This is a genomic window from Streptomyces sp. NPDC055189, assembly GCF_053606765.1.
Genome location: NZ_JBSGSG010000041.1, coordinates 1 through 56,375 on the forward strand (window position 1 = coordinate 1; position 56,375 = coordinate 56,375).

Here is a 56,375-nt window from a genome sequence, read left to right on the forward strand (position 1 = left end):
GGCCGGAGGGCCATGGCCCTCCGGCCCGGCGACGCGCGCAGACGCAAAGTGAGGGATGGAAGACCCGGCGCCTGCGCCCGCCGGCGCCTATCCGGCCAGCAGCACCTTCAGCGTCGACTCCAGGTGACTGTCGATCGCGGCGCACGCGGCCTGCGCGTCGCCGGCTTCGAGCGCGTCCACGATGGCCCGGTGCTCGTCGAGCACCGCGTCCTGACGGCCCTGCTGGTTGTAGAGGGCCACGACACCGGCCCGCACCTGACGGCTGCGCAGCCCCTCGTAGTGCCGGTCGAGCAGCGCGTTGCCCACGGCCGACACGAGCGTCGAGTGGAACAGGTGGTCCACGTCGATGAACTCCTTGGCCTGGGCCGGACCGCTCAGCGCGAGCTGGCGCTCCAGGAGCTCGCCCAACTCCCGCACCGGAGCCTGGCCCGCGCCGATGACGTGCTGCGCCGCGTACCGCTCGACGATCCCGCGCAGCTGCATCAACTCGGTGATCTCACGTCCCGACAACGGCGCCACCCGGGCACCGCGCTTGGGCACCAGATCGACCAGATCCTCGGCGGCGAGCAGAAGCAACGCCTCGCGGATCGGGGTACGCGAGACGCCGATCCGATCGGCGATGTCCTGCTCCGAGAGGAACTCGCCCTGCATCGCGGGGTCCGTCAGCACCGTGTCCTTGAGATACGCGTACGCCTTCTCCCGACCCGACGCCACCGCTACCCCCAAAGATCGCATACACCTTGTATACGGAAGTTACCACGGAGCACGCAGTCCTGGCCCGGCCTCGACTGCGGGCCTTGCGCCGCATCTAGGGGTGGCTATGGTGCGGACATGGGTGACGACGTCATGCCCGACGATCTGATCGACCGCATACGCCTGATCGCATCTGACTGGGCCCGGCTCTGGGGCGAGGACGCACCGCGGAACCTCAGGCTGGTGGCGACAACTCAGGACGCCGCGATCAAGCACCTGCACGAAGACGGTGGAGTGAGTGCTCCGCTGACACCGATCTACTTCGTCACGATGGAAGGCTCCTTCACCAGAAGGCCCGGTGTGCCCGGAGCCTGGGGAATCTGGGCCGCCATATTCGTGTTCCGCTCACCGCTGCGCCTCGGGTCGTACACGGTGAGGCCCGCCGGGTACGTTCCACGTCGTCCGCTGGAGTGGTTGGGGCGGGTGTACGAAGTCGGGGACTGCGGCGGCACTGAGCCGCGAGACGGATAGGCCGTTTTGTTCGCCCGCCCCGTCAGCCCTCCGAGCGCTCGGTGTCAGCCTCGCCGCCCAGCACGTACAGCTCCGGCAGGTTCACCACGATCGCCTCCTGTGTGCTGCGGGCGATGACCACGACGGCCTCGTCGTCGGGGCTGGGGTTCTCCTCGCGGTGCGGGACGTAGGGCGGGACGAAGATGTAGTCGCCGGGCGCCGTGCGGATGCGGATCTCCTCGGGGGTGCCGCCTGAGTCGTCCAGGAAGACGAACTCCGGGTGTCCCTTGATGACATGGATGGCTGTCTCGGACGCTCCGTGGTGGTGGTTGGAGGAGGCGGTGTCCGGGGCGACATGGGTCTGGCCCATCCAGATGCGCTCCGAGCCGACGCTCGCGCCGCTGATCGCGGCGAAGCGCCGCATGCCGCCGGTCTGGGCGGTGTCGCCGTCCAGGGCGTCGGCGCGGATGTGGTGCAGGCGGGAGCTCAGGGGCAGCGCGGCGTTGTCGTGGCCGGGAAGGTCCGGGTGGAAGGCGTCGTGAGAGGCGGCGGACGGCTTGTCGTCGGGCGACGCGGGCGCGGGGTGCGGGGCCATGGGAATCCTGCTCGTCGGGGCGGGCCGTGACGGCCGGGCCGGAATGGGGCGGGCGCACGCCGGTGTTGGTCACCGATACCGGCCGCGGAAAGCCGTGGCGGGTGCTGGTCCGGCGGACGGCGTGCCCAAGATCCTTGGGCGACCGTAGAGAGCCGGGCGAATGGATGTCAAGATGTGTCCATTGTCGTCGGGGTGGCCGTTCAGCGCCTTGCCCGGGGCGGTTGGCACGTACGGATGCTTCGGGAAGACGGTGCACATGCAGATCTCTGCCAAGGCGGACTACGCGGTGCGGGCGCTGGTCGAACTGGCCGCCGACAGCGCGCGGCCACTGACCTGCGAGGCCATCGCCTCCGTGCAGGACATTCCCTTCCGCTTCCTCAAGTCGGTTTTCAGAGACCTGCGTTCGGCCGGCCTGGTGCGCAGCCAGCGCGGATGTGAGGGCGGCTACTGGATCGCCAGGGACGCGCACTCGATCACGGTCGGCGAGGTGATGACCGCCGTGGACGGCGAGTTCTTCACCGTGCGGGGCGAGCGTCCCGAAGGGCTCGGCTACCCGGCGGCGGCCGGCGGCCTTCCGGACCTGTGGCGCGCGACGGAGGCGGCCGCCCGGGCGGTCCTGGACGGCACGAGCATCGCCGCCCTCGCCGAGCGCGGCACGGAGCGTGCGGGCGGCCGGGGCGGCGAGAGCACGCACGAGATCTCGACGGCCGTACCGGCATGAGTACCGCACCGCCATCAAATGCCGGTGCCCCGGCATCGGGCTCCGCGGCTCTCGTCGAGGTCACCGAGGTCACCGACGCGGCCTGCCCGTGGGCCTGGGGCTCCGACCCCGTCTTCCGGCTCCTGCGCCACCGCCTGCGGCCGCAGCTGCGCTGGCGCCGGGTGTTCGGGATCCTCTTCGACGAGGACGAGGATCCGGCGCCCGACCCTGATGCCGAGGCCCGTTGGTACGAAGGCTTCATCAAGGACGTGAGCGCGCACACCCGCGCCCCCTATGCCGCCCGGCTGAACTGGCTGACCCGCACGAGCTGGCCCGCGTCCCTGGCCGCCAAGGCCGCCGGGGCGCAGGGCGAACAGGTCGCCGAGCGGGTGCTGCGCAGACTGCGCGAGACGACGTTCGTCCTGGGCGCTCCGGCCGACACCCCCGAGGCGGTGGCAGACGCCGTGCGCGGCGTCCCCGGACTCGACCGGGACCGGCTGCTCGCCGACCTGTCACACCCCGACACCCGTGCCGCGGTCCGTGCGGACTGGGCGGAGACGAGAAAGCCGCTGCCCGAGGTACGGAACTTGCAGGAGCCGGGGCCCCATCCGGGGCGGGCCAAGGAAGTGGGGGAGGGGCAGTACCGCTTCGCCCTGCCGACCCTGCTGTTCGACGGCCCCGGCGGACGCGTCTGCGTGCCGGGATGGCGGCCCCTGGAAAGCTACCTGGCGGCGGCGACGGCGGCTGCCGGGGAGCCGGTGCCGTCCGCCGCACCGGAACCCCTCTCGGCCGACGCGGCGTTGGCGCAGTGGCGCACTCTCACCCGGCGCGAGCTGGAACTGCTCGCCGGCACGTCGGACGCGCCGCGCGAGGCGGTGCGCGTCGAGACGGGGAACGGCCCGCTGTGGCTGCACCCCGAGGAAGCTGCCACGCACCCCGCGACGCGGGCGCACGGCTGACCGCGAACACCCCAGCACGGCGCGCGGATTGAGGGAAGGTGCAGGTCGTCGGGGTCTCGGAGGGGTCTCGGACAATGAGACACCTAAAGGTGTCCATTGACACGGCGGGGCTGCGGCCGTGAGGATGCAGGGCATGCCTTCGATGCACCCCGGCGTGGTCTGCCGCTACGTGGACTATCTGCGCACCTCCAGCGCGCTCTGTCGCTGACCCGGTCGACCGGCCGCCCTTCGCGAAGCTCCGGTCCCGGCGTCCCGGCCCTCTCCGTCAGGCGGTACGTCCCGGCCCTCCGTCAGGCGGCCGCGTCGCATCACGGCTCTCCTGAGGCGCGGGAACTCCCGGCCTCCCGCTGAGTCGGCTCCTACTCCACACCCGCTCCACGCCCCGCGGCACGAGCCGCGTCGACCGTTCTCACTCCTTCGCTGCGCTCACCGCATCCGCCCGCGGCCCGTCCCTGATCCGGTGCGACGTCCCCGCTGACGGACGCGGGTGACGCCGCGACCCGCTGCGCAAGACCCCGCCCTCCCCACCTCCTTCGCCCGTGCCCCGCACACCGGGCGTCCCATGGCCTTGCCCGATCGCCCGAGCGATCCGGCGCAGCCGAGAAAGGTGCGCACCCATGCCGAAGTCCGGCACACCCTTCCCCTTCGGAGCGTCGGCCGACACCGCCGATCCGTCCCCCGCCCGGCTGCCCGCCCCCGGCCGCCGAGCCTTCCTCGGCATGTCGCTCGGCGCCGGTGCGGCCCTGGCCCTGTCCGCCTGCGGGGGTGAGTCCACGGCAGGCGGTGCGGGCGGGGGAGGGGTCCTCAAGTGGGGCTGGGACCTGCCGACTTCATGGGACCCGGTCACCTCATCGGCCGGGTGGGACGTGCACTCGCTCTCCCTGGTCTACGCGGGCCTTACCAAGCTCGACGAGAAGGGCGAAGCCGTCCCGGCCCTGGCCCGCTCCTGGACGTACAACGACGCGGGCACGGTCGTCTCCTTCGCCCTGCGCGAGAACCTGAAGTTCAGCGACGGAAGCCCCGTCGACGCCACCGCGGTGAAGAAGAGCATCGAGCGGGGCCGTGACTACAAGAAGTCGCTGATCGCCGCCCAGCTGATCGGGGTCAAGAAGGTCACCGCCGTCGACGAGCACACCGTCGAACTGACCCTGACCGAACCGGACTTCCAGATCCCCGCCCTGCTCGTCGGCAAGACCGGCATGGTCGTCAACCCCAAGGCCTTCGAGAAGAACGCGGCGAGCCTCGCCACGAAGCCCGCAGGCGCCGGCCCCTACACGCTCGCCTCCTACGTCGAGAACTCCAAGGCCGTGCTGCGCGCCAACCCCGCCTACTGGGACGCCGGGCACATCAAGACGCAGAACTTCGAGCTCTATCCGCTCCCCGAGCCCTCGACGGTCGTCGCATCGCTCAAATCTGGGCAGTACAACGTCGCGCAGATACCCGGCAGCCAGGTCAAGGCAGCCAAGGCCGCGGGCCTGAAGGTCCAGGTCATCCCGTCCATGGTGGTGGCCGTGCTCGACGTGCACATCGGCAAGGAGCCCTTCACCGACCCCGATGTGGCGCTCGCGCTGAAGTACGCCATCGACCGCGAAGAGCTCCTGAAGACCGCCTCGTTCGGCTACGGCCAGGCCACCCGCCAGCCCTTCCCGCACGGCTACGCCGGTCACGACGAAGCACTCGACAAGCTCTTCCCCTACGACCCCAAGAAGGCCAGGGAGCTGCTTGCCAAGGCGGGCCACGCCGACGGCCTCAAGATCACGCTGTCGGCCCAGAACGGCGAGGGCGTGCCGGAGCTGATCCAGGCCCAGCTGAAGAAGGTCGGCATCACCGCGAAGATCGAGACGATCCCCGCCGACCAGTCGACCCAGATCGTGTACATCCAGCGGGCCAAGGCCCTGTACGTCGACCAGTTCGCCGGGCGGGACTCAGCCGTCCAGGGATTCCAGGTCCTCTTCGGCAAGGAAGGCCTGATGAACCCGGGCCGCACCGTCTCGCCGGAGCTGGAAAAGGCCCTGGACGCCGTGCGCCGAACTCCGCTCGACGACCCGAAGTACCCCGAGGTGCTGCAGAAGGCCACCGGGATCGCCGTACGGACCATGCCCAACGTGTTCCTGTACACCGTGCCGCGCATCCTGGCCCGCAGCCCCAAGGTCTCCGAGATTCCCGCCTACACGGTCGTCCAGCGATTCGAGGGGGTCACCGTTTCATGAGCGCCCCCGCACTCCCGGACGCGAAACCGCCCTCCTCAGCCACCGGCGATCTCACGACCCGCCGCACATGGGCGCCGCTCTCCCGGCGCCTGGCCGCCGCACCCCGCCCGCTGGGACGGGTGCTCGCCACCACGGCCACGGTGTTCTTCCTCGCCTCGCTCCTGACCTTCGCTCTCGGCGCCCTGTCCGACGCCAACCCGGCCGCCGCCGTCCTGGGCGATACGGCAACGCCGGCGGACATCGCCCGTATGGAGGCCGAGTTCGGCCTCGACCGTCCGCTGTACGTGCAGTACTTCACCTGGCTGGGCAGCGCGTTCACCGGTGACCTGGGCGTCTCGTGGTTCACCAGCGTCCCCGTGGCCGACAGCATCGGCCAGGCCCTGCCGGTGGACCTGTCCATCGCCGGACTCGCGATGCTGCTCGCCGTGGTCATCGGCGGTGGCGCGGGCATCGCCGCCGCGATCGACAACGGCGGCCGCCTCGACCGCACCGTGACGCTCGTCTGCTCCGCCCTGGCCACCCTGCCGCCGTTCCTGATCGGCATCGTGCTCATCGTCGTCTTCGCCGTCCAGTTCGGCGCCCTGCCCACCGGCGGCTACGAACCGCTGGGCTCGGGACTCGGACCCTGGCTGCGCTACGCGATTCTGCCCGCCTTCGCGCTGAGCCTGGACGCCGCCGCCTCGATCGCCCGGCAACTGCGCACCTCCCTGGTCGGCGCGCTGCGGGAGAACTACGTGACCGGCGCCGAGATGCGCGGCTTCTCCGCCCGGCGCGTCCTGTTCGGGCACGTGCTGCGCAACGCGGCGGGGCCCGCGCTGACCGTCCTGGGTGTGAGCGTGCCCGTCATCCTGGGCGGTGCGGTCGTCACCGAGAAGATCTTCAACCTGCCCGGCATCGCCCAGCTGTCGCTGCAGGCCGCCGAGCGCCACGACATCCCCGTCATCCAGGGCACCCTCCTGGTCACCGTCGCCGTCGTGCTCGCCGCCAACGTCGCGGTCAACGCGGCGCTCGCCGCCCTCAATCCGGCCGCCCGCAGGAGCGCCACCGGCCGCCGGGGCGCCACTGCCCGCCGGGGCGCCGGCACGGCAGGGGGCGCGGCATGAGGGTTCTTCGCCGTACGTGGCGCCGGGGTTCGGCCCGCCTCGCGCTGGCCGTCCTGGCTCTGGTCGCCCTGCTCGCCGTGGCGGGCGGCACACTGGCCCCGCACGACCCGCTGGGCCAGAATCCGTCGGACATGCTGCAAGGGCCCAGCAGCAGCCATCTCCTGGGCACCGACTACCTGGGCCGTGACGTGCTCAGCCGCCTCCTGGACGGCACCGGCCTCTCCCTGGTCGGCGCGCTGGAGGCCGTCGCCACCGCGATGCTGCTCGGCATCGTGCCCGGGGTCGCGTCCGTATGGCTGGGCCGGACCTTCGAATGGACCGCGCAGCGCGCCGCCGACACCTTGATGATCATGCCGTTCACGGTCTTCGCGATCGCCGTGGTCGGCGCCCTCGGCAACGGCATGCACCAGGCGATGGTGGCCCTCGGCGTGCTGTTCGCACCCCTGTACTTCCGGGTCACCCGGGCTGCGGCGCTCGGCCTCAAACAGGCGCAGTACGTCGAGGCGGCCGAGCTGATGGGCGCCTCGCGGTGGTGGATCCTGCGCACCCACGTCTGGGGCAAGATCCTGCCGACGGTCGCGGTGACCACCGCCCAGATGGTCGGCCAGGCACTCCTCGTCGTGTCCTCGCTGACCTTCCTCGGGCTCGGCGTCCAGCCGCCCGCACCCACCTGGGGCGGCATGCTCGCCTCCGACCTGGGCTACCTCGCCCAGCAGCCGTGGGCGCCGCTCATCCCCGGCGCCGCAATCATGATCACTGTCGGGTCGCTCAACCTGCTGGCCGACGCGATCCGCGACAGCGGCGTACCGGACGCCGGCGACCTCGCCGTGCCCGCGGCCGCCGGAGCGGTCACTGCCCCGGCGGCGCCCGCGACTGCGACAGTCGAGCCGCCCAACACGGACCGTGTGTACGGGAGTTCGCACACCACCCCGGATGTGAAGGAGGCCGAACACCATGTCACGGCCGGTTGAAGCCACGGACCACGCACCACACCCGCCCGTCCTCACGGTCGAAGGACTCGACGTGACCATCGGCGGCACCGCACGCGCCGTACGCGACGTGTCGCTGAGCCTCGCCCGCGGCGAATCCGTCGGCCTGGTGGGGGAGTCCGGCAGCGGCAAGAGCCTGACCTGCCGCGCCGTCCTGGGCGTGCTGCCGCCCGGATGCGAGGTGGGCCAGGGACGCATCACCCTCACCGTCCGGGACGGGGACGAGGACAGGGACGGGGGCGGAGGCTGGGGTGCCGGCTTCCCGACGGAACTGACCGCCCTGTCCCGCAAAGGCTGGAACGGCGTACGGGGCCGGCGCGTCGGAGCCGTCTTCCAGGACCCCGCCTCCTACCTCAACCCCTCCCTCACCGTCGGACGCCAGCTCGCCGAGCAACTGCGCGTGGGCCGCGGCCTGTCGCGCCCAGCCGCGCACACCCGAGCCGTGGAGCTCTTCGCCGCCGTGGGACTGCACCGCCCACAGGAGCTTTACCACCACTACCCGCACGAACTCTCGGGCGGCATGCTGCAGCGCGTCCTCATCGCGATCGCCGTCTCCTGCGAGCCCGAACTCCTCATCGCCGACGAGGCGACGACGGCACTCGACGTCGTCATCCAGGCGGAGATCCTCGAACTGCTCAAGACCCTGCGCCAGGAGCAGGGCCTCGCCCTCCTCCTTGTCACGCACGACCTCGCGGTGGTCGCCGAGAGCTGCGACCGCGTCGTGGTGATGTACGCGGGCGAGATCGTCGAGGACGGCCCGACCGCCCGGGTTCTTGCCGCGCCCGCGCACCCGTACACCGAGGCGCTGCTGCGTGTGGCCTCCATCGGCGACTGGGGGCGGCGCGAGCTCGACATCATTCCCGGCCGGCCTCCCGAAACCGGTGCGGACCTGCCCGGATGCCGATTCGCCGACCGTTGCGCGTACGTCACTTCGCAGTGCACGGCCGGCCCGGTCGCGCTGCGCACGCTCGACAGCGGGCGGCGGGCGCGCTGCCTGCGACCGGCCGGGTCAACCGGGTTGCCGCGTACGGCAGATGGCGATGACGCGGCGTCCGACCGGGCCGTAGCAGCGCCAGGAGCCGCCCTGTGAGCACCGCACTGGCCCCCCGCCCCGGCGAGCAGTCCGACGCCGCCGCCACTCCCGGCGCACCGCTCCTGCAGATCCAAGGACTCGCAGTCTCCTACGGCCGACGCGCCGTACGCGGTGCCGCGAAGAGCGCCCGCGTCCTGAGCGACGTCCAACTGGACGTCCGCGCCGGGGAGATCGTCGGCATCATCGGCGAGACCGGCTCGGGCAAGACCACTCTGGCCCGCGCCACCGTCGGCCTGGTCCGCCCCGACACGGGCCGCATCGCCTTCGACGGACGCGACCTCACCACGCTGCGCAGGGGCGAACTGCGGGACTTCCGCCGCTCGGGCTCCGTCCAGTACATGTTCCAGGACCCGCTGCGCTCCCAGGACCCGGAGCTGACCGTCCGCCGCATCGTCGCCGAACCCCTCGCCGCGGTCGGCGCCCTGGACCGGCGGGAGCGAGCGGCACGCACCGACGAGGCCCTGACACTGGTCGGCCTCGACCCGGACACCTTCGGCTCACGCACCCCGGGGCAGATCTCCGGCGGCCAGCGCCAGCGGGTCTCCCTGGCCCGCGCCATCGTCACCCGACCCCGGCTGCTCCTGACCGACGAGCCGGTCAGCGCCCTGGACGCCTCCAACCGCAACCTCGTCCTGAGCCTGCTCGACCGGCTGCGCCGCGAACTGGGCCTGGCCATCGTGGTCATCTCCCACGACCTCAGCTCTCTGGCCGGAATCGCCGACCGGGTGGCCGTCCTCTACCGCGGCCGACTCGTCGAACAGGGACCCATCAGCGAAGTCCTCGAGCGCCCCCGGCACCCGTACACGGCCCTGCTCACCGCATCGGCGCCCAGCGTGCGACGCGAACACCGCCTGCTGCCGGCCCAGTTGCGCGCACCCGCCGACCGCGATCCATGGCCGGAGGACGAGGGCTGCGTCTTCGCGCCACGGTGCCGCTTCGCCGGGCCGGAGTGCCGCGAGGAGCCCCTCCCGGCGACGGTCGGGGGCGCGGCGGGCACCGCCGGAGCGGCCGTGGCCGGTGCGGCAGTCGGTAAGACGGCGGACAGCAGCGCCTCAGCCAGGTCGGCTGTCGGCGGTGGGTCGGCCACCGGGACGGCATCGGCCGGGTTCGCTGCCGGGTCCGGCTCGGACAGGGCGGTTGCCGGGTCCGGGTCGGACGGGCCGGTTGCCGGATTCGTATCGGACCGGCCGGCTGACCGAACCGCATCGCCCGACACCTCCCTCACCGTCGCCTGCCACCACGCCGCCACCTGGCGTGACCACCTCAACTGAGTGCTCCCTCGCCCCGGCACCCACCTCCTCCATCCCTCACCCCGGAGAAACCCCTCATGCCCATCGAGTTCATCGGCATAGCCGCCACCCAGGAGACCAGCGAGAGCGGCTCGGGCACCCCCGTCGCCGGCCGTGACGGCATCTCCGCACGGACCGAGTCGGGCCATGCCCGCGGCCCCGTGGTCGAGCCCGGCTACCTGCGCGACCTCGCCCGCGCCCACGAGGCCTCGGGCTTCGACCGCGTCCTGGTCGCCCACTCCTCCGCCAGCCCGGACGGCTTCACCGTCGCCGACCAGATCCTCACCCACACCGACCGGCTCGGCGTCCTGCTCGCCCACCGGCCCGGCTTCGTGGCGCCCACCCTGGCCGCCCGCAAGTTCGCCACCCTCGACGCCTTCCACCCCGGACGGATCGCCCTGCACGTCATCACCGGCGGCGACGACACGGACCAGGCCCGCGACGGCGACTTCACCGACAAGCCCACCCGCTACCGCCGCACCGACGACTTCCTGGATGTCGTCCGCAAGGAGTGGACCGCCACCGAGCCCTTCGACCACGACGGCGACTTCTACCAGGTCAGGGGAGGCCTGTCGGCGGTGCGGCCCCAAGAGCCCATCCCCGTGTACTTCGGCGGCGCCTCCACGGACGCCATCCGCGTGGGCGGCCGGCACGCCGACGTCTACGCCTTCTGGGGCGAGCCACTGGACGGCATCGCCGAGCGCATCCGCGAGGTACGCGACGCCGCCCGCCCGCACGGCCGCGACCCCCGCTTCAGCGTCAGCCTGCGCCCCATCCCCGCCGCCACCGAGGCCGAAGCCTGGGAGCGGGCCCGCGAGATCCTGCGACTGACCAAGGAGCGGGCGGGCGAGGCGCGCAAGGCATTCAACCTCGACCACAGTCAACAGCGCGGCTCCCAGCGGCTGTTGGAGTACGCGGCTCAAGGGGAGGTCCATGACAAGCGGCTGTGGACGGCCATCGCGAAGACCACCGGCGCCGCGGGCAACTCCACCGCGCTCGTCGGCAGTTACGAGCAGGTCGCCGAATCGCTGCTCGACTACGTCGCCCTGGGCGTCTCCACCCTGCTCATCCGCGGATTCTCGCCGCTGGCCGACGCGCGCGACTACGGCACGCTCATCCGACTGGTCCGCGAACAGGCCGAACAGGTGGAGCAGGTCGAGCAAATTTCCCCGGCCGCCCTGGGAGACCCCGCGGTGCCCGCATGACCTCTGCCCCTGACCGGCACATCACCTCCGCCCCCGCCCGGCACCTGCCGACCACCTCGCACTGGGGCGCCTACGGTGTGCGGACCGCCGCCGACGGCTCGCTCGACCTGCGGCCCCACCCGCAGGACCCCTCACCCTCACCGCTCCTGGGCAACGTCGCAGGAGCGCTGCGCCACCCCACCCGCGTAAAGCGGCCCGCCGTCCGGCGCGGCTGGCTCGAACACGGACCCGGCACCGGCCGGGGCCGCGGACGCGAGCCGTTCGTCGAGGTCGCATGGGACGAGGCGCTCGACCTCGTGGCGGCAGAGCTCGCCCGCGTCCGCGACACGCACGGCCCGCAAGCGGTGTTCGGCGGTTCCTACGGCTGGGCATCGGCCGGTCGCTTCCACCACGCCCAGAGCCAACTCCACCGCTTCCTGGCCCAGTTCGGCGGCTACACCGCCTCCCGCAACTCCTACAGCCTGGGCGCCTCACTCGTCCTGCTGCCGCACATCGTCGGCCGGGCCGGCGCCCGGGCCGTCCTGCGGGCCGCCTCCAGCTGGCCCACGCTGGCCGCACACACCGAGCTGATCGTGGCGTTCGGCGGCATCCCCGCCAAGAACGTGCACGTCACCCCCGGCGGAGTAACCCGCCACCGCACTCCCGGTCACCTCGCCGACCTCGCGGGATCCGGAACCCGTATCGCGCTTGTCAGTCCGTTGCGGGCCGACCTGCCCGACGGCCTGGACGCCACCTGGTACCCGGTGGTCCCGGCCACCGACACCGCGCTCATGCTGGGCCTCGCACACACCCTCCTCGCCGAGGACCTGCACGACCGCGCCTTCCTCGACCGCTGCACCGTCGGCTTCGACACTTTCGTCCGCTACCTCGACGGCCGCGCGGACGGCACGGTCAAGAGCGCCGAGTGGGCGGCCGGTATCTGCGGCCTGGACGCCGACGCCATCCGCCGCCTGGCCCGCCGCATGGCGGCCTCCCGCACACTGATCACCGTCACCTGGTCGCTGCAGCGCATCCAGCACGGGGAACAGCCCGTCTGGGCGGGCCTCGCCCTTGCTGCCATGCTCGGCCAGATCGGCCTGCCCGGCGCGGGCTTCGGGCACGGCTACGGCTCCATGGGTGACGTCGGCGACCACGGCCCCCAGATCCGCCTGCCGCATCTGCCCCAAGGTTCCAACCCGGTCCAGGAGTTCATCCCCTGCGCCCGCATCGCCGACCTGCTGCTGCAGCCGGGCGAGAGCTACGACTACGACGGCGAGCGCCGCACCTTCCCCGACATCCGCCTGGTCCACTGGGCCGGCGGCAACCCCTTCCACCATCACCAGGACCTCGGGCGGCTGCGCCGGGCCTTCGCCCGCCCCGACACGGTCATCGTGCACGAACCGCACTGGACGGCCACCGCCCGGCACGCCGACATCGTCCTGCCCACGACCACCACCCTGGAGCGCGAGGACTTCGGCGGAGGCCGGCGCGACACCCACCTGATCGCCATGCACCGGGCGACCGACCCGGTGGGCGAGGCCCGCGACGACCACACGATCCTGGCGGGCCTGGCCGCCCGCCTCGGCTTCGCCGAACGCTTCACCGAGGGCCGCACCCCGCGCCAGTGGCTGGAGCACCTCTACGGCCAATGGCGCGACGACCAGACAGCCCAAGGCGCCGACGTTCCCGACTTCGCCACCTTCTGGACGGCCGGCGAACTCGAACTCCCCGAAGGTCCCCGCGACTTCACCCTCTTCGAGGACTTCCGGCACGACCCGGACACCTACCGCCTGGACACGCCCAGCGGACGCATCGAGTTGGCCTCCGCCACCATCGAGAGCTTCGGCCTGGCGGACTGCCCGGGCCACCCCGCCTGGCTCGAACCCGACGAGTGGCCCGGAGCTCCCGCCGCCGCCCGCCGCCCCCTGCTGCTGATCGCCAACCAGCCCGCCACACGCCTGCACAGCCAGAACGACGTCGGCGCGCACAGCCTCGCCTCGAAGGTCGCAGACCGGGAGCCGGTCGAACTGCACCCCGACGACGCGGCCGCCCGCGGCATCAGCGAGGGCGATGTCGTGCGCCTCTTCAACGACCGCGGAGCCGTGCTCGCCGGAGCCCGCATCACCACGGGACTGCGCCCCGGCGTGCTGCGCCTGCCCACCGGAGCCTGGTTCGACCCGGCCCCCGGTGACGGCGAACGGCCCCTGTGCGTGCACGGCAACCCCAACACCCTCACCGCCGACATCCCCAGCTCCCGGCTCACCCAGGGCTGCACCGGCCAGCACGCCCTGGTCCAGGCGGAGAGGTACGAGGGAGCAGCCCCGCCCGTGACGGTCCGACAGCCGCCTCCGTTCCAGGACGGCGGAGTCATCCCGCGTCACGCAGCCGCCGGCTCCCGTTCCCGGCCAACAGGCGGCGACCTCATGCCGTCTCCGTTTCGGGGTGGCACCGCCGGAGACGGAGGCATCGCGGCCGCGGGCGAGGCCGTAGTCGCGGGCGAGGCCGTATCCCACTCCCGCGCGCGGACAGCAGATGCCGACGCGGCGACGCGGCCACTCCGAGCGGCCCCCGCCGCCCCGCGCCCCCAGCAACCCGACCACGGCCCCACCCCGCATCCCCGACGGCCGGAGAACCCGTGACCCGCACCCCCAAAACCCGCACCCGCCCCCAAGCCGCGACCGACAGCCCGGCCGCCACCGAAAGCCAGGCCCTCGCTCTGCCGCCCCTCGACCTCGACCGCCTGCCCGAGCTCACCCGCGCCCTCGCCGCACGGGCCGCCGAGCATGACCGTGATGCCACCTTCCCCGACGAGGGGTTCGCCCTCGTCCACGGAGCCGGGCTGCTCACCGCGACCGTCGCGCCCCGGCACGGCGGACCGGGGGCCGGGCTCGCCGACACCGTGCGCATCCTGCGCGCCCTCGGGACCGGTGACCCGGCTGTCGCCCTGGTCACCGCGATGACGCTCTTCGTCCACGCGGCCGAAGCCCGCACCCCCGCCTGGCCGGCCGGGGCGTACGCGGACCTCCTCGCCGAGAGCTCCACCCGACCCGCCCTCGTCAACGCCCTGCGCGTCGAACCCGAGCTGGGGAGCCCCGTGCGCGGCGGTCTGCCCGCCACGACCGCCCGGCGCGAGGGCGACCACTGGAAGCTGACGGGGCGCAAGATCTACTCGACGGGCGCGGTCGGGCTGAGCAGGATGCTCGTCTTCGCCCGCACCGACGAAAATCCCGTATGCGTCGGCTCGTTCATCGTCCGTGCTCCAAGCCCCGGCCTGGGCATCGAGCCGACGTGGGACCACGTCGGACTGCGTGCGAGCCGCAGCGACGACGTGCTGCTCGACGCCGTACCCGTGGGCGCGGATGACGTCATCGGCCTGGCCGAACCCGGCGCGATCCCGGGCGCCCGCCCGGACCCGGCCATCGGCGCCTGGAACGCGCTGGGCCTCACCGCGCTCTACCTCGGCGTCGCCGGGGCCGCCCGCGACTGGCTCATCGGCTTCCTCCACGAACGTGTACCCACCGCCCTCGGTGCGCCGCTGGCCACGCTGCCCCGCTTCCAGAGTGCCGTCGGCGAGATCGACACCGCGCTCACCGGCGCCGGCACGCTGGTCGAGACCCTCGCGGCCCGCGTCGACGCGGGCGACCAGGACGCCGTCGAGCAGGCGGCCATGGCCAAGGTGCTCGGCACCCGCGCCGCCATCAGCGCCGTCGAACAGGCCATCGCGCTGACCGGCAACCACGGACTGACCCGCGCCAACCCGCTCCAGCGCCACTACCGCGACGTGCTCTGCAGCCGCGTCCACACCCCGCAGGACGACTCCGTCCTCCTCGCGGCAGGACGCGCCGCACTCGACCGCCACACCGCGCTCGCCCACCACACCGCCCCCGCCCGCCCCACCGCACCGGAAGGCAAGTGACCATGACCAGCCCGTCGTCCGTCGAGTTCATCGGCATGATCGGCACCCAGGACACGTCCGAAACCAGGCCCGCCCAGGGGCCGTTGATCGACGCCGCCTACACGACCCGCTTCGCCCGCGCCCACGAGGACGCCGGTTTCGACCGCATCCTCATCGGCTACAGCTCCTCACGGCCCGACGGGCTCCAGGTCGCCGCCCACGTCGCGGCCCGCACCGACCGTCTCGGCCTGCTCATCGCCCACCGGCCCGGCTTCATCGCCCCGACCCTGGCCGCCCGCAGCTTCGCCACCCTCGACCACTTCACCGAGGGACGCGTCGCCGTCCACACCATCACCGGCGGCAACGACACCGAACAGCGCCGCGACGGCGACTACCTGGACAAGGACGAACGCTACGACCGCACCGACGAATACCTGGGCATCCTGCGCCGCTCCTGGTCCGCCACCGACCCCATCAGCCACGAGGGCCGGCACTACCGCTTCGAGGACTACGCCCCCGGCGTGCTGCCCTACCGCCCCGAAGGCATCCCGCTCTACTTCGGCGGCTCCTCCGAAGCGGCCTACCGGGTGGGCGGCAAGCACGCCGACACCTTCGCCCTGTGGGGCGAGCCGCTGGCCGAGACCGCCGCACAGATCGCCTCCGTGCGCGAGGCCGCCGAGGCCGCGGGCCGTGCCGAACCACCCGGTATCAGCGTCTCCTTCCGCCCCGTCCTCGCGCCGACCGAGGAACTGGCCTGGGATCGCGCCCACCGCATCCTGGACACCATCAAGTCCGGCGCCGGACGCCCCTTCTTCGACCAGGCCCGCCACCACACCGGCGGCACCTCACCCCAGAACACCGGCTCCCAGCGGCTTCTGGCGGCCGCCGCCAAGGGCGATCTGCACGACCGCGCCCTGTGGACCCCCACCGCCACGGCAACCGGAGCGGGCGGCAACACCACCGCACTGGTCGGCACCCCGGAGACCGTCGCCCAAGCCCTCCTCGACTACATCGACATCGGCGTGACCACGATCCTCATCCGCGGCTACGACCCGCTCGACGACGCCATCGACTACGGCCGCCATCTGCTGCCCCTGGTCCGCCAGGAACTCGCCCACCGCGCGGCCACGGCCACGCCCCTCACCCCCGCAGGAAGCACCCGATGACGGATCTCGCCACCACCCCCGCGCGCACCACCACCCCCGCCCACAGCTGGCAGCCGCCCACCGGCATCGCACCGCGCGGCACGCTCGTCGTCCTGCCAGGACGCGGTGAACACGGCCTGATATACGAGCGGTTGGGCCGTCGCCTCGCCGCCGACGGCTATGTCGTGCACGCCCTGGACACCGCCGCCGGTGACACCCTGGAGGACATCCGGGACGCCGCGGTGGCAGCCGTCGGGCCGGACGCCACCACACCCCTCGTACTGGTGGGCAGCGACACCGGCGCCCTGCAGGCGCTGCACCTTGCCGCCGGGGACGACCCGCGGCTGCCCCTGGCGGGCATCATCGCGGCCGGAACCGCCGCCACGACCGCCACGCCCTCCGCTCCCGCCGACTGGGACGCCGAACTCGAAGCACGCACCGCCTGCCCCACCCACCGCCAAAAGCTCACCGGTGACGCCGACTTCGCACGCGAGCAGCTCTCCGCACCCGTACCGCAGCACCTCCTGACCGACGCCCGCCCCGACCTGCCCGCCCTGATCCTGCACGGTGCCGCCGACCCGCTGACCCCGCTGGAGCAGGCCCGTACCCTCGCCGCACACCTGCCGCACGCCTCCTTCGGCGTTCTGCACGAGGGCCTGCACGACGTCCTCAACGACGCCTCGCACCGCACGAGCGCCGCCCACGTCATCGTGTGGCTGGAGCGGCTGCGCGCGACTGCGGACCTGCGCCCGATCCTGACCCTGGAACCGGTCCCCAAGGCTTGACGCGCCCGGCCCGTCACGGGCTCTGTCGACCCACGTACCGCGAGCCACCGTCCCGCTGCGGACATAACCGCAGCGGGGCCGGGGCGCCCCACCAGCCGAGAGGGACCGCCATGTCCACCTCCACCGCCCACCCGGCGCAGACGTCCCCCGCACCCGAAACCGAAGAGATACTCCGGCGCACACTGCGCCGCCACGCCGCCGGAGTCACAGTGATCACCGTCCCCGGCCCCGCGGGATTCACGGCCACCTCCTTCACCTCCGTGTCCCTGCGACCGCCCCTTGTCTCCTTCTTCCTGGGGCTGCACGCGTCCACCGCCCCGGCGGTCGGTGACGCCGACCGGTTCGCCGTCCACGTGCTCGGCACGCACAACGCCGCGCTGGCCGGGCAGTTCGCGCGCAGCGGCGTCGACCGCTTCCAGAACGTGGCATGGACCGCGCACGAGGACGGCCTTCCCGTACTCGACGAAGCACCTGCCTGGCTGACGGCCAGGGTGACGCTCCGGCAGCGGATCGGCGACCATCTCCTGGTCGTCGGCGAGGTCGAATCTGGATCAGTGCGCCGGGACGCCGAGGCATTGGTGCACCACGACGGGGTGTTCGCCGCGGCCCAGCGGCTGCCCGCCCCGGCACCGGAGTGATCACAAGTGCCCGGACGCGACGATGTGCCGGGCCCGCAGCGGTGATGACCGAGGGGCCCAACACAGTGTGGCCGCTCGTCAGGTGGCGGCCCGGTCCGGTCCGCCGGCGCGACACGAGGGCGGACCGGACGTCTTGGGGAGGCGGGGTCAGGCGTCGAGTGCGTCGATCAGAGCCTTGGTGACGTCCTCGGTGGAGGCGGTGCCCGCGATGTCACGGGTGAGGACGCCGGCCGCGGTGGTGGCCTCGATCGCCTTGTGCAGACGGGCCGCCTGGTCGGTGAGCCCGAAGTGCTCCAGCATCAGCGCGGCGCTGCCGACGGCGCCGATCGGGTTGGCAAGACCCTGCCCGGCGATGTCGGGCGCGGAGCCGTGCACGGGCTCGAACATGCTGGGGAAGCGGCGCTCGGGGTTGAGGTTGGCGCTGGCCGCCAGGCCCAGGCTGCCGGCCAGGGCGCTGCCGAGGTCGGAGAGGATGTCGGCGTTGAGGTTGGAGGCGACGACCACGGAGAGATCCTCGGGACGCAGCACGAACTTCGCGGCCATGGCGTCGACCAGGACGCTCTCGGTCTCCACGTCGGGGTAGTCGGCGGCCACCCGCTTGAAGACGTCGTCCCACAGCACCATGCCGTACTGCTGGGCGTTGCTCTTGGTGACGGAGGAGACCTTGCGGCGGGTACGGGTGCGCGCCAGGTCGAAGGCGTAACGCATGATGCGCTCGCAGCCCACCTCGGTGAACAGGGCCGACTGCAGGGCCACTTCACCCCCAGGGCCGCGGCCCGCGAGGTTACGGCCGCCCAGACCCGCGTACTCGCCCTCGCTGTTCTCGCGGACGACGACCCAGTCGAGGTCGGTGTCGTCGGCCTTGCGCAGCGGGCTCGTGATGCCGGGCAGGAAGTGCACGGGGCGGACGTTGGCCCACTGGTCGAAGCTCTGGCAGATCTTCAGACGAAGGCCCCAGAGGCTGATGTGGTCCGGGACGGTGGGCCAGCCGACGGCACCGAAGTAGATCGCGTCGAAGTCCTTCAGCTGCTCCAGGCCGTCGTCGTCCATCATCTTGCCGGTGCGCTCGTAGTAGCCGCAGCCCCAGGGGAACTCCTGCCACTCGAAGGCGAAGGCGCCCTGCGAGTCGGCCGCCAGGGCGTCCAGGACGGCGCGGCCCGCGGCGACGACCTCGGAGCCGACACCGTCGGCGGGGATGGCGGCGATGCGGAAGGTGCGGGGTGCGGTCACGGGAGCCTCCGGTCATGCGGGTCCCCTGGCCCGGGCGGAGCAGGGAACCGACGAGTGGATCGACGTCTTCGGTCGGTGTCCGAAGTGAACCCAGTGCGGTCGTGCCCCGTCCAAGACATGCTGCCGATACAACCCATAGGCGCCGCCGATCAGTTCGCCGGTCGCGGGCGCGGCGGTTAGGGCGTGGGGGTCTGCTTGTGCCGGGCGTAGGAGCGGGTCAAGTCCAGGAAGGCGCGGGCACCCGGCGTGAGATGGGCGGGCAGGCTGATCATCGCGACGTGCAGGTGTGCGGTCGGCTCGATGGCGGCGACGGACGCACCGCAGCGCCGGGCAAGACGCGTCCAGGACGCGGGCAGGACGGCGATGCCCACCCCGGTCAGGACCAGGGGCAGGACGGAGGTGCGGTGGTCGACGACCGCGACGATGTCGGTGCCGTCCGTCTGCGCGGTGATGTCGTCGACGATGGAACGCATCAGGCTGCCGCCGCGGGCGGCGATCAGCTTGCGCCCGCCGAGGTCTTCCGGGCGCAGGGTGGCGCCGTCCGGCACATCACCGTCGGGACCGGCCACCACGACGAACGGCTGCTCCTCCAGGGGCAGTACGTCCACTCCCGAGAGGGCCACCGGCTTGGCGGCGCCGAGCAGGCCGAGCTCGCAGGCGCCGCTGCGCACGAGGCCGACGACGTCTTCGGGGGTGAAGGCGGCGCGGCTGCTGATCGTGACGGACGGGTGCAGTTCGGTGAAGCGGTGGGTCAGTGTGGTCAGCGGTTCGATGCCGGGGGATGGCATGGCGGCGATCTCGACGGTGCCGCCGTGCAGGCCGGACAGGGCTTCGGCCCTGTCGCGCACGGCGGTCAGGTCACGCAGCACGCGGCGGCTGGGTTCGAGCAGCTCCGCGCCCGCTTCGCTCAGGACCACGCCGCGGCCCATGCGATGGAACAGCGAGACGCCCAGGTCCGCCTCCAGGTTGGCCATCGCCTGCGACAACGAGGGCTGCGCCACGTGGAGCGCGGCGGCCGCCTTGCTGAAACCGCCGTGCTCCACGATGGCGAGGAAGTATTCGAGTTGCCGCGCGTCCACTGTGCCTCCCACGGCCACGACCTGTGGCCATAGGCGGACCCTATCGGGCGGCCGGCACCGCCTCGTCGCCTCCGGCCGATCGCGGTGCCGACTGGCCGGCCGCCTGAGTGTCCCGCTGAGCCGCGGGCTTCGCGAGGTCCGCGGGTTCCACGGCGTCATCGGCAGGCGCCTTGCCCGGCGCGGCCGGCTTCTCCGCCCCGCCGGTGTCCTGACGCGGCACGGCGGCGGTCTCACCGGGGTCCGGGGCGTCCTCCCTGATCTGCCCGGCAAGGACAAGCCGGGCCCGCTCCAGGTCGAGTCCGCCCTCCCAGCGGGCGATGACCAGGGTGGCGACCGCGTTGCCGTAGAAGTTGACCAGGGCGCGGCACTCGGACATGAACTTGTCGATGCCGAAGATCAGCATGATGCCGGCCGCGGGCACATGGCCGACGGTGGACAGCGTCGCGGTCAGCGCGATGAATCCGCCTCCTGCCACCCCGGCCGCGCCCTTGGACGTCAGCAACATCACGGCCAGCAGGCCGAGTTGGGCCCCCAGGGACAGCGCGGTGTCGGTGGCCTGGGCGATGTAGAGCGTGGCCAGGGACAGATAGATCGCGGCCCCGTCGAGGTTGAAGCTGTAGCCGGTCGGCACGACCAGGCCCACGGTGGAGCGCTCGGCGCCCATGAACTGCAGCTTGCGCATCAGCCCCGGCAGGGCGGGCTCGGCCGTGGAGGTGCCGAGGACCAGGAAGAACTCCTCCTTGAAGTAGCGGAAGAGCTGGAAGATGTTCAGCCGCACATACGCCGCGAGCACCCCGCCGAGCACCACCACGACGAACAGGACGGAGGTGACGTAGAAGAGCAGGATCAGCGAGCCGAGGCTGGTCAGCGTGGAGAGGCCGAACTTCCCGATGGCGTACGACATCGCGCCGAACGCGCCGAGCGGTGCCGCCTTCATCACGAACGCAAGGACCTTGAACACCACCTGAGTCAGCCGGTTGACGCCGGCGATGACCGGCTCGCCCACCGCGCCCACCGACTTCAGCGCGATCCCGAAAATCACTGCGAGGAAGATGACCTGGAGGATGTCGCCCTCGACGAACGCGCCGAAGAAGCTGTCGGGCACCAGGCCCGTCAAGAACTCCCACCAGTGCTGGTGTTCACCCGCCTCGATGTACTTCCCGGCGTCCCCGGAGACCTCCAGGGAGGACGGATCGGCGTGCACGCCGTCGCCGAGCCGGAAGACATTGATCGCGACCAGGCCCGTCAGCAGAGCGATGATCGTGCCCACCTGGAAGTAGGTCAGCGCCTTCAGCCCCGTCCGGCCCACCTTCTTCAGGTCGGAGACCCCTGAGATGCCGCCGATGATCGTCAGGAACACGATCGGCCCGATCAGCATCTTCATCGCGGTGATGAACGTGGTGCCGATCGGCTCCATCGACGTGGCCAGATCCGGCCACCGCCAGCCGAGCACGATCCCGATGACGATCGCCGCGAGGACCTGCACGTACAACTGCCGGTACCACGGCTTGCTCTTCACCACGGCGCTTCCTGCGGCGCCGCTCGCGGCACGGTTCGGGGCATGCGTCATTGCAACCTCCATCCAGGCACGGGCAGGGGCTCACCGGCGCGCTCCACGCAGAGGCGACACCTGCTCCTGCGCCAGGAGCAGGTGTCGCGTGCCGGGAACCGGCTTGTGAAGCCCCGTGCGACACCGGGTCCCGACCGGCCGCCGCACCAACTACCGGGTCAGTGAAGCCGGTCACGGCAGAGGAGGTCCACGACCAAAAACCGATGCCCCGCATAGGTCGTGCCTATACGCGCTCGGCCACGGTGGCGGAGTACGCCGGCCGGCGCCGCGGGACTGCCGTCACAGGGCAGGCTGCCCGCACCGAGGCCGCCGCCCGGCTCACCGAGGAGGGCTGGCCTGGCGTCGGGAGAGGGTGATTCTGCGTCGTGACATATCGACCTCGATGACGACGACGGAGATCTCGTCGCCGACCTCGACGACATCCTCCGGTTTCTCCACGGGCGTCCAGGCGAGTTCCTGAAGATGGACCAGCCCTTCGATCCCTTCGGCGACCCGTACGAAGGCGCCGAAGGGGATCAGCTTGGTGACCGGTCCCCGCAGGTGCCGGCCCGCCGCGGTGCGGTCGGCGAATGCCTGCAACGGGTCGGGCCGCAGCGCCCGCAGGGACAGCCTGGCCTCCAGATTCCAGGTGTCGAACTGCAGGAACTCACAGGAAACGCGCTGCCCGACCGCGACGACGTCCGACGCCGCCTCGATCCCGGTCCAGGACAGTTCGGGGATCGTGATGAACCCGACGCCGGGGAAGACGGGGTGGGCGGGGCCTTCGTCCAGTGCGACGAACACCCCGAACCGCTCGATCGCCGTGACCGTGCCTTCAAGGATCTCGCCGCGCCGCAGCGATTCCAGGAACGCGCAGAGTTCCGGGTGCTCGTCCGGCCCCAGCGCGGCCAACTGTCAGCCCGCCACCGGCAGGGCCTGCGGGTCCACTTCGCAGTGATCGACCGAGTCGGCCAGGCCCTCGCCGCTGATCTCCACCCGAGTGGTCACCTTGCCCTTTCCGGGCACCTTGACCTTCTCGCTCTCCTCGATGATGGTGAGGCCGTCTTCGTCCAGGAAGGTCACCGACACCCAGAAACGGCCCTTCTTCTCATTGCCGTTCGTGACCTTCACCGTCGCGTACGGGGCTGCCTTGGTCGCGCAGGCCACCAAAGTGGCCTTGGCGTTCTCCAGTTGCCCACTGCCGGTGGAGCCGGAGGAGCTGGAGGAGGTGGAGTCGTGCGTCGGCCGCCGGTTGTAGCCGCCGCCGCTGGTGCCGCTGCTGCTCGTGTCGCCGCTGCTCCCGTACGCGTCGTCATCGTCGTCGTAGCCCGAGCCCGATGTAGTTGACCCGGATGACCCGGAGGAGCCAGAGCTGCTCGACGACGAACTGTCGTGGTCCTGGCTCGAACTGCTGCAGCCGCCTCCGCCGCCTCCGCCGCCGTGGCGGCTGCCGCCGCCGTGCCCTCGCCCGGTCGTGAAGCCGGTCAGGGCCAGCGCCGAAAGCACCAGTGCCGCTGTGACCTTGAGTGTGCGCCCCCGATTTCTCATCCCGGCATCTTATCCGCGGTCACAGGCACCACAGTTGGCCAGCTGTCACAGGTGTGCTGCAGTGGGCGGGCCGACCGCCGGGAGGCTGGTTCACTGGGGGGCGTATCCGTTGGACAGCACCGCACAGCACCGCACCACATAGCACCGCACCACATAACACCGCACCACATAGCACCGCACCGAGGACTCAGCCGTGACCCCGTACTCCCTGGCGTTCTACGTCGACGTCGTCACCACCGGCACCGTGCTCGGCGCGAGCCCCGCGGCCTCTCCCGACGCCGTCACCCGGGTCCTCGGTCCGGGCTTCGCCGAGAACACCTTCGGCAAGCACAGCATGTGCCGTGACTACGGCCTGGCCGAGTTCTTCTGGGAGCGCGCTTCGGCCGGCCGGCCCTGGTCCGGCCACCACTTCACCCTGCAGGTGCACCGACTAGCGCACCGGGACCGCTCCCTCGTCAACGAGGTGCTGCGTGCCCGCTACGGACGGTTCACGCCCCGGCTGCGCTTCGGCAAGCTGCGGCGCCTGCTGGAGCGGCGCGGGGTCCCGCTGCTGGAAATCCCCGAACTCCCCGCGAACTCCCCGTACTTCAGGACCTTCTGGCAGCCTGATTCCCGTGTGGCCGTCTCGGTCGTCGCCACCTACGGCGAGTACAGCACGCCCGACCGCCTGCGGGTCGGTGACGTGTGCAGAATCCAGGCGCCGATGGCGGCCGGGGATGTGGAGCGGCGCAGGACGGAGGTTGTCAGCCGCTCGAACCGTTCGCCGCGTTGAGCCACGTACCGATCTGCGGCAGTGCCTCGGGCCCGCTGTCCTGCTCCACCGTGCCGACCAGGTCGGCGATGGAAACCTCCCGCAGCGACGCCCGCCAGGCGGCGTCGGCCGCGTTCATCGCGCGGGCGATGGGGCACGCCTTGGTGCAGTCCTCGGGCGGTGTCCCGAAAGGGCCCCGCTGACGGATCTCGGTGCAGACGAATGCCGGGCTCGCTCCGTCGACGGCCTGCACCACGTCCAGGACGGCGATGTCGGCGGCCGCCCTGGTCAGTACGTATCCGCCCGTCTTGCCCTGCACGGACTTCACCAGGTCCGCCCGGGAGAGAGCCTGCATCTGCTTGGCCAGGTAGCTGGGCGAGACGTCGTGCAGCTGCGCCAGTCGGGCAGCCGGGACCGGCTCGGTTGCCGCGGTGAGGACCACACAGCAGTGCAGTGCCCATTCCACGCCGCCGGACAGTTTCATGCGCCCTCCCAGTTGACTCGGATACAGGTTATCCGAGTAGCATCTCGGACAACAGGTATCCGAGTTTGCTGAGTCAGCGGCACTCGGTTCACAGAAGGGCACGATCATGAACATCACGGTCATCGGCGGTACCGGACTGATCGGTTCGCAGCTCGTCGCCCGGCTTCGCGAGGCGGGACACGAGGTCGTCGCCTCGTCCCTGTCGACGGGAGTCGACCTGCTCACGGGCACGGGCCTGGACCAGGCACTCAAGGGCGCGGACACGGTCGTCAACGTGTCGAACTCGCCCACGTTCGACGAAGCCTCGCCGGACTTCTTCCGCACCACCACCGGCAATCTGCTGGCCGCCGGCGAGCGCGCAGGCGTCCGCCATCAGGTCATCCTCTCCATCGTCGGCGTCGACCAGGTGCCGCAGCTGGACTACTACCGCGCCAAGACCCTCCAGGAGGACCTGCTGCGGCAGGGCCCCACCCCGTACTCGATCGTGCGCGCCACCCAGTTCTTCGAGTTCATGGACGCGGTCATGTCCTGGACCTCCGACGACCAGGCCGTCCGGCTGCCCGCCACGCGCATCCAGCCCCTGGCGACCGCCGACGTGGTCCAGGCCCTGGCCGATGTCACCACCGCCCCGCCGCTCAACGGCACGCTCGAGGTCGCGGGCCCCGACGTCTTCCCGCTCGACGAACTCGGCCGCCTGACGCTGGCTGCCCGCAAGGACTCCCGGCCCGTCGTCACCGACGAGAAGGCGGGCATGTTCGCCGCCGTCGAGGGCGACGTTCTGATCGCGGGACCTGACGCGCGCCTGGCCTCCAACCGCTACGAGGACTGGCTGGGCACCACCAGCTAGCCGACGCACCACGGCACGCTCCGGCCCGGCCCGGCGCCTGGCGGGGGCGGGGCGTGCAGCCGTCAGCCAAGAAGCAGCATCGCGACCGCCACCACGCCGAGCAGGCCGATATAGGCCCCGGCGTGGTGGCGGTCGCGGATCCGCGGCGGGCGGCGCCGCAGCACCGCGATGACCGGCAGAGCTCCCAGGAGCAGCGCCGATGCGGCGCGGACGTCGATGAGGCCGGCCAGGTGCCCCCGGGCGTCCTCGGCGTCCGGTATGGCCGCCATGCACAGGGACACCGCGGTGGCCGGGAGGGCGATGGCAAGGGTGAGGGGGTTGGCCAGCGCGGTCGCCACCCGCATCGGGTGCCCGGCCCGCCGCATCGCGGGAACGGTCATGACGCTGCCGCCCACGCCGAGGAAGGCGGCCACCGCACCGATCGGAGCGCCGAGGAAGGCCGGCAGCGGACGCGGAGCGTCCTGCGGCGCCCCGGCCCCGGCGGGCGGGCGCAGGAAGCCGGGGCGCAGCAGCAGATCGGCCATGGTGAGCGCGACGTAGGCGACGAAGGCCCAGCGGGCCAGATCGGCCGGGGCAAGGCGCGTGGCGAACGCTCCGGCCGCGGCCCCGGCCGCGAGCAGCAGGAGCAGCCGGCCGCTGCCGCGCAGCGCCGAGAGCACCCGCCGCGGGGTGACAGCCGTCGCGAATCCCGCGCTGACCACCATCACCAGGGCCGAGGTGGCCGTCGCCACCCGCATCGCGTCCGCGCCGAGCGCCGCGTCCGCCCACACCACGACCGGCACCGCGACGAACCCGCCGCCGAAACCGAACAGCACGGTCGTCACTCCGGTCAGGAGCCCGACCCCGACCAACACCACGAAGTCCATGTCTCCACCCCACCAGCCGCACCGGCCTACCGGCATGCGATGGTCGGCACAGTTCTTTCGCGTCTCGGCCACTAGGGTGGGCGGGTGAAGAACGTCCCGCTGGCCGAGGTCGACGACACCGACCGGGTGGTCCTGCCGATCGGCACCGACTACCCGCCCGGCCACGTCCTGGACTGGCACGAACACCGCCGCGCGCAGTTCCTCTACGGCGCCACCGGCGTCATGGTCGTCGACACCGCCGAGGGGACCTGGACCGTTCCGCCCGAGCGCGCCGTGCTGATCCCGCCCGCCACACGCCACCGGGTGCGGATGCTGGGGGTGAGCACCCGCAGCCTGTACATCGAGCCGCGGGCCGTGCCCTGGTGGCCCGCCACCTGCACGGTCGTGGACGTCCCGCCGCTGCTGCGCGAGCTGCTCCTGGCCGCCGTCGAGTTCCCGGCCCACTACAGCCTCGCCGGGCGCGAGGGCAGCATCGCCGCCCTGCTCCTGTACGAGATCGCGGAGCGCGCCCCGCTCCCCTTCCACGTCGCCATTCCCGCCTCCGCCGATCTGGCGCGCCTGTGCCGTGCGTACCTGGCCGCCCCCGACGCAGAGGCCACCAATGCCGCCTGGGCCGCCGAGACGGCCATGAGCGAGCGGGCCTTCACGCGGCGCTTCCGCGTCGAGACCGGGGAAAGCCCCGCGGTCTGGCGGGCCCGCGCCCGGCTGCTCGCGGCCCTCCCGCTGCTGCGCACCGCCTCGGTCAGCGAGGTCGGCGCCCGGATCGGCTACGCCTCGCCCGCCGCGTTCACCGCCGCCTTCACCCGCGCCTTCGGCACACCCCCCTCCCGCTTCACCGCGCGAGGCCCCGGCGGCGCCCGGCGCTGACGCACGGCGGCCGCATCGGCGTGCCATCGCCTGCCGAAGGCCACAAAAAGGGTTCTGACCTGCATGTTCACGGTGAAATCGGGCGGAAAGAGGCGCCGAGGGGCGTCGTCTGCCCACCAACCCCCTTGCCACGCCCCGTGGAAGCGCAAAACACCGCCGAGGCTGTGAGCCCACCCATAGGAGCCAGGTCACATGCTAACGACGGTAGTAGACCCCCCGAGGCTCCGGCGCGGGGCCGCGGTTCTCCTGTACAGCGTCTGACCAGGGGTGACCTGCGTAAGCCGGTAGTACGTCACATCATTGCGTCCCGCTCCGGCCACCGCTAACCCTTGCTGAAGTCCGGGGAGCACGGGACGCACCGAGCACATCCGCTCGCTTCGGCCGAGCCCCCACCCACACATCGCATTGGAGAGTTACCCCCGCATGGCCACGACCCAGACGCAGACCAGCACCGGCCGCATCAACCGACTGCGCAAGATCTCCGTCGCCGGTATCGCCACCGCAGGCGCCGCGGCCGCAGCCCTCACGCTGGTCCCCACCCAGGCGCAGGCCGCCGAGCCGACCGCGGCGAGCACGAAGGCCACCCAGGCCGCCGCGGCCAAGAAGCCCCACGCCGACAACCTCGACGGCTGGATCAAGGAGTCCCTGGAGATCATGAAGTCCAAGGGCATCCCCGGCTCCTACGAGGGTCTGCACCGCAACATCATGCGCGAGTCCGCCGGTGACCCCAACGCCCAGAACGGCTGGGACGTCAACGCCCAGGCCGGCACCCCCTCCAAGGGACTGCTCCAGGTCATCCAGCCGACCTTCGACGCCTACCACGTGGCGGGCACCCCCAATAACCTGACCGACCCGGTCGCCAACATCACCGCGGCCGCGAACTACGCCGCCGACAAGTACGGCTCGATCGACAACGTCGACTCCGCGTACTGAGCCACCGCTCGACGCAGCACCCGAGTCACGTACCGGTCAACGAGAAGAGGCAGCGCATGCCGCACGAGAGCAGCAACGAGCAGCAGGCGCACATGGCCACCGGCCCCGCAGTGCCCGAGTACGGGCCCCCGCGGGTACGCGGCTCCCGGCGGCGCAAGCCGCGCAAGACCCTGCGCTACGTCGCATGGGGCGCCCTGGGAGCAGTCCTGATCGGCGGAGGAGGCGCGGCCTACGCCTGGCAGCACCTCAACGGCAACATCCAGGGCACGGACATGAACGCCGCACTCGGGCAGGACCGGCCCGGTCAGCAGAAGAACGGCTCGATGAACATCCTCCTGCTCGGGTCCGACTCCCGGGCGGGAACGCACGGCCAGTACGGCAAGGGCGTCAGCGGAGCCCGTGCCGACACGGCGATGGTCCTGCACGTCGACAAGACCCACAAGAAGGCCTCGGTCGTCAGCATCCCGCGCGACACCATGGTCGATCGGCCCCAGTGCGCCAAGCCGCACGGCGGCACGGCGGCCGGCGCGCAGCAGGCCATGTTCAACTCGTCCTACCAGGCGGGCGGACCGGCGTGCACCGTCAAGACGGTCGAAAAGATGTCCGGCGTACGCATGGACCACTACCTCGAAGTCGACTTCAAGGGCTTCCAGAAGATCATCGACGAGCTCGGCGGCGTGGACATCACCACCCGCAAGGCCATCAACGACCCCAACAGCGGCCTGGCGCTGAGCGCCGGCAAGCACACGCTCAAGGGCAAGCAGGCACTGGAGCTTGTCCGCACCCGCCACGGCGTCGGTGACGGCAGTGACCTGGGCCGCATCCAGCTCCAGCAGGCGTTCATCAAGGCGCTGATCCACCAGGCCGAGACCGTCGACCCGCTGGGCAGCCCCGCCAAGTCCTACGACCTGGCCGACACCGCGACCAAGACCATCAGCGCGGACTCCGAGCTGGCCTCGGCGGACAAGCTCCTCGGACTGGCCAAGGAGCTCAAGGGCATCAGCCCCGACCGCACGAACATGGTCACGATGCCGGTCACCTATGACGCGCAGGACTCAGGACGGGTCCTGCCGCTGGAGAAGGCCTCGCAGCAGGTGTGGTCCGCCCTGCGCCACGACCGGCCCATCCCCGAGTCCGCCACTCAGGACTCGGTCGGCGACAAGAGCGACTCGCCGGTCTCCGCGGGCACCTGACCCGCCCCCGGTCCCGATCCCCGGCCGGTGCGGCTGAGAGCTCCGGGCCACCACGCCTTCGGCCCGATGTCGCGGACCAGGGCGGGCACCAGGAGCGAGCGGACGACCAGGGTGTCCAGCAGGACGCCGAAGGCGACGATGAAGGCGATCTGCACCAGGAAAGCCAGTGGGATGATGCCCAGCGCCGCGAACGTCGCCGCGAGCACGACCCCGGCCGAGGTGATGACGCCGCCGGTGGCGGTCAGCCCGCGCAGCACCCCTTCGCGGGCCCCGTGGCGCAGTGATTCCTCGCGGACCCGTGACATCAGGAAGATGTTGTAGTCCACGCCCAGCGCCACCAGGAAGACGAACCCGTACAGCGGTACGGAGGAGTCCGTCCCGCTGAAGCCGAGGACGTGCTGGAAGACCAGGGCGGAAACGCCGAGGGTGGCCAGGAAGTTGAGCGCCACCGTCGCCACCAGCAGGACCGGCATCAGCAGCGACCTGAGCAGTCCGATCAGGATGACCAGGATGATCGCCAGGACCACCGGCACGATGAGCATGCGGTCGTCCTCTGCGGTGCGCTGCGTGTCGTACTGCTGGGCGGTGTAGCCGCCCACCAATGCGTCGGCGCCGTTCACCGCGTGGACGGCGTCGCGCAGCCGGGCCACGGTGTCCTTCGCCGCATCGCTGTCGGCGGCATCCTCCAAGGTGGCGTCGATACGCACCCGCCCGTCGACGACGAGCGGCTCTCCTCCGCCCGGCCGGCCCGAAGCGCTCACGGCCGCGGCCGACGACACCCCCCGGGTGCGCCCGGCCGCGTCCGTGACCTGCTCGACGCGGTCCGCGTCGGCGATCACGACGGCCGGGTTGCCCGAACCGCCGGGGAAGTGCTCGCCGAGCGTCTTCTGCGCGGACACGGAGGGCGCGTCGTTGACGAAGATCTCGTCCAGGGGCACGCCCTTGGAGCTGAGCGTGGGGGCGAAGGCGGCGCAGACGAACAGGCCGGCGAGGGTGGCGGCCCAGACCTTGCGCGGTGCCCGGTCGACGAGCGAGGCGATCTTGGTCCATACGCCCTGCCCCGCGGACTTCTCCGTGGCCGACTTGGGCTTGGCGGGCCAGTACGCCGCCCGCCCGAGCAGGATGAGGACCGCGGGCAGGAAGGTCAGCGTGCTCAGTACGGCGCAGACGATGCCGATGGCCCCCACGGGCCCCAGCGCGCGGTTGTTGGTCAGGTCGCTCAACAGGAGGGCGAGCAGCCCGAGCGCGACCGTGGCGCCGCTGGCGACGATGGGGCCAAGCGACCGGCGCAGCGCCGCCCGCATGGCGGCGACCCGGTCGCTGCTGTCGGCCAGTTCCTCGCGGAAGCGTGCCGTGAGCAGCAGCGCGTAGTCGGTCGCGGCGCCGATGACCAGGATGGAGAGGATGCCCTGGACCTGGCCGTCGACCCGGACGACGTCGTGATCGGCCAGTACATAGACGATTCCGCAGGCCAGCCCCAGGGCGAAGACGGCCCCCAGGATGATGACGAGCGGCAGCAGCAGGCTGCGGTAGACGAGCAGCAAAATCACCAGGACGGTGATCAGGGCGACCCCGAGCAGCAGGCCGTCGATGCCCCCGAAGGCGTCGGAGAGATCGGCCTGACTGGCGGCGGGCCCGGCCACCTGTGCCTCCGTCCCCGACACCCGGTCCGCGGCCTTGCGGACGCGCTCCAGGGTGGGTTCCAGTTCCTCGCCGAGGTCGGGGCGTAGTTGGACGACGCCTTGCAGCGCCTTGCCGTCCTTGGACAGCACGGCGGGGGACGCCCGTCCGGCGAAGCCCTTCTGGCCGTTCAGCGAGGCCAGCGCACGCGTGGCGCCGGCCTGCTTGGCCCGGTCGATTCCGTCGGCCTGCGTGGCCCCGTCCGCGGTCCAGACGACGATCGCAGGGAGGGTCTCGTCCTGGCTGAACTTCTTCTGTGCGTCGATGACCTGCGTGGACTCGGCGTTCTGCGGCAGGAAGGCGGCCTGGTCGTTGGTGGCGACCTCGCCCAGTTTCCCGGCGTAGGGGCCGAGCGTGCCGCCGATGCCGAGCCAGGCGACGAGCAGGACGACGGGGACCAGCCAGCGTGCCAGGCGCGTACCTGTGGACATGGATCTCCTTGCGGGATTAATACCTCAACAACTAAGAATCTCAATGATTGAAGCATCTCATTCGCCGGAGGTGTTCAGCGGGTGCCGTGCCGACCGGGCGCGTCGCCGGGCGGACCGGGCGCCGACGGCCTAGCGCTGACGGCCGCGCAGCTCGGCGAGTTCCTCGTTCATGGCGGCCAGAAAGCGCAGCGCCACGGACAGCTCGTCCGCGCTGAACCGCACGCGAGCGCTCTCCGTCGCCGCGGCCAGCGGCTGGAAGAAGGTGCGCGCCGCCGCCTTGGCGCCCGGCGCGTAGTGCAGATGCACCACCCGGCGATCCGCGCTGTCCCGCGACCGGCGAATGTGCCCGGCCCGCTCCAGACGGTCCAGGCACGCGGTGACGGCGCCCGAGGTCAGCCCCAGATGCTCGCGCAGCCGCCCCGGAGTGAGCGGATCATCCGCATCCAGAATGGCCGCCAGCGCCTGGACGTCCGTGGCGTGCAGATCGTGGCCCGCGGCGAAACCATGGATCACCCGGTTGAGCTCGCCGTTCATCCGCCGCAGCTGCACCGCGAACGCCTGCAGATCAGTCGGCACCGGCTCGGATGCCGCACCGCCGCTGAACACTGAATCCTCTGTACTGGCCACATGCGAAGCCTATAGATCCCTCACCGGCACGCCCCTGGCACCCGCGGGCCCCGCAGCGGTCACCAACTGATGACGTCCTACGGGCCGCACTCGCCGCCCTTCGCCTCGGAGACGAGCAGGGGAGCGGCGGGCGTGTACGTCACGCCGTACACACGGGCGAACCGATTGGCCGGCGCCGCCGATCCGCCCATCCGTTCGAGGAAGAACGCGCGTGCCATCGACTCCATCTGCTCGCCGCTCACGTATATGACCCAGCGGTTGGACGCCGCGCTGAAGCGGGCCGCTTCCACCGCCGCCTCCAGGCCCGGCGCGGGCGCGCGGCGCAGTTGCCCGCGTAAGGCGAGGAACCGCCGCAACGCGTCCAGATCCGAGCGGCGCAGGCCCACCTGCTGCAGCCCGGGCGCGGGGGCTTCGCCGGTCGTCGGGGCGGCCCGCACCTGTGCGTACAGGAGCGCGTCCCACCCGTCGTCCGTCAGCTGCACCGCCCACAGAACCGGCCGCCCGGCCTCCTCGGAGAGCTGCGCCCGCTGATCACGGGGCGCCGCCCGGACCAGCCCGAGTTTCACCAGCGGACCCGTGACGCGTTCATCGAGCCCCGGGCCCGCCGTGGCCCACCCATCGGTTGTGCGCTGCACGTCAGCCACGCGTTGCAGCAGCACATCGTGCCCAGCCGACCACCGCATACCTGCACCTCCCGCCGAACAGTGCGATGCCGCGACGCTAGCGTGCATCCGCACCCGCAGGAGGACTGTTGAGCAATGCGCAGCGCACCTGTTTCAGCTCGGCGAAGATGGCTACCCAATCACCACGAGAGCACAGCGCTGTGCGACGTAGGCGCCGGACGGTTGGGACAGACAGCCGCCGGCGCCGCCCCCTGCGCTGAGGGAAACTATGGCCATGCCTGTCAGGGATCTGCGATGCTCGGCATATGAGCAACCCTGTCGGCTTGACAGCGGCTGCCTGAGCAACGGAGAGGCAGAGCGGGTGGCTTCCTCGTCGGACCCGGTCCATGTCCCGGCCATGAAACCCCAACACGATCCCCGGCAGCAGGTCTCCGATGGCGACTGCGCGGATGAGGTCGCCGAGATCAGGGCGCTGCGCACCGAGGTCAACGACCTGCATCGCGCCATGGAGTCGCACCCCTCGATCGACCAGGCGCGGGGCATGCTGATGACGCTGGGACCGTGCACCGCGGACGAGGCATGGGATGTCCTGGTCGAAGTGTCGCAGCACTCCAACACCAAACTGCGCGCCGTGGCCGAAGAGCTGATCGCCACGACGGAGGGCGAGCCGCTGCCCGGCGCGGTCCGCGCCGCGCTCAGCCAGGCGCTGGAGAAGCGGTAGGCAGGCAGGTGCGGGCCGCCCGGCGGCCTTGCGGTGGGCAGTCAGGCCACGGGCGGTGCCGCGTTTCGTGAACCGTCAGGCCGTCAGTTCGGCGAGATCGGTGGCGTCGAGGCGCAGCCCGGCCGCGGCGAGATTCTCGGCGAGATGGTCGGGCGAGCCCGTGCCGGGGATGGCCAGCATGTTCGGAGAGCTCGCGAGCAACCAGGCCAGGGCCACCTGCGCCGTCGTCGCGTCGTGCCGCTCGGCGACCTGCGCGAGACGCTCGTGCTCGATGGGATCGAAGCCGCCGCCGAGCGGGAAGAACGGCACGTAGGCGATGTCGTGTTCCTCGCAGCGCGCGAGCACGGCGGGGTCGTCGTGACGATGCACGTGGTACTGGTTCTGCACCGCGACGACCGGCGCGATGCCCCGCGCCTCGTCGAGCTGCGCCAGGTCGACATTGCTGACGCCCAGGTGCCGGATCAGGCCCTCCTCGCGCAGCTGTGCCAGTGCCGCGAACCGGTCGGCCACACTCTCGCCGCCCGGCCCGTTCATGGCTCCCACCCGCAGGTAGACGAGGTCGAGCCGGTCGAGACCGAGGGCGCGCAGGTCATCGGTCACCAGCTCGCGCAGCTGCTCGGGCCCGGCCTGGCCGGTGGGCATACCGTCGGGGCCGGGCAGCGGACCGACCTTGGTGGCGATCAACAGCTCGGCCGGGTAGGGCGCGAGCGCCTTGTGGATCAGTTCGTTGGCGCGTACCTCGCCCCGCGCGTAGAAGCCGGCCGTGTCGATGTGGTCGACGCCCGCCTCGACGGCCTGGCGCAGTACCGCGATGCCGGTCTCCGGATCGCGGGCCGGACCGGAGAAGGTGCCGGCCGGCAGCCGCATCGCGCCGAAGCCAAGACGGTTGACGGGACGGTCGCCGCCGAGCATGAACTGGCCGCTCGCCGCGGCCTGGATCTGTGTGGTCATGTCCCCACTCTCGCCCCGTGAGGGCCCGTTGCCGACCAGATGGCAACGTGTTGCCACGAGGGTGAGCGAGACTGGGGGAGTGACCGAACAAACCACGCTGACGGTGCACGGCGAGCGAGAACTGGCCGCGCGGACCGCGATGCTCTTCGGCGAGACGACGCGGGAGTTCTTCTGCGCCGCCACTGACCTGCACACCTGGGCACGGCCCGAGGAGCGGAAGGCGATGGTGCGCCGCCTCCGCCCGCGCGCCGCCGAGGGCGTGGTCGTACGCAAGCTCTACACACCCGCCGTGCTGGCCGAAGAGGATCAGCGGTCGCACCTGTTCGAGGTCGCCGAGGCGGGCGGGCAGGTGCGTGTGCGTGCCGCGAGCCTGCCGCACGAGACGATCATCATCGACCGCCGCGTGATGATCCTCGCCGGCCGTAACGGCTCACGCGGGCGCGAATTCACGATCACGACCGCACCGGCGCTCGTCGGGGGCGTGTACGCCCTGATGTGTGCCACGTGGGACGCGGGCACCCCGCTCACGGACTACCTGCGGCGCGAAGGCGGGACCGAGGGCCTGGACGCCGACTCGCTGAGCGTGTTGCAGGCGCTCGCGGCCGGACTCACCGACGCCGCGGGCGCGCGCCGCGTGGGCATGTCCGTGCGGACCTACCGCAGGCGGGTGGCCGAGCTGATGACCAATCTGGAGGCCGGCTCGCGCTTCCAGGCGGGTGTCAACGCGAGCCGGCGCGGCCTGACCGGCAGCTGAGCCGCCGGGACGGCGGTCAGGGGCGGCGGGCTTCGGCGGGGATGCCCGACGCCCGTAGTTTCCGGGCCAGGAGTTCCATCTCGGGGAGAGTTCCTGAGTAGTCGCCGTTGAGCACGCGGCTCACCACAGCCTTGGCGCTCACCAGGTCGATCCCGAGCTCGGCCCGCAGCACCCGCATGATCACGACTCTCCTCGCCGACTCATCGATCACCCGAAGTGTCGCCGCGCCGTGCTCGGACAGCACCTGAGCCCGCCGCTCGCTCGATATGTCCCCGAAACACACGGCCATCGCCAACCCGCAGGCGGCGCAACTCGACTCGACGTCCCACTGCAAGCGGCTGCCCACGAGGACCTGCACACCCCAGCACTCCAGTTCGGCACCGCAGTCCCGGCACGTCTCGGCGTACCTGACGGACTCGCTGACGATCGGCTCCATCCCCACCACCCCCAACCGGCACGAGGCTATGCCACAGGCCCGGTTGAGCGCCCCGTGCCCGTTCCCCGTTCCCGTGCCCAGGCGGGCGACCGGCAGCGTCCGGTCGCGACCGGGACCGTCACCGGGCCGCCGGGCTCCTCTGTGAGCATCGTGCTCCCGACGGTGGCGCCCAGCTCAGGAGGCCGGCATGCGCACGTGGCAGGAGTGGACGGCAGCAGTGCGGCTGCTGTGGCGGGCCGGGCCCCGGCACACGCTCGCACTCACCGTGAGCGTGGTCTGCGGGGCGCTCACCGGCCCGCTCGTCGTGGTCGCGACCGGGCGAATCGTGGGCGCGCTGCCCGGAGCCGTCGAAGCGGGCGCGGGCTCGGCCGAAGCGCGGGAGGCACTGGTCGCCCTCACTCTGTTCGGTGCGCTCACCCTCGTACGCACCGGACTGCGCGCCCTGGAGGGCGGGTTGGCGGCGGTGCTGCGGCTGCGGGCGGCCAGCGTCGTGGAGCACCGGGCCATCGCCGCCGGGAGCGGCCCGGACGGCATCGGACACCTCGAAGAGCCGGGCTACGCCGACATGATGCGCCTGGCCACCGAGCCGGGCACCCGGCCGGACCAACTCGCCCTGCTGCTGCCCGAGATCGTGCGCCCCCGGCTCGAAGGGATCGGCCTGCTGGTTCTCCTTACGCCCCTGGCCTGGTGGGCGCCGCCGGTGCTCGGTCTTGCGGCGGTGCTGACCTACCGCTCCTATCTGCGCCTCTCGCGCCAGGTGCACGGCAGCATGGAGTCGGCGAGCGCGGTGATCCGAAGGGCAGGCTACCTGCGCTCCCTTGCCGTGGATCCCGAACCCGCCAAGGAGGTACGGGTCTTCGGGCTCGGGGACTGGCTCGCCGATCGGATGACGGCCGTGTGGCAGTCGGGCATGGCCCGGGTCTGGGCCACTCGCGGGACGGCCGCGCGGCGCGCCTATGGCGCGGTGGGCTTCGTGGTGTGCGCGGAGGGTGCGGTCCTGGGCCATGCCGCCTTCGCCGCCGCACGCGGCGACCTGGGGCTCACCCAGCTGGTGATCAGTGTGCAGGCGGCGCTCGCCCTGCCCGCACTGGGCTGGGTCGGCGACGACGACCTCATGGTGCGCGATGCGCTGCTTGGACTGCGGTCGCTTGCCGCGCTGGAGCTGCGGGGCACCGTCCACGGTGATCGGCGAGACGGACCGGGAGGCGCCGGGGGAAGCGCCGGAGCCAACGGTCAGCCGGCATCCGGGAACGGCCGCACGAACGGCCGCGCCGCGACAATCCGGCCCCGCATCGCCTTCGAATCCGTGGACTTCGCCTACCCCGGCACGGACAAGCCCGTGCTGCGCGGGCTCGACCTGGAGATCCCGGCCGGGGCCTCCGTGGCGATCGTCGGGGCGAACGGCTCCGGCAAGACGACGCTGATCAAACTCCTGGCGCGGCTGTACGAGCCGGACGCCGGGCGCATCACGGCGGACGGCGCGGACATCGGGGCGTTTGACGCGCGCCAGTGGCGCCGGGGTATGTCCGTCGTCTTCCAGGACTTCGTGAAGTACCCGCTGACGCTGCGCGACAACGTGGCGATGGGCGCCCCGGACATCGGCGGCGACGCGAACGCGCTGGAGCGTGCCCTGGAACTGGCCGACGGCGCCGACCTGCCCCGCAGGCTGGGGGCGGGCTGGGACACCGTGCTCTCCCGGCAGTTCGCGGACGGCGCCGACCTGTCGGCAGGCCAGTGGCAGCGGGTCGCCCTTGCCCGTGCGCTGCTGGCCGCGCGGGCGGGCGCCGTGCTCGTGTTGGACGAGCCCACCGCGCATCTGGACGCGCGGGCGGAGGCCGACTTCTTCGAAAGGTTCCTGACGGTGAGCGGGGGCGCCACCACCATCCTGGTCTCCCACCGCTTCTCGGGCGTACGCAAGGCCGACCTCATCCATGTCATGGACGGCGGGCGGATCGCGGAGAGCGGCACGCACGACGCGCTGATGGCGCTGGGCGGCAGGTATGCCCGGATGTACCGGCTGCAGGCGGATCGCTTCGCGGACGGAGAGGGCGGGCCCGCGACCGGTGCGCCCGCGGTGGCTGCCCGGCCGCCCGCTGCCGTACGGCCGGTGGGGCGCGAGGTACCCAAGGGTCCGGATGCTGCCACCCCGCCCGAGGTGTCCGAAGGCGGTTGGCGCGACGTGCTTCACGCGCTGCGCACCCTGGTCGTCGAGTCCTTCAGGGAGTCCTGGAAACTGGCCGTGCTCGGGCTGCTGCTCGTACCCGCCGCGGCCGGACTTGCCGCCCTCCAGGCGCTGTGGTTGCAGTCCATGGCCGAGGGCGCACAACAGGAGTTGCTGGCATCCACGGTGACGGCGGCGCTCCTGCTCGTGGTGAGCCTGGGGATGTGGGAGGCGGTCGAACTGGCGGCCATCGGGGCCAGGATCGGGCTCAGCGAGCGGGTGGGCTTCGCCTTCGACCGGATGCTGGCCCGCCTCGCCGCGGGCATACCCGGCCTGCGCCACCAGGAGTCACCCGCTTTCCAGGACCGCCTCCATCTGCTGCGCGATCGCACCCTGGCCATGGGCGCCCTGCTCAACTGGGTGCTCAACCTGCTCGAACAGCTCGGCGGCTTCCTGGTGACCGCAGCGCTCCTTGCCACCGTCCACCCCGCCCTCCTTGTGCTCCCGCTCATCGGGGCTCTGGCCCTGCGTCTTCAGGTCTCCGCCCGCGGTGTCCTGGCCCGCGCCCAGCAGGCCACGGCGGCCGACTACCGGCTCGCCGCGCGTCTGGCCCGCCTGGCCACCTCGCCGGAGGCGGGCAAGGAGCTGCGCGTTTTCGACGCTGGGCCCGAACTGTGGTCCAGGGTGGGCAGGTTGCGCAGCCGCGCGGACGGTGTGACGAGCCGGGCCCAGTGGCACTTCGCCGCGATCGGCTGCGTGGCCGGGCTGCTCAACACGCTGGGTCTGATCGGCGCGGTCGCCTTCGTCGTGCATCTCGCGGTGAGCGGTCACACCGGACTCGGGGCCGTTCTGCTCGCCGTCGTTCTGGCCGGACGGTTCACCGGTCATGTCGGCGGACTCGTGCAGGCCACGGGGGCGGTCGTCGAACTCCTGCAGAGCGCCGAGCGGTTGCGCTGGCTGCGGACGTACGCGCAGCAGGCGAGCCTGGCGCCCGCGGTGACCGCCGCCGCTCCCGGTACCGCCGCAGAGGACTCCTGGTCGCCGGTGCCGTCGCGGCTGCGGCAGGGCATTGCCGTCGAAGGGATGTCCTTCCGCTACCCGGGCACTGCGGTGACCACGCTGCACGACGTCGAACTGCGGCTGCCGGCCGGGGGAGTGGTGGCTCTGGTCGGCGAGAACGGCTCGGGGAAATCGACGCTGGTCAAGTTGTTGTGCCGGATGTACGAGCCGACGCTGGGGCGCATTTCGGTCGACGGGGCCGGCCTCGACACCCTGGCCCCGGAGCGGTGGCGCGAGCGGTTGGGTGCCGCCTTCGAAGACTTCGTACGCTTCGAGTTCGTCCTGCGCGAGACGGTCGGCGTCGGGGATCTGCCGCGGATCACCGACCCGCGTGCGGTCGCGAGCGCCCTCGACCGGGGCGGTGCCGACGACCTGCCCGGCACGCTGCCGGACGGCCCGGACACCCAGCTGGGCAGCCGGTGGGAGCGCGGGATCGACCTGTCGACGGGCCAGTGGCAGAAGCTGGCGCTCGCGCGCGCTCTGATGCGTCCGGCGCCCCTGCTGCGCATCCTGGACGAGCCGACCGCGTCCCTGGACGCGGAGACCGAGCACCTCATCTTCGAGCGCTACATCGAGGCGGCACGCCGCCCTGGCCCGGACGGCAGCCGCCCGGACACGATCACACTGCTGGTCTCGCACCGCTTCTCGACCGTGCGCGGCGCCGACCTCATCGTCGTACTCGACCACGGGCGCGTCGCCGAGACGGGCCGGCACGAGGAACTCCTCGCGCGCGGCGGCCTGTACGCGCAGATGTACGGGCTACAGGCGCGCGCCTACCGCTGAAGCCGCGCGGACAGGCGGACGCACGGAAGGAGCGCCGGCCCGGGCCGGCGCTCCTCCCTGCTTGGTGCTCTGCCTGCCCAGGGGCTAGGCGGCAGTGTTCTGCGGGATCACCCACGCCGGGTCCCGCGGCTCCACCTTGTTGGCGAAGGCCACGAGCTGGGCGTAGGCGGCCAGGTCGGCCATCGCGGACTGGATGCGCGGCAGCGCGTTGTCGGCCGCCGGGTCGTCGATGCGCTCCAGCCAGTCACCGATCAGCGCGGACACCGCCAGGGTGCGCTCACGCATGTCGTGGCAGATGCCCAGCGGGCCGCCGGTGCGGGCCTGCTCGGTGAACGCCTGCCACAGCTCGGCCGACTGCGGCACCTGGCCGAGGCTGATGCCCGAGCGGTAGAGCCGCTCGTAGTCGAGCCTGCTGTACCAGGCGGCGGTCTCCTCGGTGAGGGTGCCGGTGGCGAGGATGTCGGCCACCCGGGCCAGCATCCGGGCGGCGCCGCCGAGGCGTTCGCGTGCCGCCGCGGCGTACACGGCGGCGGCGGACACCCCGTCGCCGTGCTCCGCCAGCTCAAGAGCGCGGCACAACTCGCTGGTAGCAGCGTTCAGTTCGGTCCCCGCTGCCAGCGCAAGCTGCTTCTTGTCGCGCAGGTCCTCCTCACTGAGACTGAGGAGCTTGTTGCAGACGGCGCTCATATCCCGTTCCTCCTTTCCTGTCCGCCACCGGCGACGGCGACGGCGCCGGGGGTCATGCCGAGGATGTTGATGACGGCCAGGGCCTGGCCGTAGATCCGGATGCGGTCGAAGCCGGTGAGCAACTGCCAGGCCACGCGCTGCCAGTCGGCGGCACCGGCCTGGTCGGCGTGGGCCGCGAAGCGCTCGAGGTCCGCCGAGAAGGTGGTCAGTTCGGACACGAAGTGGCCGAACGCAGCCTCGTCGCCGCCCTCTTCGTAGCGCAGCGCCACGGCCTCGATGGCGGCCTGGTCGAGCTGGACCAGATCCGCTTCGCGGGCCTCGGCGAGCGTCCGGCGCACCGGGGCGGAGCCACCGCCCGCGACCCGCAGCCGCTCGTCGTGGACGGGGTAGAAGCCCAGCTCCCGGGCGACGCGGTGCGAGGTGCGGTACTCCACCAGCGCGGCGCCCGTGGCGGCGGCGGCACAGCGCACCCGCAGGGCGGCCTGGCGTACGTCGTTGAGCTCCAGGTCGGAATGCATCAGGTGCAGTTCACTGCCCGCCCGCATGAAGTGGGCCGAGCCGGTGGCGATGGGGCCGTCCACGCGCTCGTACAGGGACTGATCGGCCACGCTGCCGTCCGGCAGGCTGGGGGCTTTGTTGCAGACCCTACTCATATAGGTCGTGCCTCCTTGGTTGTCCTGTGTCAGTCGTGCGGTGTTGCGCCGCCCGGCCTGCTGCCTCCGACGGGAAGTCGCACCAAACCGGCGGCGGACATTTGACGAATGCCGTAGTGGCAGCCGGTGCGGTGCCCGGTCGGCGGTGCGCGGGATCCGAGCGGTAGAGGGATGCTGGCAGCGCGTGGCGGGGGGAGATCCCCCAAACCGGGCAGCGCCGGACAGGTCCGGATGGCCTCGGCCAGGCGACGGTCACACCCGGTCGCCCGGCGCGGGCCGGTGCGGAGGATGCGATTCATGCCAGGGGGTACGGGGGCGGCGGGAGGTTCGCCGGAGGGGGAGTGGCGCGAGCGCGATGCGGCGGCGGAGGACGTCGGCCCGGTGGGCTCGGTGGACACGGCCGATGCGCTGGCCGCGCTGCTGCGGCAGTTGCGCAGGCGTGCCGCGCGCCGGGACGGAGGTGCCCAGCTCACCTACCGGCAGCTGGCGGCGCGTACGGGCTGGGCGCACGGGGTGATCGGTGACTACTTCGCGGGCAAGACCCTGCCGCCCACCGACCGGTTCGACACCCTGGTGCAGCTGCTCGGCGCCACCGGCCACGAGCTGCGGATGCTGGCGACGGCCCGCGACAGGGTGGAGGAGGCGCGCCGGGCCCGTCCGACGGCGGGCGGGCGTACGGGTGCGCCCGGCACGGACGGCGGCGGTCATCCGGCGCCCGTGCCGCGCCAGTTGCCCGCGGACGTCCCCGAACTGCCCGGACGGCAAGGGGAGCTGGAGGCGCTCGAGGTGATCGCTCCGACGCCGCGGGGCGGCCCCCTGGTGGTCGCGCTCGACGGCCCGGGCGGGGTGGGCAAGTCGGCCCTTGCCGTGCACGGGGCCCATCGGCTTGCCGAGAGGTTCCCCGACGGTCAGCTCTATGCGGACCTGCGGGGCTCACGCCGCGACGAGCACCCGGTGCCGGCCGCGGTCGTCCTCCGGCGTTTCCTGTGCGCGCTGGGCGTGCCGCGGCCGCATCCGGTCAGCGAGGCGGACGCGGCGGCGGCCTACCGCACGCTGCTGACCGAGCGCCGGGTGCTCGTCGTGCTCGACAACGCCCTGGACGCGGCCCAGGTGCGCCCCCTGCTGCCGGCGGGGCGCGGCTGCGCGGTCCTGGTCACCAGCCGCAGTGTCCTGGCCGCTCTCAACGGCGCCGTCCACCTGCATCTTTCGCCCCTGCCGCCGGTGGCGTCCGTGGAGGTCCTCGGCCTGTGGGCGGGGCCCGGGCGGCTGAGCGCCGAACGCGGGGCCGCCGCGGCGATCGCCCACCACTGCGGCCATCTCCCCCTGGCCCTGCGGATCGCCGGTGCCCGCCTTGCGGCGCGCCCCCGGTGGCCGGTGGCCGCACTGGCCGAGCGGCTCGCGGACCCCGCGCGCCGCCTGGCCGAACTCTCCTTCGCCGACCTGGACATGCACGCGGCCCTGGAGGCGGGCCACCGCGAGCTGCTGGCCCGCGGCCCCGCCGGCCGGGCGGCCGCGCTCGCGCTGCCCCTGCTGGCGGCAGGGCAGGGCGAGTTGACGGTGGCGCAGGCGGCCGCGACGACCGAGGGGGCGCCCTCGATGACCGAGGCGATCCTGGAGCATCTGGTGGACGTGCAGTTCCTGGAGTCGCGGGCTCCGGGCCGCTACCGCTTCCACCCGCTCACCCGGCTCTACGCCCTGCGCTCGGCCGCGGGCGGCCTCAGGCGTCCCAGTAGTTGAGCGGCGCCGAGCCCACACTGTGCCCGCGCCGGTCCAGGACGCGCCCCGCGTGCTTGACCGTGCGCAGCACCACCGCGCGCTCCGTGATGCGCAGATCCAGGTGCGCCAGGCGGCTGTTGAGCAGCGCCTCGGTGGTGTGGACCTCGGAGAGTGACGGCAGCCAGATGTCGAGCATCAGATTGTGCGCGCCCGCGGTGATGCTGCACATGCGCAGCCCGGGCAGGGTACGCAGCGCGCTGACCGTCTCCTCGAGATGCTGGGCGGGCACCGAGCCGAAGTAGACGACCGAGACGGGGAAGCCGGTCAGCGGCCGGGCAAGGGCGCAGCGCAGCGAGAGCCGCCCGGTGCCGGTCAGCACGCGCAGCCGGCGCCGGACGGTCGCGGCGGAGGCGCCGACGCGCTCGGCCAGGTCCGTCAGGGGCATCCGGCCGTCGGTGCCCAGGGCGAGGGCGATACGGCGGTCCAGGGGCCGCAGCGGTTCGTCGGGCAGCGCGGGCCGCTCCACGTTGAGCGCGGCGCGCTGCTGGCGGGTGAGGCTGCGCAGCCGCCAGGAGGCGCCCTCGAAGGGCGCCGCGGTGATGACATGGCTGCGGACGGCGCGCACGCCGGGCAGCTGCGACACCCGTTCGCCGGCGAGCCGGGCCAGGCCGTCGAGGTCGGCGGCGGCGACGATCGCCAGCATGTCGCGTTCGCCCGAGGTCTGCTTGAGGCTGAGCACCTGGGGGTCGCGGGCGAGCTGCCCGATGGTGTCCTCGCTGAGCCGTCCGCCCGTGTCGATCTCGACCTGGGCGTAGACGCCCTCGTCGTGGCCGGGCGAGAGGTAGCCGTCGACCCAGGCCACGCCCGCGTGCACCATGCGCTCCCAGCGGCGGGCGACCGTCACCGCGTCGACCTCCAGGACCTCGCCCACGCGCACCCAGGGCACCCGTGGCTGGATCTGCAGGGCGTGGACGATGGCCAGGTCCAGCTCGTCCAGGGCGGGGGTTCGCTGTGTGTCCATGAAAGGTGCCGAATCCTGCGTCGAAGGCGTCGTGGTGAAGGATTCCGGCGATTTTACACAGTTGTCATTCCTGATACCGAGGATCGTCGGCCATGAGCCACGCACAGTTCTCCTCCCTGCGCATCATCCGGGCCCGCCTTGTCGACGGCACCGGCGCGGCCCCGGTGACGGACGCCGTCATCGACATCGACGACGACGGCACCATCGCGTACGCCGGACCGGCCGCCGCGGCACCGCAGGCGCCCGCCAGGGCCCGGACGGTGGACGCCGCCGGCCGCACGGTCCTGCCGGGCTTCATCGACACGCACGTCCACCTGGCCATCGAATCGCCCCGGCAGATGGTCCGCCGGCACGAGAGCGACCAGACCCTGGAAACCTTCCGTACCGCCGAGCGGCTGCGCATCACCCTGGAGGCGGGCATCACCACCGCCCGCGACCTGGGCGGCTTGCCGGCCGGCTACCGCGACGCGGTCGCCGCGGGTCTGACCGTCGGTCCCCGTCTGCACACGGCGGTACGCATCCTCAGCCACACCGGCGGCCACGCCGACTTCCACTCGGAGTGCGGCTTCGACCCCTCCGCCGGGGTGGGCGAGATCGCCGACACCCCCGACGAGGTCCGCGTCGCGGTGCGCCGCCTGCTGCGCTCCGGCGCCGACGTGATCAAGCTGTGCGCCACCGGCGGCATGAGCAGCCCCTACGACCAGCCCGACGACGAGGGCCTGACCGTCGAGGAGATCCGTACGGTCGTCGACGAGGTGGCCCGGCACGGCGGCCGCCCCGTGGCGGCCCACGCCCAGGGCACCGCGGGCATCCTCAACGCGATCCGCGGCGGCGTCAGCAGCGTCGAGCACGGCTACGGCCTCACCGCGCAGGCGCGCGAACTGGCCGGGGAGCAGGGCACGTTCGTGGTCCCGACCCTCTCGACGGTGTTCGACGGCATCGACCGCTCGACCATGCAGCCCTTCCATTACGAGAAGAAGGTCCGCTGGTCCGGCATCACCCGCGAGAACATCGCGGCGGCCATCGCCGACGGTGTGCGCATGGCGATGGGCACCGACGCGGCGATGGTGCCGCACGGCCGCAACCTGCGTGAACTCGTCCACCTGGTGTCCCTGGGCATGACGCCGTCCCGGGCCATCGAGACGGGCACCCGCCACGCCGCCGAACTCCTCGGCCTCTCCGCCCAGATCGGCACCCTCGAGGCGGGCAAGCACGGCGACCTGGTGATGTGCGACGGAGACCCGCTCGCGGACATCGCGGTGCTGTCCGATCCGGCGCGTGTCGTGCTCGTCGCCCAGCGCGGCGCCGTACGCAAGGACACGCTCGGCCTGGCCGAGGCCGCCCCCGCGGCCGGCGGCGCGCCAGCGGACGGAGTCGCCGGATGAGCCCCTCGGTCACCACCGCGAAGACCCCGGCGGGCGGACCGCCCAAGCGAACCGCGCTCGACAAGGTCATGAGCGGCATCGAGCGCGCGGGCAACAAGCTGCCGCACCCGGTGCTGCTCTTCCTGGGCCTGTTCCTGATCATCGGCACGGTCTCGACGGTCTTCGCCGCCACCGACACCACCGTCACGGTGCCCGGAGAGAACGAGACCCTCGCGGTCAAGGGACTGTTCACCGGCGAGGGCGTGCGCTGGCTGCTCGAGAACTTCATCCCGAACTTCACCGGCTTCCCCTCCCTGGGCACCGTCCTGCTGATGATGGCCGCGGTCGGCGTGGCCGAGAAGACGGGCCTGCTCGAGACGGCCGTCCGCGCCTCCATCGCCCGGGCCCCCCGGCGGCTGCTGCCCTACCTGGTCGCCTTCGTGGCCTGCCAGGCGCACCTGATGAGCGACGTGGCGATCCTGGTGATCCCGCCGCTGGCCGCACTGGCCTTCAAGAACGCGGGCCGCAACCCGATCGCGGGCCTCATCGGCGGCTTCGCCTGTACCTGCGCGGGCTACGCGGCGGGCTTCTCGATCGGCGCGCTCGACGCGCTCTACACCGGCATCACCCACCAGGCCGCCGCGGTCGTGCCGGGCGGCGAGAACGCCCCCACGCACATCCTGATCAACTACTTCTACACGGCCGCGGCCAGCTGCGTCCTCGCCCTGATCGGCGGCTTCCTGATCTCCCGGGTGCTCGAGCCCCGGCTGCCCCAGCCGGACCCGGCCGCCCAAGCGGAGGCCGAGGCTGAGACCGGAGCCGGAGCCGGAGCCGGAGCCGGAGCCGGGGCCGAGGCCGGAGCCGGGGAGGAGAGCGAGCCCGAGGCGGCCACAGACGCAGCGACCGGACGCCCCTCGGCCACGGTCACCGTCACCGCCAGGCAGCGCACCGGCCTGCTGCGCTCAGGCCTGGCCGTCCTGCTGTATGCGGCCGTCGTGGTCACGTGCTGGCTGCTGCCGGGCTCCCCGCTGCGCGGTGAGGGTGGCGCGCTGGTGCCCTCGCCGGTCCTGGACGGCATCGTGCCGCTGCTGTTCGTCGCCTTCGTCCTGGCCGGCGTCGTCTACGGCCGCACCGTCGGCACACTCAAGCGGGCCGAGGACGCGCCCCGCATGATGGCCGAGTCGATCACCGGGATGTCCGGGTACATCGTGCTGATCCTGGTGATCTCCCAGGTCATCGGCGTGTTCGACTGGTCCAACGTCGGCACGCTGCTCGCGGTGAACGGCGCCAACCTGCTGGAGTCCGCAGGGCTCACCGGCTTCACGGGCCTGGTCCTGTTCGTCCTGCTGGTCTGCGTCCTGAACCTGTTCGTCACCTCGGGCTCGGCGCTCTGGTCCCTGGTCGCACCGGTTTTCGTCCCGGCGTTCCTGCTGCTCGGCATGGAACCGGCCGTCACCCAGGCGGCGTTCCGCATCGGCGACTCCGCAACACAGATGATCACGCCGCTCAATCCGTACGTGTTCCTGATGCTGACGATCCTGCGCCGCTACGAACCCGGCGCGCAGCTCGGCACGGTCCTCTCCCGCCTCTCGGTGTTCGTGGTCCCGTTCCTGATCGCCTGGCTCGCGGTCCTCGGCCTCTTCTACGGCCTGGACCTGCCGCTGGGCCCCGGCGCGGACATCCACCGCTGATCCGGCGCCAGAGGCGCCAGAGGCGCCAGAGGCGGCAGCGGGTGCAAGAGGCCGGACGGCCGCTCGCACCCGCTGCCGAGCTGGGGCGAAGGCCTGTGCGCCGGCTTGCCCGGCCAGGGACGTGTGACAGCGGCCCCCGGCACCCCTGCGTACCCTCTTCCCGTGCCCGCCTCACCCCTGCATCACGTCGCCGTCCTCGTACTCGAAGGCGCCAAGCCCCTCGATGTCGGCATCCCCGCGCAGGTGTTCACGACCCGCGCCAGCATGCCCTACGAGGTACGGGTGTGCGGCGCGGCGCCCGGTCCTGTGACCGGCGGCGACGGCCTGTCGTACTCCGTCGCCCACGGCCTGGAGGCGCTGGCCTGGGCCGACATCGTCTTCGTCCCCGGCTACCGCTTCCCCGACCGCGAGGACCCGCCGCGCGCCGTCGTGGAGGCGCTGATCGCCGCCCATGACCGGGGCGCACGGCTCGCCGCCATTTCCACGGGCGCCTTCGCGCTCGCCGCCACCGGCCTGCTCGACGGCCGGCGCGCCACCACACACTGGCACTACACGCGGGCCCTGGCGGCCAGACATCCCCTCGTCCAGGTCGACGAGAACGTGCTGTTCGTCGACGAGGGCAGCGTCCTCACCTCGGCCGGCGCCGCCTCCGGCATCGACCTGTGCCTGCACATCCTGCGCGGCGACCTCGGCGTGGCCGCCTCCAACCACGCGGCCCGGCGCCTGGTCGCCGCTCCCTACCGCAGCGGCGGCCAGGCCCAGTACGTGCCGCGCAGCGTCCCCGAACCGCTCGGCGAACGGTTCGCCGCCACCCGCGAGTGGGCGCTGCACCGGCTCGGGGAGCCCCTGACCCTCGACATCCTGGCGCGCCGGGCGGGGGTCTCGCCGCGCACCTTCTCCCGTCGTTTCGTGGAGGAGACCGGCTACACGCCGATGCAGTGGGTGATGCGCGCCCGCATCGACCTGGCCCGCGAACTGCTGGAGCGCTCCCAGCACAGCGTCGAACAGATCGCCGCCGAGATCGGCCTGGGCACCGGCGCGAACCTGCGCCTGCACTTCCAGCGCATCCTGGGCACCACCCCGAGCGAGTACCGGCGCACCTTCACCCGGGGCGAATAAGCCGCCCGACACAGGTGGAATAGAGCCGCCCGACACGGGTGGCGGCGGGTGGCGGGATCCTTTTGAACCATGGCGATCCTGCCACTGTCCGCGGCGCGAGCCGCGGGCGAGCCTGGTGGGAAAGGGAAGGGACCCCACTCATGACTCGCATCGCCATCAACGGATTCGGCCGCATCGGACGCAATGTGCTGCGCGCACTGCTGGAGCGCGACAGCACCCTGGAGATCGTCGCCGTCAACGACCTGACGGAGCCCGCCACTCTGGCCCGGCTGCTCGCCTTCGACAGCACGGCCGGCCGGCTCGGGCGGCCGGTGAGCGCGGACGGGGACGCCCTCGTCGTCGACGGCCGGCGCATCACGGTGCTCGCCGAGCGCGAACCGGCGCAGCTGCCGTGGGCCGAACTGGGCGTCGACATCGTGCTGGAGGCCACCGGCCGCTTCACCTCGGCCAAGGCCGCCCGCGCCCACCTCGACGCGGGCGCGAAGAAGGTACTGGTCAGTGCGCCGTCGGACGGAGCCGACGTCACCCTCGCGTTCGGGGTCAACACCGACGCCTACGACCCGGCCGTGCACACCGTCGTCTCCAACGCCTCGTGCACCACCAACGCGCTCGCCCCGCTGGCCAAGGTGCTCGACGATCTCGCCGGCATCGAGCACGGCTTCATGACGACGGTGCACGCCTACACGCAGGAGCAGAACCTGCAGGACGGCCCGCACCGCGACGCCCGCCGCGCCCGTGCCGCCGGCGTCAACATCGTGCCGACCACGACCGGCGCCGCCAAGGCGATCGGCCTCGTGCTGCCGAACCTCGACGGCAAGCTGTCCGGAGACTCGATCCGCGTGCCGGTGCCGGTGGGCTCGATCGTCGAACTCAATACGACCGTCGCCCGCGACGTGACGCGCGAGGACGTGCTTGCGGCCTACCGTGCCGCAGCCCGGGGGCCGCTCGCCGGCGTCCTGGAGTACTCCGATGACCCGCTCGTGTCGTCCGACATCACGGGCAACCCCGCCTCGGCGATCTTCGACTCGGCTCTCACCCGCGTCGACGGCCGCCACGTCAAGGTGGTCGCCTGGTACGACAACGAGTGGGGTTTCTCGAACCGCGTGATCGACACGCTCCAACTCCTCGCCGCCGGCTGACCGGAAGCACCGGTGCGGCCCTGCGTACGCCTCCGGGGCGCGGGGCCGCGGCCCTCAGACGATCAGGCGGCCGCGGTGGGAGGCGCGGCGGGCCGCGGCCAGCAGGCCGCGGATCTGTGTGCCGGCCTGGTCGATGTTGCTGAGGGGTGTGGCGAACGGCAGCCGGACATCGAGATGCGACACCGGGTACTCCAGGCGCAGCGTCACCCCGTAGCGGTCCATCGCCAGCGGGACGGCGCGCAACATGCCCTTGGCCGGCTGTGGTTGGACGAGGCGCACCAGGAGAGGGACGAGCTCCTGGTGACTGTCGACGAGGTGGGTGAGCATGTCCGCTTCGCTGCCCGTGACCGGGTCCGGGGTGACCTCGCAGAGCTGGTCCAGCGAGACGAAGTGGCGGCCCCGGTCGTCCTTGAGGAGTGCCTGGCCGAACTCCATGCAGGTGCTCTGGGCCGACTCGTCGCTGTAGGGGGTCGCCAGAAGTCCGGTGACGGTGACGCGGGCGCGCAGGCGATCTCGTACGGCGGTGGGGGCGATGTCGGTGAACTCCAGGCGGACCGGGCGGCGTTCGTGCGGCGACGGCGGGTTGTCCTGGCCCGGGGCGTGCAGGTGGATGTGGCCTGCACCCGCGCCGTCGAGCCGGTGGATCTCGGTGTGACACCCGTCGCTGATCACTGTCATCGACTGAGCCGCGTGCAGGATCGCGTGCACGCGCTCGGCGGGGGTCGGCTGCGTGATGCGGGTGCTGTGTGGGCGCATCCAAATGCTCCATGCCGTCGAAGAGACCCAAGCTCTACTTAGGTATGCCTAACCTAACTCATGAGGGTGGTCGGAGAACAGCCGGGAGTACGGGGCGGATTACGGCCAGTGGCCGGTGGTGGTGGGCGGCCGGTCGGCGGCGCTAATTTTGCATGCTCTGCATCTTTGCGTACTCTGCAAGATGTGACAGGCAACAACGCTGCGCCCGGACTCCGCGAGCGCAAAAAGCGGGCCACGCGGGCGGCGTTGGCCGACGCCGCGGTGCGTCTTGCCGCCGAGCACGGGGCGGAGAACGTGACCGTCGAGGCGATCAGCAGTGCGGCGGGAGTATCACCGCGCACCTTCTTCAACTACTTCGACAGCCACGACGACGCCTTCCTGATGATCGACGAGGAGGTCGGCGAACGGATCCGGCGCGCCGTGCGCCAGGCCCCCGCCGCCCAGCCCGTCCTGGACGTGCTGCGCGAGGCCTTCGCCGCGGAGCTGCTGGACATCGAGGAACGCCACGAGATCTGGAGCCTGCGGGCCAAGGTCTTCCAGCGCTCGCCACACCTGCTCGTCCGCGGCCTGGGGGCCCACATGGCCGAGGAGGTGGAGCTGGCGCAGGCGATCGCCGAACGCCTCGGGGGAGTACCGGGCGAGGCCGTCGGGCTCTATCCCAAACTGGTCGCCGCCGCCTCCACGACCGCCGTCCGGGTGGCCATCGAGGACTGGTGCGGGCGCACGACCGACGCCGCTTTCGTCGACGTCTTCCGCCTCGCCTTCGCGCACCTGGCCACCGGCCTTGCCGCCCCCGCAGCGGACTCCTGAGCCCGCGTCACTCCTTAAGTTCTGCCTCTGCCCGACCAGCGGACCGATTTCCAAGAGGGACATCTTGAGCACAGCAGAGGCGCCCGAACAGGCGCCCACATCCATGAGCAACAAACAGATACTCCAGGCCATGTCCGGGCTGATGGCCGGCATGTTCGTCGCCATCCTGGCCGGCACGGTCGTGGCCAACGCACTCCCGCGCATCATCGCCGACCTCGGCGCCAGCCAGTCCTCCTACACCTGGGTCGTCACCTCCGAACTGCTCGCCATGACGGCGACCGTCCCCCTGTGGGGCAAGCTCTCGGACCTCTACAACAAGAAGCTGCTCCTGCAGCTGTCCCTGGCCATGTTCATCGTCGGCTCCCTGCTCGCCGGGTTCTCGCAGGGCGTGGGGCTGCTCATCTTCAGCCGCGTCGTACAGGGCATCGGTGCCGGCGGTCTGACCGCCCTTGCGCAGGTCGTCATGGCGGCCGTCATCCCGCCGCGCAGGCTGGGCAAGTACGCGGGCATCTTCGGCGCCGTGTTCGCCGTGGGCACGGTGGCGGGACCGCTGGTCGGCGGCGTCCTGGTGGACACCTCCTGGCTGGGCTGGCGCTGGTGCTTCTTCATCGGCGTGCCGTTCGCGCTGCTCGCCATCCTCATCCTGCAGCGCACGCTCCGACTGCCGACCGTGCGCCGCGAAGTGAAGATCGACTTCCTGGGTGCCTTCCTGATCGTGGCCGGCGTCTGCGCGCTGCTGATCTGGACCTCGCTGGCGGGCCAGCAGTTCGACTGGGCGTCCTGGCAGACCGCGGCGCTCACCGGAACCGGTGTGATCCTGCTGGTGGCGGCGGTGTTCGTGGAGTCACGCGTGCCTGAGCCGATCATCCCGCTCGCCATCTTCCGCAACCGGACCGTCACGCTGACGACCGTCGCGAGCCTCCTGGTCGGCGTGGCCATGTTCGGCGGCACCGTCTTCCTCTCGCAGTACTTCCAGATCGCCCTGGGCAAGTCCCCGACGGTGGCGGGCCTGATGAGCCTGCCGATGATCCTGGGTCTGCTTGTGTCCTCCACCATCGCCGGCCAGTTCATCAGCAAGACCGGCAAGTGGAAGGCCTACCTCGTCTCGGGCGCCGTCATCATGACCGCAGGTCTGGGACTCCTCGCCACCATCGACGCCGACACCGGCTTCGGCATCCTGAGCCTGTACATGGCGGTGCTCGGCATCGGCGTCGGCATGCTGATGCAGAACCTGGTCCTGGCCGCACAGAACGACGTACCGGCCTCCGAGTTGGGCGCGGCCACCTCCGTCCTGTCGTTCTTCCGCAGCATGGGCGGCACGATCGGCACCAGCGTCCTGGGCGCCGTCCTGGCCAACCGCGTGGCGTCGGAGATCTCCAAGAGCGTGGGCGCGGCGGGCGGTGCGGCCGCCGAGGGCTCCGGTGGCGGCGAGGGTTCCGTACCCGACATGACGAAACTGCCCGCGCCGATGCGCGAGATCGTGGAGAACGCCTATGGTCTGGCCACCGCCGACCTCTTCCTGGTGGCGGCTCCGTTCGCGGCGCTCGCATTCGTCGCGGTGATCTTCATCAAGGAGAAGCCGCTGAAGACGACGAGCGGCATGGAACGACTCGCCCAGGAGGGCGGCCCGCAGTCGGACGACGACAGCAAGAGCACGGCGTCGGCGCCGGTCGCCTAGCGCCGTCACCCTCGACGAGCGGCCGCCGGACACCCCACAAGGGCTGACCGGCGGCCGCCCGCCGTTGCGGGGAAGCCACCGGACTACCGGGCGTACACCATCTTCCGCAGTGGTGCCGGCATGCAACGGGTGGGCTGTGCCAGCGATGGCCGGGTCGTGGCCGACGCCGCCTTCGCGCAGTCCTGCCCCTTCTGATCAGGCGGAGCCGAAGACTGTCTGCCCCAGCGCCCGGGCGCGGAAGGCGGCCGGAGTCGTGCCCGTGCGCAGACGGAAGAACTTCGTGAAGTCGCTCGCGTCCGCGAACCCCAGCCTCCCGGCGACCTCCTTCGCCGGGAGGCTGCTGTGCTGCAGGAGCCGCTTGGCCTCCAGGAGCACCCGCTCGTCGATGAACCTCTTCGCGCTCGCGCCGGTGACGGCCCGCGTCGCCCGGGACAGGGTGCGCGGGCTGTAGCCGAGCGCGGCCGCGTAGTCCTCCACCCGCCGGGTCACCGCGTGATCGCGCTCCACCGCGTCGTGAAGACGCCGGAACACCTCGCTGACCGGGCCCTGCGCGGGCGCCGCGCCGCGCACGGCCGCCAGGCGCAGCAGCAGGACCGACACCAGGTGCCGCACCACCTCGACGTGCGAGTCCAGCGGCAACGAGGCCATCGCGTCGTACTCGTAGGCGAGATGGTCCAGGGCGTGTCGCAGCGCCCGCGCCTGCTCGTCCGAGGGCACCAGCGGCTGCTGCTCGTAGGGCGGATCCATATGGGCGGCAGCCACCGTTGCGGGCGGCAGGAATCCGGGCTGGAACAGGACGACCACCCCGTCCGCCGCCACCAGATCCCGGCCGAACCGCTGCACCTGCCCCGGCCTGATCCACAGCCAGGAGCCGGGCGGCAACTCGTACCCGACGAAATCCACCGTGATGCGCAGCGGCCGCGTCCGCACCGCGATCAGCTGATGGAAAGCCGGGCGCAACGCCGCGTACGGGTCGTTGCCGTGGCGCCGCGAACGCTCGTACAGCGCACCGAGCTCGACCACCTCGACACCGGTGGGCGCACCCACCGCCGCCGTGTAATCGAGGTCCCTCACATCAGGGTGTCCGTTTTTTCCCATCGCGAGTCCCGAGCGTACCGCCGCCGCGCGGCATCTGCCTCCTAGCGTGAAAACAACGAGGCGCAGCAGTAAACGCGCAGGTCATCATGGTGCTAGGAGCGGACGAGTGCGGCTGATCGTGGGAATGACCGGGGCCACCGGAGCGGCCATCGGCGTACGGCTCCTGGAGAATCTGGCCCAGCTGCCGGACGTCGAGACCCATCTGGTCCTGTCCCGCTGGGCCCGCACCACCATCGAGCTGGAGACCGGCCTCCCGGTCGCCGAGGTGAGCGCGCTCGCCGACGTCACCCACCATCCCGACGACCAGGGCGCCACCATCTCCTCCGGCTCGTTCCGCACCGACGGCATGGTGATCGTGCCCTGCTCGATGAAGACACTGGCCGGTATCCGCGCCGGATACGCGGAGGGCCTGGTAGCCCGCGCCGCCGACGTCGTACTCAAGGAGCGCCGCCGCCTCGTCCTGGTCCCGCGTGAGACACCGCTGAGCGAGATCCACCTGGAGAACATGCTCGCCCTGGCCCGCCAGGGCGTGCAGATGGTGCCGCCGATGCCCGCCTTCTACAACCACCCGGCGACCGTCGACGACATCGTCGATCACATCACCGCGCGCGTCCTGGACCAGTTCGACCTGCCCGCGCCCGCCGCCAAGCGCTGGGAAGGCATGCGCGCGGCCCGCGCCGCCGCCCTGCGCCCCGCCTCGTGAAGCCCGCAGCCCAGCCCTCTGCGGCTCCCACTCCCTGAAGTCCCCACCCCCGCCCAGGAGTTACCCATGGCCCACGACGACCTGCGCAGTTTCCTCGACACCCTGAAGAAGGAGGGCCAGCTGCTGCACCTGACCGAAGAAGTCCGGCCCGAACCCGACCTGGCCGCGGCCGCCAACGCCACGGGCCGCATCGGCGAGAACGCCCCCGCCCTGTACTTCGACAACGTCACGGGCTTCACCGACGCCCGCATCGCCATGAACGTGCACGGCTCCTGGGCCAACCACGCCCTGGCCCTGGGCCTGCCCCGCACCACCCCCGTCAAGGAGCAGGTGGAAACCTTCGCCGCCCGCTGGGACGCCTTCCCCGTCGCCCCCGAACGCCGCGAGAACGCCCCCTGGCGCGAAAACACCCGGGAGGGAGCGGACGTCGACCTCTTCTCCGTCCTGCCCCTCTTCCGCCTCAACGACGGTGACGGAGGCTTCTACCTCGACAAGGCCGCCGTCGTCTCCCGCGACCCTGAGGACCCGGACGATTTCGGCAAGCAGAACGTCGGCACGTACCGCATCGAAGTCATCGGCACCGACCGCCTCGCCTTCCAGCCCGTACCCATGCACGACATCGCCCACCACCTGCGCAAGGCCGAGGAAGCGGGCGAGGACCTGCCCGTTGCCATCACGCTCGGCAACGACCCCGTGATGACGATCGTGGCCGGCATGCCGATGGCCTACGACCAGAGCGAGTACGAGATGGCCGGCGCCCTGCGCGGTGCGCCCGCCCCCATCGCCACCGCACCGCTGACCGGCTTCGACGTGCCCTGGGGGAGTGAGGTGGTCATCGAGGGCGTCATCGAGTCCCGCAAGCGCCAGATCGAGGGCCCCTTCGGCGAGTTCACCGGCCACTACTCGGGCGGGCGCCGCATGCCCGTCATCCGCGTCGACCGCGTCTCCTACCGTACGAACCCGGTCTTCGAGTCCCTCTACCTGGGCATGCCGTGGACCGAGGTCGACTACCTGGTGGGCCCCAACACCTGTGTCCCGCTGCTCAAGCAACTGCGCGCCGAATACCCCGAAGTGCAGGCGGTCAACGCCATGTACACACACGGCCTGATGGTCATCATCTCCACGGCCAAGCGCTACGGAGGCTTCGCCAAGGCCGTCGGCATGCGCGCGATGACCACACCCCACGGCCTGGGATACGTGGCCCAGGTGATCCTCGTCGACGAGGACGTCGACCCCTTCAATCTGCCGCAAGTCATGTGGGCCATGTCGGCCAAGGTCAACCCCAAGGACGACGTCGTCGTCATCCCCAACCTGTCCGTCCTGGAACTCGCCCCCGCAGCCCAGCCGGCCGGCATCACCAGCAAGATGATCATCGACGCGACCACCCCGGTCGCCCCCGACGTACGCGGCAACTTCTCCACCCCGGCCAAGGATCTGCCCGAGACCAAGGAATGGGCGGCCAAACTCCAGCGGCTCATCGCGGCCCGCCCCTGACCCCCGCAGCCTCAGCTCTCCCTTTCGGAAGGAACCCGGCCATCACCATGACCGACATGACCGACGAACACACCACTCCCTGCATCTGCCCGCGCTGCGCCTTCGAGACGATCGACCAACTGGCGACCTCACCCGTACCCGGCGTCTGGGACGTCCTGCAGTGCCGCCAGTGCCTCTACACCTGGCGCACCACCGAGCCCGCCCGCCGCACCCGGCGCGACGCCTATCCCGAACAGTTCAAGATGACGGTCTCCGACATCGACAACGCCATCGAGGTCCCGGCCGTACCGCCGCTGCGCAGCGCCGGCTGACGCCGGGCGATGCGGGGGTTCCCCCGCACTCGCGTCCGGCTGTCATGCCGCCAGAAGGGCGACCAACTCCGGGACAGGCGCGGCGGGGCGGGCCGGGTGCAGCGCTTCGGTGCGGTGGACCAGGCGGGGTGCGGACAGGGGGACTGCTGACGTGCCCGGCAGCTCGGCAGCCGCCGTGAGGGGCAGGACCGCCAGGCCGTGTCCGCCGGCGACGAGTGTTCCCACTCCCTTGATGTCTGTTCCCCGGTAGGTGACTTGGGGACAAAAGCCGTCGGTACGGGCGGCTGCGCGCAGCTGCGTCAGGGGGATGGCGGCATCGGGCGCGTCCAGCCACTGCGCGTCGGTCAGGTCCGGGAGCCGGAGGGCGCTGCGGCGTGCCAGCGGGTGGCCGGCCGGGAGCAGGACGGCCAGGGGCTGTTCGGGGGCGGCCAGGGCGGCGGTGGTCAGAGGGCCCGGGTCGGGCAACGGCAGCGGATCGGTGGGCGCCGCCGCCCCGTCCACCAGTCCGAGCCCGGCATCCCCGGCCATGACGGCCCCCACCACGGCATCCCGACCCAGGACGCGGAGCGACACCTCAAGGCCGGGGGAGGACCGGCGGATACGGGCCAGGGCGTGGGTGAAAGCGGACGTCAGCGCGAGCGGGCTGACGGCGACGGTGAGCTGCGCCGAGCGTGCTGCGTGAAGCCGGACGATGTCGGCACGGGCCGCGGCCAGGCGCAGCAGCAGCGGCCGCGCATGTTCCATCAGGCGCTCGCCCGCCCCGGTGGGCCCCAC

General features: G+C 71.8%; 52 protein-coding genes (1 of these 52 running past the window's edge). 32 read left to right on the plus strand and 20 right to left on the minus strand.

The annotated features are described in order from the left end of the window. Positions 1-87 precede the first annotated feature (87 nt). Positions 88-714: a GntR family transcriptional regulator gene (locus tag ACWFR3_RS26145; RefSeq protein WP_453737126.1), complete on the minus strand. Its 627-nt coding sequence runs from the start codon at positions 712-714 to the stop codon at positions 88-90. Positions 715-831: 117 nt separating this feature from the next. Here ACWFR3_RS26145 and ACWFR3_RS26150 point away from each other — a divergent pair, with 117 nt between their 5' ends. Beyond that, a complete protein-coding gene (locus ACWFR3_RS26150; protein ID WP_453737057.1) occupies positions 832-1,224 on the plus strand; it encodes a hypothetical protein in 393 nt (130 codons plus the stop codon). Positions 1,225-1,246: 22 nt separating this feature from the next. Here the strand turns inward: ACWFR3_RS26150 and ACWFR3_RS26155 are convergent, their stop codons facing one another. Beyond that, positions 1,247-1,798 carry a cupin domain-containing protein gene (locus ACWFR3_RS26155; protein ID WP_453737058.1) on the minus strand — a complete coding sequence of 184 codons (552 nt, stop codon included), beginning with the start codon at positions 1,796-1,798 and terminating at the stop codon, positions 1,247-1,249. Between the two features lie 256 nt (positions 1,799-2,054). On the opposite strand from ACWFR3_RS26155, the gene ACWFR3_RS26160 reads away from it, so the two are divergent. The 13 genes from ACWFR3_RS26160 to ACWFR3_RS26220 all read left to right on the plus strand — a co-directional run bounded on the left by ACWFR3_RS26160 (position 2,055) and on the right by ACWFR3_RS26220 (position 17,788). Further along, the gene (locus tag ACWFR3_RS26160) at positions 2,055-2,519 is read left to right on the plus strand and encodes an RrF2 family transcriptional regulator (protein ID WP_453737059.1); all 465 of its coding nucleotides are present in this window, start codon (positions 2,055-2,057) and stop codon (positions 2,517-2,519) included. Next, a complete protein-coding gene (locus ACWFR3_RS26165) occupies positions 2,516-3,457 on the plus strand; it encodes a DsbA family protein (protein ID WP_453737060.1) in 942 nt (313 codons plus the stop codon). The genes ACWFR3_RS26160 and ACWFR3_RS26165 overlap by 4 nt, the downstream gene beginning before the upstream one ends. A gap of 617 nt (positions 3,458-4,074) precedes the next feature. Then, the gene (locus tag ACWFR3_RS26170; protein ID WP_453737061.1) at positions 4,075-5,667 is read left to right on the plus strand and encodes an ABC transporter substrate-binding protein; all 1,593 of its coding nucleotides are present in this window, start codon (positions 4,075-4,077) and stop codon (positions 5,665-5,667) included. Beyond that, entirely contained in the window at positions 5,664-6,770 is a 1,107-nt protein-coding gene (locus ACWFR3_RS26175; RefSeq protein ID WP_453737062.1) for an ABC transporter permease, read from the plus strand. The genes ACWFR3_RS26170 and ACWFR3_RS26175 overlap by 4 nt, the downstream gene beginning before the upstream one ends. Further along, on the plus strand, positions 6,767-7,741 hold the full coding sequence (locus tag ACWFR3_RS26180; RefSeq protein WP_453737063.1) for an ABC transporter permease: 975 nt from the start codon (positions 6,767-6,769) through the stop codon (positions 7,739-7,741). The genes ACWFR3_RS26175 and ACWFR3_RS26180 overlap by 4 nt, the downstream gene beginning before the upstream one ends. After that, positions 7,725-8,849 carry an ABC transporter ATP-binding protein gene (locus tag ACWFR3_RS26185; RefSeq protein WP_453737064.1) on the plus strand — a complete coding sequence of 375 codons (1,125 nt, stop codon included), beginning with the start codon at positions 7,725-7,727 and terminating at the stop codon, positions 8,847-8,849. The genes ACWFR3_RS26180 and ACWFR3_RS26185 overlap by 17 nt, the downstream gene beginning before the upstream one ends. After that, entirely contained in the window at positions 8,846-10,123 is a 1,278-nt protein-coding gene (locus ACWFR3_RS26190) for an ABC transporter ATP-binding protein (protein WP_453737065.1), read from the plus strand. The genes ACWFR3_RS26185 and ACWFR3_RS26190 overlap by 4 nt, the downstream gene beginning before the upstream one ends. Before the next feature lie 56 nt (positions 10,124-10,179). Further along, positions 10,180-11,346: an LLM class flavin-dependent oxidoreductase gene (locus ACWFR3_RS26195; protein ID WP_453737066.1), complete on the plus strand. Its 1,167-nt coding sequence runs from the start codon at positions 10,180-10,182 to the stop codon at positions 11,344-11,346. Further along, the gene (locus ACWFR3_RS26200) at positions 11,343-13,964 is read left to right on the plus strand and encodes a molybdopterin-dependent oxidoreductase (protein ID WP_453737067.1); all 2,622 of its coding nucleotides are present in this window, start codon (positions 11,343-11,345) and stop codon (positions 13,962-13,964) included. Before ACWFR3_RS26195 ends, ACWFR3_RS26200 begins: the two co-directional genes overlap by 4 nt. Continuing rightward, positions 13,961-15,241: an acyl-CoA dehydrogenase family protein gene (locus tag ACWFR3_RS26205; RefSeq protein WP_453737068.1), complete on the plus strand. Its 1,281-nt coding sequence runs from the start codon at positions 13,961-13,963 to the stop codon at positions 15,239-15,241. Before ACWFR3_RS26200 ends, ACWFR3_RS26205 begins: the two co-directional genes overlap by 4 nt. A gap of 2 nt (positions 15,242-15,243) precedes the next feature. Then, positions 15,244-16,386, plus strand: coding sequence for an LLM class flavin-dependent oxidoreductase (locus ACWFR3_RS26210; RefSeq protein WP_453737069.1), 1,143 nt, complete (start codon positions 15,244-15,246; stop codon positions 16,384-16,386). After that, positions 16,383-17,150 (plus strand): alpha/beta hydrolase, encoded by a 768-nt coding sequence (locus tag ACWFR3_RS26215; RefSeq protein WP_453737070.1) that lies wholly within the window; start codon positions 16,383-16,385, stop codon positions 17,148-17,150. The genes ACWFR3_RS26210 and ACWFR3_RS26215 overlap by 4 nt, the downstream gene beginning before the upstream one ends. A 110-nt stretch (positions 17,151-17,260) precedes the next feature. After that, entirely contained in the window at positions 17,261-17,788 is a 528-nt protein-coding gene (locus ACWFR3_RS26220; RefSeq protein ID WP_453737071.1) for a flavin reductase family protein, read from the plus strand. Positions 17,789-17,935: 147 nt separating this feature from the next. Here ACWFR3_RS26220 and ACWFR3_RS26225 read toward each other — a convergent pair whose 3' ends face one another. The 5 genes from ACWFR3_RS26225 to ACWFR3_RS26245 all read right to left on the minus strand — a co-directional run bounded on the left by ACWFR3_RS26225 (position 17,936) and on the right by ACWFR3_RS26245 (position 23,194). Beyond that, positions 17,936-19,018, minus strand: a complete 1,083-nt coding sequence (locus ACWFR3_RS26225; RefSeq protein WP_453737072.1) for a tartrate dehydrogenase — start codon at positions 19,016-19,018, stop codon at positions 17,936-17,938. A 176-nt stretch (positions 19,019-19,194) separates the two neighbouring features. Then, positions 19,195-20,097, minus strand: a complete 903-nt coding sequence (locus tag ACWFR3_RS26230; protein ID WP_453737127.1) for a LysR family transcriptional regulator — start codon at positions 20,095-20,097, stop codon at positions 19,195-19,197. A 40-nt stretch (positions 20,098-20,137) separates the two neighbouring features. Then, on the minus strand, positions 20,138-21,667 hold the full coding sequence (gene dctA, locus ACWFR3_RS26235; protein ID WP_453737073.1) for a C4-dicarboxylate transporter DctA: 1,530 nt from the start codon (positions 21,665-21,667) through the stop codon (positions 20,138-20,140). 318 nt (positions 21,668-21,985) lie between these two features. Further along, positions 21,986-22,558, minus strand: a complete 573-nt coding sequence (locus ACWFR3_RS26240; RefSeq protein ID WP_453737074.1) for a S1 RNA-binding domain-containing protein — start codon at positions 22,556-22,558, stop codon at positions 21,986-21,988. A 3-nt stretch (positions 22,559-22,561) separates the two neighbouring features. Next, the gene (locus tag ACWFR3_RS26245; RefSeq protein WP_453737075.1) at positions 22,562-23,194 is read right to left on the minus strand and encodes a hypothetical protein; all 633 of its coding nucleotides are present in this window, start codon (positions 23,192-23,194) and stop codon (positions 22,562-22,564) included. Between the two features lie 193 nt (positions 23,195-23,387). Between ACWFR3_RS26245 and ACWFR3_RS26250 the strand changes: the two genes are divergently transcribed. Further along, positions 23,388-23,966 (plus strand): hypothetical protein, encoded by a 579-nt coding sequence (locus ACWFR3_RS26250; RefSeq protein ID WP_453737076.1) that lies wholly within the window; start codon positions 23,388-23,390, stop codon positions 23,964-23,966. Here the strand turns inward: ACWFR3_RS26250 and ACWFR3_RS26255 are convergent. Then, the gene (locus ACWFR3_RS26255; protein ID WP_453737077.1) at positions 23,938-24,429 is read right to left on the minus strand and encodes an RrF2 family transcriptional regulator; all 492 of its coding nucleotides are present in this window, start codon (positions 24,427-24,429) and stop codon (positions 23,938-23,940) included. The genes ACWFR3_RS26250 and ACWFR3_RS26255 overlap by 29 nt on opposite strands. 106 nt (positions 24,430-24,535) lie before the next feature. On the opposite strand from ACWFR3_RS26255, the gene ACWFR3_RS26260 reads away from it, so the two are divergent. Continuing rightward, positions 24,536-25,276 carry an SDR family oxidoreductase gene (locus ACWFR3_RS26260; RefSeq protein WP_453737078.1) on the plus strand — a complete coding sequence of 247 codons (741 nt, stop codon included), beginning with the start codon at positions 24,536-24,538 and terminating at the stop codon, positions 25,274-25,276. Between the two features lie 62 nt (positions 25,277-25,338). Here ACWFR3_RS26260 and ACWFR3_RS26265 read toward each other — a convergent pair whose 3' ends face one another. Further along, entirely contained in the window at positions 25,339-26,142 is an 804-nt protein-coding gene (locus tag ACWFR3_RS26265; protein WP_453737079.1) for a sulfite exporter TauE/SafE family protein, read from the minus strand. An 84-nt stretch (positions 26,143-26,226) separates the two neighbouring features. Here ACWFR3_RS26265 and ACWFR3_RS26270 point away from each other — a divergent pair, with 84 nt between their 5' ends. The 3 genes from ACWFR3_RS26270 (at position 26,227) to ACWFR3_RS26280 (ending at position 29,135) form a co-directional block, all read left to right on the plus strand. After that, a complete protein-coding gene (locus tag ACWFR3_RS26270; RefSeq protein ID WP_453737080.1) occupies positions 26,227-27,009 on the plus strand; it encodes an AraC family ligand binding domain-containing protein in 783 nt (260 codons plus the stop codon). 423 nt (positions 27,010-27,432) lie between these two features. Next, positions 27,433-27,942, plus strand: a complete 510-nt coding sequence (locus tag ACWFR3_RS26275; RefSeq protein WP_453737081.1) for a transglycosylase SLT domain-containing protein — start codon at positions 27,433-27,435, stop codon at positions 27,940-27,942. 56 nt (positions 27,943-27,998) lie between these two features. Continuing rightward, a complete protein-coding gene (locus ACWFR3_RS26280) occupies positions 27,999-29,135 on the plus strand; it encodes an LCP family protein (protein WP_453737082.1) in 1,137 nt (378 codons plus the stop codon). Here ACWFR3_RS26280 and ACWFR3_RS26285 read toward each other — a convergent pair. The 3 genes from ACWFR3_RS26285 to ACWFR3_RS26295 all read right to left on the minus strand — a co-directional run bounded on the left by ACWFR3_RS26285 (position 29,084) and on the right by ACWFR3_RS26295 (position 32,517). Beyond that, positions 29,084-31,246: an MMPL family transporter gene (locus ACWFR3_RS26285; RefSeq protein WP_453737083.1), complete on the minus strand. Its 2,163-nt coding sequence runs from the start codon at positions 31,244-31,246 to the stop codon at positions 29,084-29,086. The two genes, ACWFR3_RS26280 and ACWFR3_RS26285, sit on opposite strands and share 52 nt — an antisense overlap. 129 nt (positions 31,247-31,375) lie before the next feature. Further along, complete coding sequence (locus ACWFR3_RS26290; RefSeq protein ID WP_453737084.1) at positions 31,376-31,873, minus strand: MarR family winged helix-turn-helix transcriptional regulator; 498 nt, start codon at positions 31,871-31,873, stop codon at positions 31,376-31,378. A 77-nt stretch (positions 31,874-31,950) separates the two neighbouring features. Further along, on the minus strand, positions 31,951-32,517 hold the full coding sequence (locus ACWFR3_RS26295) for a DUF6417 family protein (protein ID WP_453737085.1): 567 nt from the start codon (positions 32,515-32,517) through the stop codon (positions 31,951-31,953). A gap of 376 nt (positions 32,518-32,893) precedes the next feature. Here ACWFR3_RS26295 and ACWFR3_RS26300 point away from each other — a divergent pair, with 376 nt between their 5' ends. Continuing rightward, positions 32,894-33,217 carry an ANTAR domain-containing protein gene (locus ACWFR3_RS26300; RefSeq protein WP_453737086.1) on the plus strand — a complete coding sequence of 108 codons (324 nt, stop codon included), beginning with the start codon at positions 32,894-32,896 and terminating at the stop codon, positions 33,215-33,217. Between the two features lie 75 nt (positions 33,218-33,292). On the opposite strand, the gene ACWFR3_RS26305 is transcribed toward ACWFR3_RS26300, so the two are convergent. After that, the gene (locus ACWFR3_RS26305; protein ID WP_453737087.1) at positions 33,293-34,168 is read right to left on the minus strand and encodes an oxidoreductase; all 876 of its coding nucleotides are present in this window, start codon (positions 34,166-34,168) and stop codon (positions 33,293-33,295) included. 79 nt (positions 34,169-34,247) lie between these two features. Between ACWFR3_RS26305 and ACWFR3_RS26310 the strand changes: the two genes are divergently transcribed. Continuing rightward, positions 34,248-34,922, plus strand: coding sequence for a DNA-binding response regulator (locus ACWFR3_RS26310; RefSeq protein ID WP_453737088.1), 675 nt, complete (start codon positions 34,248-34,250; stop codon positions 34,920-34,922). Positions 34,923-34,938: 16 nt separating this feature from the next. On the opposite strand, the gene ACWFR3_RS26315 is transcribed toward ACWFR3_RS26310, so the two are convergent. After that, the gene (locus ACWFR3_RS26315) at positions 34,939-35,358 is read right to left on the minus strand and encodes a hypothetical protein (protein WP_453737089.1); all 420 of its coding nucleotides are present in this window, start codon (positions 35,356-35,358) and stop codon (positions 34,939-34,941) included. A 187-nt stretch (positions 35,359-35,545) separates the two neighbouring features. Here ACWFR3_RS26315 and ACWFR3_RS26320 point away from each other — a divergent pair, with 187 nt between their 5' ends. Further along, on the plus strand, positions 35,546-39,361 hold the full coding sequence (locus ACWFR3_RS26320) for an ATP-binding cassette domain-containing protein (protein ID WP_453737090.1): 3,816 nt from the start codon (positions 35,546-35,548) through the stop codon (positions 39,359-39,361). An 84-nt stretch (positions 39,362-39,445) separates the two neighbouring features. On the opposite strand, the gene ACWFR3_RS26325 is transcribed toward ACWFR3_RS26320, so the two are convergent. Together ACWFR3_RS26325 and ACWFR3_RS26330 are read right to left on the minus strand one after the other, a co-directional pair. After that, positions 39,446-40,048, minus strand: coding sequence for a hypothetical protein (locus ACWFR3_RS26325; RefSeq protein WP_453737091.1), 603 nt, complete (start codon positions 40,046-40,048; stop codon positions 39,446-39,448). Further along, positions 40,045-40,701 carry a hypothetical protein gene (locus ACWFR3_RS26330; RefSeq protein ID WP_453737092.1) on the minus strand — a complete coding sequence of 219 codons (657 nt, stop codon included), beginning with the start codon at positions 40,699-40,701 and terminating at the stop codon, positions 40,045-40,047. The genes ACWFR3_RS26325 and ACWFR3_RS26330 overlap by 4 nt, the downstream gene beginning before the upstream one ends. Positions 40,702-40,998: 297 nt before the next feature. Here ACWFR3_RS26330 and ACWFR3_RS26335 point away from each other — a divergent pair, with 297 nt between their 5' ends. Then, positions 40,999-42,438: a helix-turn-helix domain-containing protein gene (locus ACWFR3_RS26335; RefSeq protein ID WP_453737093.1), complete on the plus strand. Its 1,440-nt coding sequence runs from the start codon at positions 40,999-41,001 to the stop codon at positions 42,436-42,438. Here the strand turns inward: ACWFR3_RS26335 and ACWFR3_RS26340 are convergent. After that, positions 42,419-43,438: an Lrp/AsnC family transcriptional regulator gene (locus ACWFR3_RS26340; RefSeq protein ID WP_453737094.1), complete on the minus strand. Its 1,020-nt coding sequence runs from the start codon at positions 43,436-43,438 to the stop codon at positions 42,419-42,421. The genes ACWFR3_RS26335 and ACWFR3_RS26340 overlap by 20 nt on opposite strands. Before the next feature lie 92 nt (positions 43,439-43,530). Here ACWFR3_RS26340 and ACWFR3_RS26345 point away from each other — a divergent pair, with 92 nt between their 5' ends. The 4 genes from ACWFR3_RS26345 to gap all read left to right on the plus strand — a co-directional run bounded on the left by ACWFR3_RS26345 (position 43,531) and on the right by gap (position 48,751). After that, entirely contained in the window at positions 43,531-44,823 is a 1,293-nt protein-coding gene (locus ACWFR3_RS26345; protein WP_453737095.1) for an amidohydrolase family protein, read from the plus strand. Then, positions 44,820-46,493 (plus strand): AbgT family transporter, encoded by a 1,674-nt coding sequence (locus ACWFR3_RS26350; protein ID WP_453737096.1) that lies wholly within the window; start codon positions 44,820-44,822, stop codon positions 46,491-46,493. Before ACWFR3_RS26345 ends, ACWFR3_RS26350 begins: the two co-directional genes overlap by 4 nt. Positions 46,494-46,655: 162 nt before the next feature. Then, entirely contained in the window at positions 46,656-47,612 is a 957-nt protein-coding gene (locus tag ACWFR3_RS26355; protein ID WP_453737097.1) for a GlxA family transcriptional regulator, read from the plus strand. 140 nt (positions 47,613-47,752) lie between these two features. Continuing rightward, positions 47,753-48,751, plus strand: coding sequence for a type I glyceraldehyde-3-phosphate dehydrogenase (gene gap / locus ACWFR3_RS26360; RefSeq protein ID WP_453737098.1), 999 nt, complete (start codon positions 47,753-47,755; stop codon positions 48,749-48,751). A gap of 54 nt (positions 48,752-48,805) precedes the next feature. Here the strand turns inward: gap and ACWFR3_RS26365 are convergent, their stop codons facing one another. Continuing rightward, positions 48,806-49,507 carry a DUF2470 domain-containing protein gene (locus tag ACWFR3_RS26365; RefSeq protein ID WP_453737099.1) on the minus strand — a complete coding sequence of 234 codons (702 nt, stop codon included), beginning with the start codon at positions 49,505-49,507 and terminating at the stop codon, positions 48,806-48,808. Between the two features lie 174 nt (positions 49,508-49,681). Here ACWFR3_RS26365 and ACWFR3_RS26370 point away from each other — a divergent pair, with 174 nt between their 5' ends. Together ACWFR3_RS26370 and ACWFR3_RS26375 are read left to right on the plus strand one after the other, a co-directional pair. Then, positions 49,682-50,317, plus strand: coding sequence for a TetR/AcrR family transcriptional regulator (locus tag ACWFR3_RS26370; protein WP_453737128.1), 636 nt, complete (start codon positions 49,682-49,684; stop codon positions 50,315-50,317). A gap of 64 nt (positions 50,318-50,381) precedes the next feature. Further along, the gene (locus tag ACWFR3_RS26375; protein ID WP_453737100.1) at positions 50,382-51,995 is read left to right on the plus strand and encodes an MDR family MFS transporter; all 1,614 of its coding nucleotides are present in this window, start codon (positions 50,382-50,384) and stop codon (positions 51,993-51,995) included. A gap of 195 nt (positions 51,996-52,190) precedes the next feature. Here the strand turns inward: ACWFR3_RS26375 and ACWFR3_RS26380 are convergent, their stop codons facing one another. After that, on the minus strand, positions 52,191-53,069 hold the full coding sequence (locus ACWFR3_RS26380; RefSeq protein ID WP_453737101.1) for a helix-turn-helix domain-containing protein: 879 nt from the start codon (positions 53,067-53,069) through the stop codon (positions 52,191-52,193). A 130-nt stretch (positions 53,070-53,199) separates the two neighbouring features. Between ACWFR3_RS26380 and ACWFR3_RS26385 the strand changes: the two genes are divergently transcribed. The 3 genes from ACWFR3_RS26385 to ACWFR3_RS26395 all read left to right on the plus strand — a co-directional run bounded on the left by ACWFR3_RS26385 (position 53,200) and on the right by ACWFR3_RS26395 (position 55,601). Next, a complete protein-coding gene (locus tag ACWFR3_RS26385; RefSeq protein WP_453737102.1) occupies positions 53,200-53,796 on the plus strand; it encodes a non-oxidative hydroxyarylic acid decarboxylases subunit B in 597 nt (198 codons plus the stop codon). A 66-nt stretch (positions 53,797-53,862) separates the two neighbouring features. Next, positions 53,863-55,290 (plus strand): non-oxidative hydroxyarylic acid decarboxylases subunit C, encoded by a 1,428-nt coding sequence (locus tag ACWFR3_RS26390; RefSeq protein WP_453737103.1) that lies wholly within the window; start codon positions 53,863-53,865, stop codon positions 55,288-55,290. Between the two features lie 56 nt (positions 55,291-55,346). Beyond that, a complete protein-coding gene (locus ACWFR3_RS26395) occupies positions 55,347-55,601 on the plus strand; it encodes a non-oxidative hydroxyarylic acid decarboxylases subunit D (protein ID WP_453737104.1) in 255 nt (84 codons plus the stop codon). Between the two features lie 42 nt (positions 55,602-55,643). Here the strand turns inward: ACWFR3_RS26395 and ACWFR3_RS26400 are convergent, their stop codons facing one another. Next, a protein-coding gene (locus ACWFR3_RS26400) for a LysR family transcriptional regulator (protein ID WP_453737105.1) crosses the window boundary here: on the minus strand, positions 55,644-56,375 show its 3' portion. Its footprint extends 156 nt past the window's final position; only the last 732 of its 888 coding nucleotides appear in the window; its start codon lies off the right edge, out of view; it ends in the stop codon at positions 55,644-55,646.

Excerpts from the sequence above, each read along its gene's own strand:
- ACWFR3_RS26150 (WP_453737057.1), top strand. The coding sequence starts at position 832 with ATGGGTGACGACGTCATGCCCGACGATCTGATCGACCGCATACGCCTG.
- ACWFR3_RS26155 (WP_453737058.1), bottom strand. The coding sequence starts at position 1,798 with ATGGCCCCGCACCCCGCGCCCGCGTCGCCCGACGACAAGCCGTCCGCC.
- ACWFR3_RS26160 (WP_453737059.1), top strand. The coding sequence starts at position 2,055 with ATGCAGATCTCTGCCAAGGCGGACTACGCGGTGCGGGCGCTGGTCGAA.
- ACWFR3_RS26165 (WP_453737060.1), top strand. The coding sequence starts at position 2,516 with ATGAGTACCGCACCGCCATCAAATGCCGGTGCCCCGGCATCGGGCTCC.
- ACWFR3_RS26170 (WP_453737061.1), top strand. The coding sequence starts at position 4,075 with ATGCCGAAGTCCGGCACACCCTTCCCCTTCGGAGCGTCGGCCGACACC.
- ACWFR3_RS26175 (WP_453737062.1), top strand. The coding sequence starts at position 5,664 with ATGAGCGCCCCCGCACTCCCGGACGCGAAACCGCCCTCCTCAGCCACC.
- ACWFR3_RS26180 (WP_453737063.1), top strand. The coding sequence starts at position 6,767 with ATGAGGGTTCTTCGCCGTACGTGGCGCCGGGGTTCGGCCCGCCTCGCG.
- ACWFR3_RS26185 (WP_453737064.1), top strand. The coding sequence starts at position 7,725 with ATGTCACGGCCGGTTGAAGCCACGGACCACGCACCACACCCGCCCGTC.
- ACWFR3_RS26195 (WP_453737066.1), top strand. The coding sequence starts at position 10,180 with ATGCCCATCGAGTTCATCGGCATAGCCGCCACCCAGGAGACCAGCGAG.
- ACWFR3_RS26200 (WP_453737067.1), top strand. The coding sequence starts at position 11,343 with ATGACCTCTGCCCCTGACCGGCACATCACCTCCGCCCCCGCCCGGCAC.
- ACWFR3_RS26210 (WP_453737069.1), top strand. The coding sequence starts at position 15,244 with ATGACCAGCCCGTCGTCCGTCGAGTTCATCGGCATGATCGGCACCCAG.
- ACWFR3_RS26215 (WP_453737070.1), top strand. The coding sequence starts at position 16,383 with ATGACGGATCTCGCCACCACCCCCGCGCGCACCACCACCCCCGCCCAC.
- ACWFR3_RS26220 (WP_453737071.1), top strand. The coding sequence starts at position 17,261 with ATGTCCACCTCCACCGCCCACCCGGCGCAGACGTCCCCCGCACCCGAA.
- dctA (WP_453737073.1), bottom strand. The coding sequence starts at position 21,667 with ATGACGCATGCCCCGAACCGTGCCGCGAGCGGCGCCGCAGGAAGCGCC.
- ACWFR3_RS26245 (WP_453737075.1), bottom strand. The coding sequence starts at position 23,194 with ATGAGAAATCGGGGGCGCACACTCAAGGTCACAGCGGCACTGGTGCTT.
- ACWFR3_RS26255 (WP_453737077.1), bottom strand. The coding sequence starts at position 24,429 with ATGAAACTGTCCGGCGGCGTGGAATGGGCACTGCACTGCTGTGTGGTC.
- ACWFR3_RS26260 (WP_453737078.1), top strand. The coding sequence starts at position 24,536 with ATGAACATCACGGTCATCGGCGGTACCGGACTGATCGGTTCGCAGCTC.
- ACWFR3_RS26265 (WP_453737079.1), bottom strand. The coding sequence starts at position 26,142 with ATGGACTTCGTGGTGTTGGTCGGGGTCGGGCTCCTGACCGGAGTGACG.
- ACWFR3_RS26275 (WP_453737081.1), top strand. The coding sequence starts at position 27,433 with ATGGCCACGACCCAGACGCAGACCAGCACCGGCCGCATCAACCGACTG.
- ACWFR3_RS26280 (WP_453737082.1), top strand. The coding sequence starts at position 27,999 with ATGCCGCACGAGAGCAGCAACGAGCAGCAGGCGCACATGGCCACCGGC.
- ACWFR3_RS26285 (WP_453737083.1), bottom strand. The coding sequence starts at position 31,246 with ATGTCCACAGGTACGCGCCTGGCACGCTGGCTGGTCCCCGTCGTCCTG.
- ACWFR3_RS26300 (WP_453737086.1), top strand. The coding sequence starts at position 32,894 with ATGAAACCCCAACACGATCCCCGGCAGCAGGTCTCCGATGGCGACTGC.
- ACWFR3_RS26305 (WP_453737087.1), bottom strand. The coding sequence starts at position 34,168 with ATGACCACACAGATCCAGGCCGCGGCGAGCGGCCAGTTCATGCTCGGC.
- ACWFR3_RS26315 (WP_453737089.1), bottom strand. The coding sequence starts at position 35,358 with ATGGAGCCGATCGTCAGCGAGTCCGTCAGGTACGCCGAGACGTGCCGG.
- ACWFR3_RS26320 (WP_453737090.1), top strand. The coding sequence starts at position 35,546 with ATGCGCACGTGGCAGGAGTGGACGGCAGCAGTGCGGCTGCTGTGGCGG.
- ACWFR3_RS26325 (WP_453737091.1), bottom strand. The coding sequence starts at position 40,048 with ATGAGCGCCGTCTGCAACAAGCTCCTCAGTCTCAGTGAGGAGGACCTG.
- ACWFR3_RS26330 (WP_453737092.1), bottom strand. The coding sequence starts at position 40,701 with ATGAGTAGGGTCTGCAACAAAGCCCCCAGCCTGCCGGACGGCAGCGTG.
- ACWFR3_RS26335 (WP_453737093.1), top strand. The coding sequence starts at position 40,999 with ATGCCAGGGGGTACGGGGGCGGCGGGAGGTTCGCCGGAGGGGGAGTGG.
- ACWFR3_RS26340 (WP_453737094.1), bottom strand. The coding sequence starts at position 43,438 with ATGGACACACAGCGAACCCCCGCCCTGGACGAGCTGGACCTGGCCATC.
- ACWFR3_RS26345 (WP_453737095.1), top strand. The coding sequence starts at position 43,531 with ATGAGCCACGCACAGTTCTCCTCCCTGCGCATCATCCGGGCCCGCCTT.
- ACWFR3_RS26350 (WP_453737096.1), top strand. The coding sequence starts at position 44,820 with ATGAGCCCCTCGGTCACCACCGCGAAGACCCCGGCGGGCGGACCGCCC.
- gap (WP_453737098.1), top strand. The coding sequence starts at position 47,753 with ATGACTCGCATCGCCATCAACGGATTCGGCCGCATCGGACGCAATGTG.
- ACWFR3_RS26365 (WP_453737099.1), bottom strand. The coding sequence starts at position 49,507 with ATGCGCCCACACAGCACCCGCATCACGCAGCCGACCCCCGCCGAGCGC.
- ACWFR3_RS26390 (WP_453737103.1), top strand. The coding sequence starts at position 53,863 with ATGGCCCACGACGACCTGCGCAGTTTCCTCGACACCCTGAAGAAGGAG.
- ACWFR3_RS26395 (WP_453737104.1), top strand. The coding sequence starts at position 55,347 with ATGACCGACGAACACACCACTCCCTGCATCTGCCCGCGCTGCGCCTTC.